The organism is Streptomyces sp. NPDC107522, from assembly GCF_055657525.1.
The window spans coordinates 55588-109066 of the sequence record NZ_JBVKAU010000006.1; the positions used below are offsets into that span (position 1 = coordinate 55588).

Annotated in this window: 62 protein-coding genes (2 of these 62 running past the window's edge); 41 read left to right on the forward strand and 21 right to left on the reverse strand. The window is 70.2% G+C overall.

The genetic code is table 11. From position 1 onward, the window contains the following. The 6 genes from ACZ7L6_RS20460 to ACZ7L6_RS20485 form a co-directional block, all read left to right on the forward strand. Positions 1-18 carry the 3' portion of an LmeA family phospholipid-binding protein gene (locus tag ACZ7L6_RS20460; RefSeq protein WP_471925830.1) on the forward strand. It extends 720 nt beyond the left edge of the window, so the window shows 18 of its 738 coding nt (coding positions 721-738); its start codon lies off the left edge, out of view; its stop codon occupies positions 16-18. 229 nt (positions 19-247) lie between these two features. Next, positions 248-328: an Ms5788A family Cys-rich leader peptide gene (locus tag ACZ7L6_RS20465; RefSeq protein WP_350751515.1), complete on the forward strand. Its 81-nt coding sequence runs from the start codon at positions 248-250 to the stop codon at positions 326-328. Between the two features lie 129 nt (positions 329-457). Then, a complete protein-coding gene (locus ACZ7L6_RS20470) occupies positions 458-1297 on the forward strand; it encodes a sulfurtransferase (protein WP_471925832.1) in 840 nt (279 codons plus the stop codon). A 60-nt stretch (positions 1298-1357) separates the two neighbouring features. Next, on the forward strand, positions 1358-1648 hold the full coding sequence (locus ACZ7L6_RS20475) for a DUF1416 domain-containing protein (protein ID WP_043502058.1): 291 nt from the start codon (positions 1358-1360) through the stop codon (positions 1646-1648). A 459-nt stretch (positions 1649-2107) separates the two neighbouring features. Next, positions 2108-2368, forward strand: a complete 261-nt coding sequence (locus ACZ7L6_RS20480) for a DUF3099 domain-containing protein (RefSeq protein ID WP_471925834.1) — start codon at positions 2108-2110, stop codon at positions 2366-2368. Positions 2369-2399: 31 nt separating this feature from the next. Then, entirely contained in the window at positions 2400-2777 is a 378-nt protein-coding gene (locus ACZ7L6_RS20485; protein WP_471925836.1) for a VOC family protein, read from the forward strand. 25 nt (positions 2778-2802) lie between these two features. On the opposite strand, the gene ACZ7L6_RS20490 is transcribed toward ACZ7L6_RS20485, so the two are convergent. Next, positions 2803-3165, reverse strand: coding sequence for a DsrE family protein (locus tag ACZ7L6_RS20490; protein WP_471925838.1), 363 nt, complete (start codon positions 3163-3165; stop codon positions 2803-2805). Between the two features lie 137 nt (positions 3166-3302). On the opposite strand from ACZ7L6_RS20490, the gene ACZ7L6_RS20495 reads away from it, so the two are divergent. The 6 genes from ACZ7L6_RS20495 (at position 3303) to ygfZ (ending at position 8139) form a co-directional block, all read left to right on the forward strand. Continuing rightward, a complete protein-coding gene (locus ACZ7L6_RS20495) occupies positions 3303-4115 on the forward strand; it encodes a hypothetical protein (protein WP_471925840.1) in 813 nt (270 codons plus the stop codon). Further along, entirely contained in the window at positions 4112-4927 is an 816-nt protein-coding gene (locus ACZ7L6_RS20500) for a hypothetical protein (RefSeq protein WP_471925842.1), read from the forward strand. Before ACZ7L6_RS20495 ends, ACZ7L6_RS20500 begins: the two co-directional genes overlap by 4 nt. Beyond that, on the forward strand, positions 4924-5871 hold the full coding sequence (locus tag ACZ7L6_RS20505) for a hypothetical protein (RefSeq protein ID WP_471925844.1): 948 nt from the start codon (positions 4924-4926) through the stop codon (positions 5869-5871). The genes ACZ7L6_RS20500 and ACZ7L6_RS20505 overlap by 4 nt, the downstream gene beginning before the upstream one ends. 231 nt (positions 5872-6102) lie before the next feature. Further along, positions 6103-6678 (forward strand): heme-binding beta-barrel domain-containing protein, encoded by a 576-nt coding sequence (locus ACZ7L6_RS20510; protein WP_471925846.1) that lies wholly within the window; start codon positions 6103-6105, stop codon positions 6676-6678. A gap of 32 nt (positions 6679-6710) precedes the next feature. Then, positions 6711-7163 carry a Fur family transcriptional regulator gene (locus tag ACZ7L6_RS20515; protein WP_471925848.1) on the forward strand — a complete coding sequence of 151 codons (453 nt, stop codon included), beginning with the start codon at positions 6711-6713 and terminating at the stop codon, positions 7161-7163. 10 nt (positions 7164-7173) lie between these two features. Next, complete coding sequence (gene ygfZ / locus ACZ7L6_RS20520) at positions 7174-8139, forward strand: CAF17-like 4Fe-4S cluster assembly/insertion protein YgfZ (RefSeq protein ID WP_471925850.1); 966 nt, start codon at positions 7174-7176, stop codon at positions 8137-8139. A 35-nt stretch (positions 8140-8174) separates the two neighbouring features. Here the strand turns inward: ygfZ and dtd are convergent, their stop codons facing one another. Next, positions 8175-8600, reverse strand: coding sequence for a D-aminoacyl-tRNA deacylase (gene dtd / locus ACZ7L6_RS20525; RefSeq protein ID WP_471925852.1), 426 nt, complete (start codon positions 8598-8600; stop codon positions 8175-8177). A gap of 180 nt (positions 8601-8780) precedes the next feature. Here dtd and ACZ7L6_RS20530 point away from each other — a divergent pair, with 180 nt between their 5' ends. Together ACZ7L6_RS20530 and ACZ7L6_RS20535 are read left to right on the forward strand one after the other, a co-directional pair. After that, on the forward strand, positions 8781-9416 hold the full coding sequence (locus tag ACZ7L6_RS20530; protein WP_471925854.1) for an RsiG family protein: 636 nt from the start codon (positions 8781-8783) through the stop codon (positions 9414-9416). A gap of 402 nt (positions 9417-9818) precedes the next feature. Further along, positions 9819-11078: a GNAT family N-acetyltransferase gene (locus ACZ7L6_RS20535; protein WP_471925856.1), complete on the forward strand. Its 1260-nt coding sequence runs from the start codon at positions 9819-9821 to the stop codon at positions 11076-11078. Between the two features lie 197 nt (positions 11079-11275). Here ACZ7L6_RS20535 and ACZ7L6_RS20540 read toward each other — a convergent pair whose 3' ends face one another. Further along, on the reverse strand, positions 11276-11455 hold the full coding sequence (locus tag ACZ7L6_RS20540) for a hypothetical protein (protein ID WP_471925858.1): 180 nt from the start codon (positions 11453-11455) through the stop codon (positions 11276-11278). Between the two features lie 132 nt (positions 11456-11587). Here ACZ7L6_RS20540 and ACZ7L6_RS20545 point away from each other — a divergent pair, with 132 nt between their 5' ends. Further along, positions 11588-12505: a winged helix-turn-helix domain-containing protein gene (locus ACZ7L6_RS20545; RefSeq protein ID WP_471925860.1), complete on the forward strand. Its 918-nt coding sequence runs from the start codon at positions 11588-11590 to the stop codon at positions 12503-12505. A gap of 60 nt (positions 12506-12565) precedes the next feature. Here the strand turns inward: ACZ7L6_RS20545 and ACZ7L6_RS20550 are convergent, their stop codons facing one another. Continuing rightward, positions 12566-12754 (reverse strand): hypothetical protein, encoded by a 189-nt coding sequence (locus ACZ7L6_RS20550; protein ID WP_471925862.1) that lies wholly within the window; start codon positions 12752-12754, stop codon positions 12566-12568. Positions 12755-12907: 153 nt separating this feature from the next. Between ACZ7L6_RS20550 and ACZ7L6_RS20555 the strand changes: the two genes are divergently transcribed. Further along, positions 12908-13783, forward strand: coding sequence for a GntR family transcriptional regulator (locus ACZ7L6_RS20555; protein WP_471925864.1), 876 nt, complete (start codon positions 12908-12910; stop codon positions 13781-13783). A 32-nt stretch (positions 13784-13815) separates the two neighbouring features. Further along, positions 13816-14535: an HAD family hydrolase gene (locus ACZ7L6_RS20560; protein ID WP_471925866.1), complete on the forward strand. Its 720-nt coding sequence runs from the start codon at positions 13816-13818 to the stop codon at positions 14533-14535. Here ACZ7L6_RS20560 and ACZ7L6_RS20565 read toward each other — a convergent pair. After that, on the reverse strand, positions 14526-14708 hold the full coding sequence (locus tag ACZ7L6_RS20565) for a hypothetical protein (RefSeq protein ID WP_471925868.1): 183 nt from the start codon (positions 14706-14708) through the stop codon (positions 14526-14528). The two genes, ACZ7L6_RS20560 and ACZ7L6_RS20565, sit on opposite strands and share 10 nt — an antisense overlap. Positions 14709-14881: 173 nt before the next feature. Here ACZ7L6_RS20565 and ACZ7L6_RS20570 point away from each other — a divergent pair, with 173 nt between their 5' ends. From ACZ7L6_RS20570 to ACZ7L6_RS20590, 5 genes are all read left to right on the forward strand, one after another. Beyond that, the gene (locus ACZ7L6_RS20570; protein ID WP_471925870.1) at positions 14882-15751 is read left to right on the forward strand and encodes a GntR family transcriptional regulator; all 870 of its coding nucleotides are present in this window, start codon (positions 14882-14884) and stop codon (positions 15749-15751) included. A gap of 264 nt (positions 15752-16015) precedes the next feature. After that, positions 16016-18199 carry a phosphotransferase gene (locus tag ACZ7L6_RS20575; RefSeq protein ID WP_471925872.1) on the forward strand — a complete coding sequence of 728 codons (2184 nt, stop codon included), beginning with the start codon at positions 16016-16018 and terminating at the stop codon, positions 18197-18199. Positions 18200-18283: 84 nt separating this feature from the next. Then, the gene (locus ACZ7L6_RS20580; RefSeq protein WP_471925874.1) at positions 18284-19171 is read left to right on the forward strand and encodes a hypothetical protein; all 888 of its coding nucleotides are present in this window, start codon (positions 18284-18286) and stop codon (positions 19169-19171) included. A gap of 40 nt (positions 19172-19211) precedes the next feature. Further along, positions 19212-19826, forward strand: a complete 615-nt coding sequence (locus ACZ7L6_RS20585; protein WP_471925876.1) for a TetR/AcrR family transcriptional regulator — start codon at positions 19212-19214, stop codon at positions 19824-19826. A gap of 92 nt (positions 19827-19918) precedes the next feature. Then, on the forward strand, positions 19919-21937 hold the full coding sequence (locus ACZ7L6_RS20590) for a HelD family protein (protein WP_471925878.1): 2019 nt from the start codon (positions 19919-19921) through the stop codon (positions 21935-21937). A 242-nt stretch (positions 21938-22179) separates the two neighbouring features. Here the strand turns inward: ACZ7L6_RS20590 and ACZ7L6_RS20595 are convergent, their stop codons facing one another. Beyond that, positions 22180-23022, reverse strand: coding sequence for a nitroreductase/quinone reductase family protein (locus ACZ7L6_RS20595; protein WP_471925880.1), 843 nt, complete (start codon positions 23020-23022; stop codon positions 22180-22182). Between the two features lie 166 nt (positions 23023-23188). Here ACZ7L6_RS20595 and ACZ7L6_RS20600 point away from each other — a divergent pair, with 166 nt between their 5' ends. Beyond that, positions 23189-23827: an RraA family protein gene (locus ACZ7L6_RS20600; protein WP_471925882.1), complete on the forward strand. Its 639-nt coding sequence runs from the start codon at positions 23189-23191 to the stop codon at positions 23825-23827. 111 nt (positions 23828-23938) lie between these two features. Then, positions 23939-24457, forward strand: coding sequence for an HAD domain-containing protein (locus ACZ7L6_RS20605; protein ID WP_471926785.1), 519 nt, complete (start codon positions 23939-23941; stop codon positions 24455-24457). Here ACZ7L6_RS20605 and ACZ7L6_RS20610 read toward each other — a convergent pair. After that, complete coding sequence (locus tag ACZ7L6_RS20610) at positions 24426-25337, reverse strand: NAD(P)-dependent oxidoreductase (RefSeq protein ID WP_471925884.1); 912 nt, start codon at positions 25335-25337, stop codon at positions 24426-24428. The genes ACZ7L6_RS20605 and ACZ7L6_RS20610 overlap by 32 nt on opposite strands. Before the next feature lie 58 nt (positions 25338-25395). Between ACZ7L6_RS20610 and ACZ7L6_RS20615 the strand changes: the two genes are divergently transcribed. Further along, on the forward strand, positions 25396-25746 hold the full coding sequence (locus tag ACZ7L6_RS20615) for a winged helix-turn-helix transcriptional regulator (RefSeq protein ID WP_471925886.1): 351 nt from the start codon (positions 25396-25398) through the stop codon (positions 25744-25746). A gap of 151 nt (positions 25747-25897) precedes the next feature. On the opposite strand, the gene ACZ7L6_RS20620 is transcribed toward ACZ7L6_RS20615, so the two are convergent. Together ACZ7L6_RS20620 and ACZ7L6_RS20625 are read right to left on the reverse strand one after the other, a co-directional pair. Further along, positions 25898-26821, reverse strand: a complete 924-nt coding sequence (locus ACZ7L6_RS20620; protein WP_471926787.1) for an RNA polymerase sigma-70 factor — start codon at positions 26819-26821, stop codon at positions 25898-25900. 26 nt (positions 26822-26847) lie between these two features. Then, positions 26848-27762, reverse strand: coding sequence for an NAD-dependent epimerase/dehydratase family protein (locus tag ACZ7L6_RS20625; RefSeq protein ID WP_471925888.1), 915 nt, complete (start codon positions 27760-27762; stop codon positions 26848-26850). Positions 27763-28042: 280 nt separating this feature from the next. Between ACZ7L6_RS20625 and ACZ7L6_RS20630 the strand changes: the two genes are divergently transcribed. Next, positions 28043-28282 (forward strand): hypothetical protein, encoded by a 240-nt coding sequence (locus ACZ7L6_RS20630; RefSeq protein ID WP_471925890.1) that lies wholly within the window; start codon positions 28043-28045, stop codon positions 28280-28282. A gap of 97 nt (positions 28283-28379) precedes the next feature. Here the strand turns inward: ACZ7L6_RS20630 and ACZ7L6_RS20635 are convergent, their stop codons facing one another. Then, positions 28380-29270 (reverse strand): aminoglycoside phosphotransferase family protein, encoded by an 891-nt coding sequence (locus ACZ7L6_RS20635; RefSeq protein ID WP_471926789.1) that lies wholly within the window; start codon positions 29268-29270, stop codon positions 28380-28382. A gap of 236 nt (positions 29271-29506) precedes the next feature. Between ACZ7L6_RS20635 and ACZ7L6_RS20640 the strand changes: the two genes are divergently transcribed. The 3 genes from ACZ7L6_RS20640 to ACZ7L6_RS20650 all read left to right on the forward strand — a co-directional run bounded on the left by ACZ7L6_RS20640 (position 29507) and on the right by ACZ7L6_RS20650 (position 31437). Beyond that, complete coding sequence (locus tag ACZ7L6_RS20640) at positions 29507-30169, forward strand: helix-turn-helix domain-containing protein (protein WP_471925892.1); 663 nt, start codon at positions 29507-29509, stop codon at positions 30167-30169. Positions 30170-30291: 122 nt separating this feature from the next. After that, positions 30292-30963 carry a hypothetical protein gene (locus ACZ7L6_RS20645; protein ID WP_471925894.1) on the forward strand — a complete coding sequence of 224 codons (672 nt, stop codon included), beginning with the start codon at positions 30292-30294 and terminating at the stop codon, positions 30961-30963. Between the two features lie 141 nt (positions 30964-31104). Further along, positions 31105-31437, forward strand: a complete 333-nt coding sequence (locus tag ACZ7L6_RS20650) for a DUF2516 family protein (RefSeq protein ID WP_398819620.1) — start codon at positions 31105-31107, stop codon at positions 31435-31437. Positions 31438-31632: 195 nt separating this feature from the next. Here ACZ7L6_RS20650 and ACZ7L6_RS20655 read toward each other — a convergent pair whose 3' ends face one another. From ACZ7L6_RS20655 to ACZ7L6_RS20665, 3 genes are all read right to left on the reverse strand, one after another. Beyond that, positions 31633-32931, reverse strand: coding sequence for a PP2C family protein-serine/threonine phosphatase (locus tag ACZ7L6_RS20655; RefSeq protein ID WP_471925896.1), 1299 nt, complete (start codon positions 32929-32931; stop codon positions 31633-31635). A gap of 328 nt (positions 32932-33259) precedes the next feature. Beyond that, positions 33260-34351, reverse strand: coding sequence for a C40 family peptidase (locus tag ACZ7L6_RS20660; protein WP_471925898.1), 1092 nt, complete (start codon positions 34349-34351; stop codon positions 33260-33262). A gap of 204 nt (positions 34352-34555) precedes the next feature. Continuing rightward, complete coding sequence (locus ACZ7L6_RS20665; protein WP_471925900.1) at positions 34556-35374, reverse strand: class I SAM-dependent methyltransferase; 819 nt, start codon at positions 35372-35374, stop codon at positions 34556-34558. A 353-nt stretch (positions 35375-35727) separates the two neighbouring features. Between ACZ7L6_RS20665 and mshA the strand changes: the two genes are divergently transcribed. From mshA to ACZ7L6_RS20680, 3 genes are all read left to right on the forward strand, one after another. Next, positions 35728-37065, forward strand: a complete 1338-nt coding sequence (gene mshA, locus ACZ7L6_RS20670; RefSeq protein ID WP_471926791.1) for a D-inositol-3-phosphate glycosyltransferase — start codon at positions 35728-35730, stop codon at positions 37063-37065. After that, positions 37058-37558 (forward strand): type III secretion system chaperone family protein, encoded by a 501-nt coding sequence (locus ACZ7L6_RS20675; protein WP_471925902.1) that lies wholly within the window; start codon positions 37058-37060, stop codon positions 37556-37558. Before mshA ends, ACZ7L6_RS20675 begins: the two co-directional genes overlap by 8 nt. Positions 37559-37687: 129 nt before the next feature. Continuing rightward, positions 37688-39370 carry a glycosyl hydrolase family 28-related protein gene (locus ACZ7L6_RS20680; RefSeq protein ID WP_471925904.1) on the forward strand — a complete coding sequence of 561 codons (1683 nt, stop codon included), beginning with the start codon at positions 37688-37690 and terminating at the stop codon, positions 39368-39370. Here ACZ7L6_RS20680 and ACZ7L6_RS20685 read toward each other — a convergent pair. Then, the gene (locus ACZ7L6_RS20685) at positions 39349-40155 is read right to left on the reverse strand and encodes a helix-turn-helix transcriptional regulator (RefSeq protein ID WP_471925906.1); all 807 of its coding nucleotides are present in this window, start codon (positions 40153-40155) and stop codon (positions 39349-39351) included. The genes ACZ7L6_RS20680 and ACZ7L6_RS20685 overlap by 22 nt on opposite strands. A gap of 49 nt (positions 40156-40204) precedes the next feature. On the opposite strand from ACZ7L6_RS20685, the gene ACZ7L6_RS20690 reads away from it, so the two are divergent. Continuing rightward, positions 40205-40651 carry a DUF2000 family protein gene (locus ACZ7L6_RS20690; protein ID WP_471925908.1) on the forward strand — a complete coding sequence of 149 codons (447 nt, stop codon included), beginning with the start codon at positions 40205-40207 and terminating at the stop codon, positions 40649-40651. 28 nt (positions 40652-40679) lie between these two features. Here ACZ7L6_RS20690 and ACZ7L6_RS20695 read toward each other — a convergent pair whose 3' ends face one another. After that, positions 40680-41939 (reverse strand): MDR family MFS transporter, encoded by a 1260-nt coding sequence (locus tag ACZ7L6_RS20695; protein ID WP_471925910.1) that lies wholly within the window; start codon positions 41937-41939, stop codon positions 40680-40682. Between the two features lie 178 nt (positions 41940-42117). Here ACZ7L6_RS20695 and ACZ7L6_RS20700 point away from each other — a divergent pair, with 178 nt between their 5' ends. Continuing rightward, positions 42118-42879 carry a phosphoglyceromutase gene (locus ACZ7L6_RS20700; RefSeq protein ID WP_128432184.1) on the forward strand — a complete coding sequence of 254 codons (762 nt, stop codon included), beginning with the start codon at positions 42118-42120 and terminating at the stop codon, positions 42877-42879. A 380-nt stretch (positions 42880-43259) separates the two neighbouring features. Here the strand turns inward: ACZ7L6_RS20700 and ACZ7L6_RS20705 are convergent, their stop codons facing one another. Beyond that, a complete protein-coding gene (locus ACZ7L6_RS20705; protein WP_471925912.1) occupies positions 43260-44024 on the reverse strand; it encodes a DUF899 family protein in 765 nt (254 codons plus the stop codon). 421 nt (positions 44025-44445) lie between these two features. Between ACZ7L6_RS20705 and ACZ7L6_RS20710 the strand changes: the two genes are divergently transcribed. Next, on the forward strand, positions 44446-44568 hold the full coding sequence (locus ACZ7L6_RS20710; protein ID WP_471925914.1) for a hypothetical protein: 123 nt from the start codon (positions 44446-44448) through the stop codon (positions 44566-44568). Positions 44569-44641: 73 nt separating this feature from the next. Here the strand turns inward: ACZ7L6_RS20710 and ACZ7L6_RS20715 are convergent, their stop codons facing one another. The 4 genes from ACZ7L6_RS20715 to phoU form a co-directional block, all read right to left on the reverse strand. Further along, positions 44642-44893: an SCO4226 family nickel-binding protein gene (locus tag ACZ7L6_RS20715; RefSeq protein ID WP_433042790.1), complete on the reverse strand. Its 252-nt coding sequence runs from the start codon at positions 44891-44893 to the stop codon at positions 44642-44644. A 97-nt stretch (positions 44894-44990) separates the two neighbouring features. Further along, a complete protein-coding gene (locus tag ACZ7L6_RS20720) occupies positions 44991-45239 on the reverse strand; it encodes an SCO4226 family nickel-binding protein (protein WP_471925916.1) in 249 nt (82 codons plus the stop codon). A 201-nt stretch (positions 45240-45440) separates the two neighbouring features. Continuing rightward, complete coding sequence (locus ACZ7L6_RS20725; protein WP_107049988.1) at positions 45441-45605, reverse strand: hypothetical protein; 165 nt, start codon at positions 45603-45605, stop codon at positions 45441-45443. A gap of 122 nt (positions 45606-45727) precedes the next feature. Further along, on the reverse strand, positions 45728-46429 hold the full coding sequence (gene phoU / locus ACZ7L6_RS20730) for a phosphate signaling complex protein PhoU (protein WP_471925919.1): 702 nt from the start codon (positions 46427-46429) through the stop codon (positions 45728-45730). Positions 46430-46953: 524 nt separating this feature from the next. Between phoU and phoR the strand changes: the two genes are divergently transcribed. Together phoR and phoP are read left to right on the forward strand one after the other, a co-directional pair. Continuing rightward, positions 46954-48228, forward strand: a complete 1275-nt coding sequence (phoR, locus tag ACZ7L6_RS20735) for a two-component system sensor histidine kinase PhoR (protein WP_471925921.1) — start codon at positions 46954-46956, stop codon at positions 48226-48228. 5 nt (positions 48229-48233) lie between these two features. Beyond that, positions 48234-48905: a two-component system response regulator PhoP gene (gene phoP, locus ACZ7L6_RS20740; protein WP_004000192.1), complete on the forward strand. Its 672-nt coding sequence runs from the start codon at positions 48234-48236 to the stop codon at positions 48903-48905. A 109-nt stretch (positions 48906-49014) separates the two neighbouring features. Here the strand turns inward: phoP and ACZ7L6_RS20745 are convergent, their stop codons facing one another. Next, on the reverse strand, positions 49015-49710 hold the full coding sequence (locus tag ACZ7L6_RS20745) for a copper chaperone PCu(A)C domain-containing protein (protein ID WP_471925923.1): 696 nt from the start codon (positions 49708-49710) through the stop codon (positions 49015-49017). A 626-nt stretch (positions 49711-50336) separates the two neighbouring features. On the opposite strand from ACZ7L6_RS20745, the gene ACZ7L6_RS20750 reads away from it, so the two are divergent. The 4 genes from ACZ7L6_RS20750 to cysS all read left to right on the forward strand — a co-directional run. Then, positions 50337-50819 (forward strand): CarD family transcriptional regulator, encoded by a 483-nt coding sequence (locus tag ACZ7L6_RS20750; protein WP_003953493.1) that lies wholly within the window; start codon positions 50337-50339, stop codon positions 50817-50819. Positions 50820-51104: 285 nt separating this feature from the next. Continuing rightward, entirely contained in the window at positions 51105-51881 is a 777-nt protein-coding gene (gene ispD, locus ACZ7L6_RS20755) for a 2-C-methyl-D-erythritol 4-phosphate cytidylyltransferase (protein WP_471925925.1), read from the forward strand. Then, the gene (gene ispF / locus ACZ7L6_RS20760) at positions 51871-52368 is read left to right on the forward strand and encodes a 2-C-methyl-D-erythritol 2,4-cyclodiphosphate synthase (RefSeq protein WP_471925927.1); all 498 of its coding nucleotides are present in this window, start codon (positions 51871-51873) and stop codon (positions 52366-52368) included. Before ispD ends, ispF begins: the two co-directional genes overlap by 11 nt. 122 nt (positions 52369-52490) lie before the next feature. Further along, positions 52491-53479 carry the 5' portion of a cysteine--tRNA ligase gene (cysS, locus tag ACZ7L6_RS20765; RefSeq protein ID WP_471925929.1) on the forward strand. The gene runs 409 nt beyond the window's last position, so only the first 989 of its 1398 coding nucleotides appear in the window; the start codon lies at positions 52491-52493; its stop codon lies off the right edge, out of view.

The window sequence follows — 53479 nt, forward strand, 5'->3', positions numbered from 1 at the left end:
GTCCGCCTCGCCGGGTAGTACGGGGCCGGAACGGTCCGTACGGCCGGTGCGCACCATACGGATCGGCGCGCGTGTCCGAGTGGCGAGACGACACCGTCCGCACCGTAGATGTGACCGCGACTGCACGGGTCCGCGAGCCGCGCCACTACGCCCTCTTGAGTGATTCCATCCCGCATCCCGGACGATCGTGTCTCGACATATGACACACCGGTGACACGCCCGCCTGTCCGTCCCTACGATCGAGCCCATGAAGCGACAGGCGGATCTCACGAAGCGGCGGGCAGTAGACCTGTGCCGCGTTGCCGCCATGCTCTGTCGCCCCTTCTGAGCGGAAGCTCCGACTTCTGCGTTTCCCCCCGCCCTGACCAGGGCACAGGTGCGCCGTCTCGGCACGAGCGCGCGCACCCCACGCACTCGCACGCCCCGCCGCCGCAACTGCCCCGGAGGAGAGAAGAGCATGAGCCGCAGCGACGTCCTCGTTGACGCCGACTGGGTCCAGGAGAACCTGGACAACCCCAACATCGCGATCGTGGAGGTGGACGAAGACACGTCCGCCTACGAGAAGAACCACATCCGCAACGCGATCCGCATCGACTGGACGAAGGACCTGCAGGACCCGGTCCGCCGTGACTTCATCGACCAGGAGGGCTTCGAGAAGCTCCTGTCGGCGAAGGGCATCGCCAACGACACGCTGGTGATCCTCTACGGCGGCAACAACAACTGGTTCGCGTCCTACGCCTACTGGTACTTCAAGCTCTACGGCCACGAGAACGTCAAGCTTCTCGACGGCGGCCGCAAGAAGTGGGAGCTGGACGCCCGCGAGCTGGTCGAGGAGGTGCCCGAGCGCCCGACGACCGAGTACAAGGCCAAGGCCCAGGACACCTCCATCCGCGCCTTCCGTGACGACGTCGTCGCCGCGATCGGCTCGCAGAACCTGGTCGACGTCCGGTCGCCCGACGAGTTCTCCGGCAAGCTGCTCGCTCCGGCCCACCTGCCGCAGGAGCAGTCGCAGCGTCCGGGCCACGTCCCGACCGCCCGCAACATCCCGTGGTCGAAGAACGCCAACGACGACGGCACCTTCAAGTCGGACGAGGAGCTCAAGGAGCTCTACGCCGAGGAGCAGGTGGACCTGGCGAAGGACACCATCGCCTACTGCCGTATCGGTGAGCGCTCCGCGCTGACGTGGTTCGTCCTGCACGAGCTGCTCGGTGTGGAGAACGTCAAGAACTACGACGGCTCCTGGACCGAGTACGGCTCCCTGGTCGGCGTCCCGATCGAGCTCGGCGCCAACAAGTAACAACCCACCCGCAGAACCCGACCGGCCTTCCTTCCGGTCAGACCCCTCTTGGAGAAAGACATGTGTGGAGCGAAGGCCGGCGGCCCCGACGCCTCGACGATCAAGCCCGGTGAGACCACGATCCAGGGTCAGGTGACCCGCGACGGCGAGCCGGTGACGGGCTACGTCCGTCTGCTGGACTCGACCGGCGAGTTCACCGCGGAGGTCCCCACCTCCGCCACGGGCCAGTTCCGCTTCTACGCGGCCGAGGGCACCTGGACCGTACGTGCGCTCGTCCCCGGCGGCACCGCCGACCGCACGGTCGTCGTCGCCGAGAAGGGCGCTCTCGCCGAGGTCGCGATCGCGGTCTGAGCGACTGCTGCAGCCGAAGGGCCGCACCCCACGGGTTGGACACCCGGGGCGCGGCCCTTCGTCATGCCCGGTGCGCCCCGGCAGTACGGGCCTACGCTGGACGTATGTACGCACGGCGACGTCGCGTGGCCCCTCCTTGATGCGTCCTTTTGCACTGCTTCGCAGGCTGCGGGGCGCTGCGCCGGACTCCGTCCGTCGGCTCTCGGTAGCCCTCTCGCCTCGTCCGAGTCGCACCTCATCCGGCTCACGCTGAAGCCCCCGGCCTGCGCCTACCCTGGACTTATGTACGCACGGCGACGTCACGTGGCCCCTCCTTGATGCGTCCCTTGCACTGCTTCGCAGGCTGCGGGGCGCTGCGCCGGACTCCGTCCGTCGACTCTCGGTAGCCCTCTCGCCTCGCCCGAGTCGCACCTCATCCGGCTCACGCTGAAGCCCCCGGCCTGCGCCTACCCTGGACTTATGTACGCACGGCGACGTCACGTGTACTTCGCCATGATGGGGACGTGCATCGCGCTCTTCGTCCTGGCCTGGGGTGTCGTGCGCCTCTGGTCGGTCCCGGTGGCCGTGGGGATGTGCGTCGTAGCCATGGTCATCCCGCCGCTCGCCGCGATGGTCGCCAACCGGCGGGGCCCGGAGGACCGCTGGTGGGACGACCCGTCCGGGGATCCTCAGTCCGACGAGTGGTGGGACGAACTGGACGGCAAGAGGCGGCCGCGGTGAGCGTCGGGGCGCCGACGCGGGGGAGGACCCGGTGAGACTGACGGCGGCGACACTGGACGCGCCGAACGCGCGTGAGCTGGCGGAGTTCTACCTACGGCTGCTGCCCGACTGGCGGGTCCGGCGCGGGGAGGACGGGCCGGACTGGGTGCACATCCGGCCGTCGGACGGCGGGACGGGACTGTCGTTCCAGACCGCACCCCGGTACGTGCCGCCCGTCTGGCCGAGCGCGCCGGGCCGGCAGCAGATGATGGTGCACCTCGACATCGAGGTCGACGACCTGGAGCGCGAGACCGCCCGGGCCGTGGCCGAGGGCGCCCGGCTCGCCGCGTACCAGCCCCAGCGGAACGTCAGGGTCCTGCTCGACCCGGCCGGACACCCGTTCTGCCTGTACGTCGACGCCGGGGAGTAGGGCCCATGGCCGGCCCCTCCAGGGCCTAGTAGACCAGCGCCTGCGTGTCCTCTCCCAGCGCCTCCTGCACGAACACCTGCGCCCCCGCGATCCGTACGCCCTCGAGGACGTCCTTCTCGGTGATGTCCCGGCGGGCCGCGCACTGCGTGCACAGGGTCACGCGTCCGCCTGCCAGCAGCGAGTCGAGCAGGTCGGGCAGCGGGGCGGCGTGCGGCAGCTCGAACTCGGCGGCGCGGCCCGGCAGGGCGAACCAGGCGGACTCACCCGTGAGCCACAGGGACACCTCGACCCCGCTCGCCACGGCCACCGCCGCCACCGTGAACGCCTGCGAGCAGCGCTCGGGGGCGTCCGCCCCGGCCGTCACCTTGATCACGAGCTTCTTCGCCATGCCCGAATCGTAATCAACTCCCTTGCGACTCCGCGCAACCCCAAGCCTTGGCCATGAGTCTCCTGTGCGCGCGTCATACGGAATGCGCGCTTCACTTTCCGTGGGGGGACCTCTTGGAAGTACCCGAAGAAGTGGGTGTGGCGGCTGCCCCGGCTGCCCCCGCCGCCCTGGCGGCACCCGATGCCCCGGCGGTCCCGGCGGCACCCGATGCCCCGGCGGTCCCGGATGCTCCTCCCGGGCGGCCGCGTCGCCGTGGGCGTACCGCGCTGCTGATCGCCGGGGCCGCCGTGCTCGGGCTCGTCGCCGGGACCTGCGCCGGTTATCTCGTCCAGGCCGACCGCGAGCCCACCAGGCTGCCTTCGCTCTCGCAGCCGACGCTCGCGCAGTCGAACGGCGAGGCACCCGAGCCGCTGTCCGCCGCGCGGGACCGCCGGGTGCGCACCGACGGCGACCTGCGCAAGCTGCTGCTGAAGAAGCCGAAGGGCGCGAAGGACGCCGAGTGGCTGGAAGGCTCCGACGGCTGGCTCGACCAGGCCGCCTACGCCGACTACTACAACTCCCCGGCGGAGATCTTCGGCGACCTCGTCGACGACGAGTTCCGGCGCGGTGCGATCACCGGCTGGGAGGTCGGTGACTCGTACGACGTGGAGATCCGGCTGATCCAGTTCCGGCAGGAGGAGGACCTGGGGGCCGTCGGCACCGCGAAGAACAACCAGCACTGGGCCGACGCCGAGGGCTCCACCAGCAGCTGGGCCATCCCCGGCACCGGTGGCGGCATGGCGTACGTCCACAAAAAGCCCAAGGCCGAACCCGGGTACCTGCCGGTGTACAGCGCGGAGGCGCACGCCTGGCGCGGGGACATCGCCCTGGAGATCTGGGTCCTCGGCAGCAAGCCGGTCAGCAAGAAGACGATCATGAACCTGGCCGAGCGGCAGATGGAGCGGCTGTGAGTGAGAACGAGAGCGGGAGCGCGATACCGCCGGCGCCCGCGACGAAGCCCGTCCGCCGGGGCCGTGTCGCCGCCGTCGCCGGGTCGCTGCTGCTGACCGGCGCGGTCGTCGCGGGCGTCGGCGTCACGGCGGTCACCGTGCGGGACGCCGACCGGGACGCGGGCGCGCCCGTCTGGACGCTCCCGGAGGAGGGCAGGAAGGACAAGAAGGGCGATGCCGACGAGGCCGCCACCAAGGCCGGCGCGCTCTCCGCGATGCTCGTGCCGTACGGCGACGGCACCTGGGTCCGAGGGCCGGACCTCGGCGAGTTCGGCTCGGACGTGCAGCTCAGCGGGGCCCAGGCGACGGCCCTGCGCAAGGAGTCGCTGCGGGACCTGCCCCGCACCCAGCGCCGCAAGCTGGAGAAGCAGATCGACAAGGAGCGCATCACGGGCATGGCGATGCGCAGCTACTACGACTCCGACGCGGTCAACTTCCACAACGACGACGACAACTACACCGTGAGCATCGTGCTGTCCCAGATGGAGAGCCGGGCGGCGGTACGGGACATCGCGAGGTTCCACAGCGAGTTCCTGGAGACCCTGGACATCTTCCGCGACGGGCCCGAGATCAAGGGTCACAAGAACGCGAAGTGCTTCCTGCCGCCCAAGGGCGCCGACACGGAACTCGAAACCATGTTCTGCTCCGCCTCCCAGGGAGACATCCTGGTCACCGCCACCGCGGACGGGGTCAAGCCACTCGACACCGAGAGCGTGGCGGCCCTGCTCGCAGAACAGCTCGACCGCATCGCCGAGCCCGGGCAGGCGATATGACCGAGCAGCACACCACCCAGCCGACGGAGCCGACGGAGCCGACACAGCCGGCTGAGCCGCCAGTGCCGGTCGGGCCGGGCGCGGCCATGCCGGCGTACCCCTACCCTCACCCCCACCCCCACGTCACCGTCCCGCCCCCACCATCCGCACCTCCGTCACCCCCCGCCAGGAAGGACCGCCGCACCCTCCGTGCCGTGCTGCGCTGGTCCGCCGCCGTCGTCGTCTTCGCGGCCGTCGGGTCGGGGGCGGCGTACGGGATCGCCGGGATGGAGCGGACGGACGTCCCGGGGCTGGCGACGGAGTCGGACGGGCGGTGGGAGTACCCGACGCTGGTGAAGCCGCCGTTGCCCGAGGGCAGCCCGGGGCCCACCGACGCGTCGAACCCGGCCGGTGCGCACCACGCCGACCTGCGTGCGCTGGTCCTGCCCGCGCCGAAGGGCGCCCGGGACGACAAGGCCTTGCGTGGCGAGGACGGGTGGCTGGCCACCGAGGACTTCCTGGCGGAGTACGCGGAGAAGGAGGACCGGGAGGAGTTCGGGCAGTCGCTCGTCGACCACGGTCTGCGGCACGTCGCGGCGCGCGGCTGGACCACCCCCGACGGCACGCACACCCGCATCTACCTGCTCCGCTTCGGTACCGCCGCCGTCGTGGACGAGCTGTTCGCGGACGGCCTCGCCCCGGTCGGCAGCGGCGGCCCCGAGTACGCCCTGCGCGACGCCGACGTCTCCGACTTCGACGTGGACTTCCCTGACGAGGTCCGGCTGATCGGGGAGGTGCGCCCCCATCCGTACACCGAGGTGAAGCCGTACGGCGCCGAGCAGGTCAGGCACGCCTACCTGCCCGCCGGTGACGTCCTCGCGCTCGTCGTGCAGTCCCGCAAGGGCGGCGCGGCGGCCGTGCCGTTCCAGCAGACGGTGGTGCTGCAGAGCCAGCTGCTGGGCTGACGAGCGCCCTCGGGGGCGTACCTCACACAGAGGCCCGGGCTCCGGCCGCGTAAGCTGGGGCCCGGCCCTGTGCACGTAACCGCACCGCACCCCGCTCAAGGAGCACCCCGTGGAGATCTTCTTCGAAGTCCTGCTGGTCCTGGTCGCCGTCGGCGTTCTCGCCTTCGCCGGTCTGACCGTGAAGAAGCTGTACCAGGGCCAGCGCTGACCCGTCTCTAGGAACTGCCTCTCATGATCGAGATCCCGTCCGACCTCCACAAGGACCTCGTCCCCCTCGCCTTCCTGCTCGGCAACTGGGCGGGCGCGGGCGTGCACGACTTCCCCGGCTCCGAGAAGTGCAACTTCGGTCAGGAGGTCGCCTTCACGCACGACGGCCGGGACTTCCTGGAGTACCGGTCCCACACCTGGGTGCTGGACAACGACGGCAACAAGGTCAGGCCGCTGGAGTCCGAGCACGGCTTCTGGCGCATCGACGCCGAGCGCAGGGTCGAGGTGACGATGACCCGCGACGACGGTGTCATCGAGATCTGGTACGGCGAGCTGGCCGACAAGAAGCCGCAGATCGACCTGGTCACCGACGCGGTCGCCCGCACGGCCGCCTCCCAGCCCTACACCGGCGGCAAGCGGCTGTACGGCTACGTCAAGAGCGACCTGATGTGGGTCGGCGAGAAGCAGACCCCCGAGGTCGAGCTGCGCCCCTACATGTCGGCGCACCTGAAGAAGGTCGTCACCCCGGAGGAGGTCGAGCGCTGGGCCAAGGCCCTGCCGGACGACCTGCCGGACGACGGGATCGCCTTCTTCAAGTAGGCAGCCGTTCGAGTAGCTCTAGACTCGTCGGTGTGGTGAGCACCGACTGGAAGAGCGACCTCAGGCAGCGCGGCTACCGGCTGACGCCGCAGCGGCAACTCGTGCTCGAAGCCGTGGACACCCTTGAGCACGCGACCCCCGACGACATCCTCGTGGAAGTGAGGAAGACGGCGTCGGGGGTCAACATTTCCACCGTGTACCGGACCCTGGAGCTCCTGGAGGAACTCGGGCTGGTCAGCCATGCCCATCTCGGGCACGGAGCGCCGACGTATCACCTGGCGGACCGGCACCATCACATCCACCTGGTGTGCCGGGACTGCTCGAACGTGATCGAGGCCGATGTGTCGGTGGCCGCCGAGTTCACGGCGAAGCTGCGCGCGACCTTCGGGTTCGACACGGACATGAAGCACTTCGCGATCTTCGGACGCTGCAAGGACTGCGCGCTGAAGGTATCGAACGGCAAGACTTCAACTACCGAGTCGTAGGCTTAGTCGTATGAAGAGCCCCCTGCTGTCCCTGCCCGGCGCCGTGCCCGCCGAGGGTGTGGACGAAGGCGTCGCCGCCCACTACGGCGATCTGTTCCGCGAGCAGCGCGCCCTCGCCGAGGGCACCGGATTCGTCGACCTCTCGCACCGCGGAGTCGTCACCGTCTCCGGCGAGGACCGGCTGAGCTGGCTGCATCTGCTGCTCACCCAGCACGTCAGCGACCTGCCGACGGGCCAGGCCACCGAGGCGCTGATCCTCTCCGCGCACGGCCACATCGAGCACGCGCTGTACCTGGTGGACGACGGCGCGACCGTCTGGGCCCATGTCGAGCCCGGCACGCAGGACGCGCTGATCGCGTACCTGGAGTCGATGAAGTTCTTCTACCGGGTGGAAGTCGCCGACCGGACGGCCGAGTTCGCTGTCGTGCACCTGCCCGCCGGCTCCATCGCCGAGGTGCCCGAGGGCGTCGTCGTACGCGAGACGGCGTACGGCCGCGACCTGTTCCTCCCGCGGGCGGACCTGGAGTCGTACGCCGACAAGGCGGGCCCGGCGGTCGGGATCCTGGCGTACGAATCCCTCCGCGTCGAGCACCACCGCCCGCGCCTCGGCTTCGAGACCGACCACCGCACGATCCCGCACGAGCTGGGCTGGATCGGCACCGCGGTGCACCTGCAGAAGGGCTGCTACCGCGGCCAGGAGACGGTCGCCCGCGTCCAGAACCTCGGCAAGCCCCCGCGCCGCCTGGTCTTCCTCCACCTCGACGGCAGCGAGGTCCATCTGCCCCCGCCCGGCACGGAGCTCCGGGTGGCCGACGAGGGCCCCGACGGCCGCAAGATCGGCTTCATCACGACGTCCGTACGCCACCACGAGCTCGGCCCGGTCGCCCTCGCGCTGGTGAAGCGGAACGTGCCGGTGGACGCGCGGCTGGTGGCGGGGGAGACGGCGGCCGCCCAGGAAGTCGTCGTGGAGCCCTAGGCTCCGCGACGCCGGCGTGATCCGCCGGACAGGCCCTAGATCTCCAGCAGCACGGTGAACGGGCCGTCGTTCGTCAGCGAGACCCGCATCTTCGCGCCGAACCGGCCCGTCGCCACGGTCGCGCCCAGCGCCCGGAGTTGGGCGACGACCTCGTCGACCAGCGGCTCGGCGACATCGCCCGGCGCGGCGGCGTTCCACGTGGGCCGCCTTCCCTTGCGCGCATCGCCGTAGAGGGTGAACTGGCTGATCACGAGGAGCGGGGCGTCGATGTCGCTGCAGGACTTCTCGTCGTTCAGCATGCGGATCGACCAGAGTTTGCGGGCGAGTTGGGCCGCCTTCTCCTTGGTGTCCGCGTGTGTGACGCCGACGAGTACGCACAGCCCCTCGCCGGTGATCTCCCCGACCGTCTCGCCGTCCACGACGACACTCGCGCCGTCCACTCTCTGCACCACAGCTCGCATGCCGCCATCATGCCGTGCGCGCGAAGATGCCAGGTAAGGAGCTTGTGGAAGACCTCTTTGGGGGCCTCTTTTTCGCTCCTTACCCCCCATCTGGGGCTGTTCGTGGGCACTCGGTCACATAGCGGCCACTTGGGATGGCACCATGCTTCCACACGCCGGTCGAGGGGACGGTAGAGGCACATGAGCACACCGAGTACCGGGCAGCCGCCTGGGGCTGTCGTGTTGACCCACGGGGACCAGCCTGTCGGCATCCGGCCGCCCACGCAGCGCACCGCCGACGATCCGGGCCCGCAGCCGGGCCTCCAGCCGGGGGCGCGGCTGCCCGCCGAGCCGCCCGAGCGGGACCTGACCCTGCTCAGCCTGCCGGAGCTGCGCACGCTCCGCCGGGACGCCCAGCGCGACGAGGCGGACCTGAGTTATGTACGGCGGCTGCTGCAGGGCCGCATCGACATCCTCCGCGCGGAACTGGCGCGACGCTCCCCGGCAGGCGCGGCGTCCGTCGTCGACCGCCTCCCGGAGATCCTCACCGACGCCCCGGCCCGCCACCGCTCCTCCGCCCGCCATGTGACGCTGGGCACCCCGCAGAGCGAGGAGTACCGGCGGCTGGCGGCCGAGATGCTCGCCGAGGTGGAGCTGTCGGACCTCGAGGCGCGCACGGATGCCGAGCTGAACACCGCGATGGGGCGGCTCGTGCGGTACGAGCAGCAGGTGTCGGGGCGTCGCCAACGGTTGCAGCGGACGGCCGACGACTGCAGCGCGGAGATCGCGCGGCGGTACCGGGACGGGGAGGCACAGGTGGACGACCTGCTCGCGTAGCCGACGGGTCGCTCCGCCGTGGTGGCTGGTGCTGGTTGTGCGAGCGACGGCCGTCGGGGGCTGGTCGCGCAGTTCCCCGCGCCCCTTGGGGACGATGCCGGACCGCCACTTTTTGCTCCGGTCGGCTGCATCCGGCCCGTCCGGCGTTCGAGGACAAGGCGCTGCCGTCCCGATCCCCCACCCACCCGCAAGGGGCTCCGCCTCTCGACGCCGGTCCGCATCATTCAGCCCGTCCGGCGTTTGAGGACGAGGCCCTTTCGGGGCCGGCGGGGGTCCAGGGGGCGGAGCCCCCTGGCGGGGTGGAAGGGGCGGAGCCCCTTCAAGGATGGGACGGGTAGGGGCGGCGGGGGCGAGGAAAAAACCCGGCGACACCCCGCACCCGCCCCACCTACCGTGGGCCCCATGAGCCGCCCCGAACCCCCCATCGACGTCCGCCCCATCACCGAGGCCGACATCCCCGACTGGACCCGGGCCCTGAACACCGGCTTCCTCCGCACCCCCGACGTCTCCGACCGCGAGATCGCCGACCGAGCGTCGTACATCATCCCGCCCCGCACCCTGGGCGCCTTCGACGCCGGCCGCTGCATCGCCACCTTCCGGTCCTTCCCGCAAGAGCTCACCGCCGTCGGCGGCACCGCCGTCCCCGCCGACGCCATCTCGAACGTCACCGTCACCCCCACCCACCGCCGCCGCGGCATCCTCACCCGGATGATGGCCCACGACCTGGCGGCCGCGAAGGACCGCGGAGACGTCGTCGCCACCCTGATCGCCGCCGAGTACCCGATCTACGGCCGCTACGGCTTCGGCCCCGCGACCTGGTCGGCCGAGTGGACCGTCGACGTCCCCCGCACCGGCCTGGACCCCGGATGGTCCGGCCCCGAGGACGGCGGCCGTATCGACATCGTGGACGGGGCGGACGTACGCAAGATCGGCCCGGACCTGCACGATCGGATGCGCCGCACCCAGCCGGGCACCGTCGACCGGGACGAGCGCTGGTGGCAGGTCAACACCGGTGTGCTGCGCCTGGACAGGGAGCCATGGACCGAGCCCTTCTTCGCCGTGTACCGCTCGGCGGCCGGCGACATCGAGGGGCTGGTGTCGTACACGGCGGACGACCGCTGGGGCGACGGCATGCGGCCGCAGAACACGGCCACCGTGAACTGGCTGATCACGACGACACCGGACGCCGAACGCGCCCTGTGGCGCTACCTGTGCTCGATCGACTGGATCATGACGGTGAAGAGCGGCAGGCGGTCCCCCGACGACCTGCTGCCCCTCTGCCTGCCCGATCCGCGGGCCGCCCGGATCACGACGCTGGCGGACGGGTTGTGGGTGCGGATCCTGGATGTCGTACGGGCTCTGGAGGCGCGGACGTACGACGGGCAGGGCACGCTGGTGATCGAGGTCGTGGACGAAGCCGGGTTCACCGGCGGGCGGTATCGCCTGGAGGCGGCCGCGGACGGGGCGTCCTGCACGCCGACCCGGGCTGCCGCCGAACTCACCCTGGACGTATCGGACTTGGGGCGCCTCTGGCTCGGCGACGAGTCCGCCGTACGGCTGGCCGCGCTGGGGCGGGTACAGGAACAGCGAGCGGGCGCCGCCCGGGTGGGCGACGCCCTGCTGCGAACGTCCAGGCGGCCTTGGTGCCCGGACATCTTCTGAGACCTCCTCTCTGCCGGTGACAGGTCTGCTCATCCGTAGCGAGCTGTTCGGTTGTGGTTGTGGTTGTTCGTTGCGGTCGTTGTTCAGTTGTGGCTGTGCCGTCGATGTTCGGTTGTCGGTGTTCAGTTGTGGCTGTGCTGACCGACCGGGCTCCCGGCTCCCCTCCGGAAGGGAGCCCGGCCGGCCGAACCTGGTGCCTACTGGGCGAGCAGCATGACGAGGATCACCGCGCCGATGCCGCCGATCATGGTGTTCCTGGCCTTGATGCCGATGGACAGTGCGAGGAAGGCGACGATGCCCATCGGCCCGTACTTCCACTGGACGAGCTGCTCGAATCCGATGGCCAGAGCGGCGACGGCGAGGTAGATGAACGGCATGTGGCCAACCTTCCTGAAGTTTGACCATGTTGCTTAAGTTGGCGACCAACTTCACTGTACTTATGACCGCTTGGAAGCGTCTCATAACCACCTTCCCCGGAACTGCCTAAAGATGGCGGGAAGTTGTAGTGTTTGGTCGTGGAGCCGAAACACGCCTCCGTCAATGGGCGGAAGAGGTCACAGCGGCCACAGAAGTCACACCGGGAGGTGGCCGACGAGCTGCGCGCCCGGATCACCTCGGGCGAGCTCAGGCCCGGCCAGCGCATGCCCACCCAGGCCAAGCTGGCCGACGAGTTCGGCGTCGAGCGCGGAGCCGTACGGCAGGCCCTGCGCATCCTGCAGTCGGAGCATCTGCTCACCAACGTGTCGAAGGGGGCGCCGGCGACCGTCGCCCCCGACCTGGGCAAGGCGCTGACCGGCCCGGCAGCCCCGCCGCAGCCCACCATGGTGGCGCTCGCCCCGCGCATCGCCGCCGCCTTCGCCGCCCCGCACGTCGAGATCGACGCCCTGTGTCTGACGTCGGTCTCCCTCACGCTCGCCATGGGCGAACCGCTCCGCCAGATCCACGCCGGACAGCTGAAACCGGCCAAGGTCGACGTCCGCGTCCTGCTGCCGAGCCGGGACATCGATCTCGCCTTCCCGACGCCGGTCGACGCCTCGGCCGACGACGTCGACGAAGAGCTGCGCCGCCGCTGGCTCGCCCAGCGCAACGCCCAGGGCCAGGTGCTCCAGCACAACCTGCTGGCGCTGCGCTCCACGCACGGCATCGACGTGCAGGTCAGCTTCCGCGCGCTGCCGTTCACTCCGCCGGTGAAGCTGTACCTGCTCAACAGCACGGAGGCGCTTTTCGCCTACTACACCCTGGCGCGGCGCGAGGTGGAGATCGACCACCAGCAGAGGGAGATGTACGACGCCCCGGGCATCCAGTCGATGCTGTTCGCCTTCGAGCAGGGGGCCGGACTGCGGGACACGACATTCGTGGAGCAGTCGCACGTGTGGTTCAACGCGCTGTGGGAGACGATCAGTTCGGAGCTGGTGCTCACGAGCTGACCGTCTCCCACGACGTGTGACCTGTGTGTTCGTGTGCGGTGTTCCGGTGGTGCGCATGACTCATAGGGCGGGTCCCGAGACCAGGACCGCGAGAACGACGGCCCCGATCGAACTGACTGCCGGATTCTTGGCCTTGATGCCTATGGTGAGCAGCAGCAGGCCGATGATGCCGGTGGCGCCGTACTTCCACTGGAGGGTCTGTTCGACGCCGACGACGAAGACGGCGGAGAGGAGTGCGAGGACGGGCATCTGTGTTTCCCCCTTCGGGCTTCCGGGGATGGAAGGATTACTTCCGCCAACTCAACCAACTTGACGCCAACTCTGACTAAGTTGTCCCCACTTGGCCCCTACTTTGAAACAACCTGCAAACAACTCCCGCTAGATGGGTCGGAGTTGTAGCGTTTGGTCGTGACTCAGGAGAACGTGGCAGTGAACGGCAGCAGGAGACTCTCTCCCCAGGAGATCGCCGACATCCTGCGGGAACGGATCCGCATCGGCGACCTCAAGGCGGGCGACCGCCTGCCCACCCAGGCCGAGCTGGCCGAGGAGTTCGGCGTGGAGCGAGGCACCGTACGCCAGGCTCTGCGCGCACTCCAGGAGGACGGCCTGCTCACCAACGTGAGCAGGGGCAGCCCGCCGCGGATCGCAGAGTCGTCGCCGGGGCGGGAGGGGCCGCAGCCGACGATGGTCGGGCTGGCCCCACGGCTGACGGAGGCGTTCTCGTCGGCGCACGTCCGCATCGATGCCGCCTGCCTCACGGCCGAGAGCCTGATGCTCGCGCTGGGCGAGCCCATCCGCCTGATCCATGAGGGCACCCTCCGCCCCGAGTCGATCGACGTGCGCATCCTGCTGCCGTCCCGGGACATCAATCTCGCCTTCCCGGTCCCGGTCGACAGCGGCGAGGGCGACCTGGTCCACCAGCGCTGGCTGGCGATGCGCAACGCCCAGGCGCAGGTGCTGCGGTACAACCTGCAAGCCGTGCGGTCCACCCACGGCATCGACGTCCGCGTCACCTTGCGCGCGCTGCCCTTCACGCCACCGGTCAAGCTGTACCTCCTCAACGAGTCCGAAGCGCTGATCGGCTACTACGTGCTCACCGAACGGCAGGAGGAGTACGAGAGCGAGACGCTGGACATGTACGACGCCCTGGGCTCGAAGTCCGTCCTCTTCTCCTTCGTGAAGCAGGCCGGGGGACGCGACGCGGCGTTCGTGGAGGAATCCCAGAAGTGGTTCGACGCCCTCTGGGAAACCATCACCACTGACCTGACACTCTCCTAGTGACTTCTGATACGAAGCAGCAGACTGAACCGGTGACCGCAGAGACCGAGAACGACACGGAGCAGCTTCGGCGACTGATCACGCAGGCCCGCGTGGTGCTCTGGGACTTCGACGGGCCGATCTGCCGGCTCTTCGCCGGGCACTCGGCGGAGCGAGTGGCCACCGACCTGGTGGAGTGGCTCGAGGGGCGGGGGCTGCACGGGCTGCTGGCAGAGGACGAACGAGAGTCCCTGGACCCGCACGTCGTCCTGCGCGCCGTCGACCGCCGGCACCCCGGCAGTGATCTGGTGGCGGAGCTGGAGGAACGTCTCACCCAGGAGGAACTCCGGGCGACGTCCTCCGCGATGCCCACCGCGTACGCCGACCCGCTGATACGCACCTGGACGGCGGTCGGATCCCGGCTGGCCATCACCACCAACAACTCCCCCCGAGTGGTCCGCACGTATCTGGACAGCCGCGGGCTGCTCTCCTGCTTCAGCCCCCACATCTACGGCCGCACCCAGGACCTCCATCACCTGAAGCCGGACCCGCACTGCCTCAACCGGGCCTTGAGCGCCATGGGCGCGGCCCCCTCGGCCGCCCTGATGATCGGCGACACGCCCTCCGACCTCCTGGCCGCGAACAGCGCCGGCGTCCCGTTCCTCGGCTACGCGCGTAACGCGCGCAAGGAGAAGCTGTTGCGGGAGGCCGGAGCCACGGCTGTCGTGGATTCGCTGTGGTCGGTGCTGACACTGATCCGGGCTCAGGCCTGAATCATCAGCAGCGCGAACAGCACGGCGGCCCCGACGGCCAGACCGGCCCGCCGCGCCCGCACGCCGACGCCCACCGCCAACAGGAGCAGCACGCCGACGACTCCGAGCTTCGTCTGCGCCTGTATGCCCAGGAGGAGCTCTAAGAGCCCTCGGGTGACTTGTAGCAGGAGCATGTCCCCACCCACCTTCCGCTGTCCTGCAACTCCCCAACCACCCGTCCAATTGGACTGACTGGCCTGAAGGTGGTCTGCCCGGCTCGGTAGATCCCTTAACCAACTGGCCTGCCTGGTGGGGTGCTTGACTGAGCGCTGGTTTGCTGGTGGACCGAAAGCGGTACGGTCCCCATGTGGAGGCACAGCAGACCGGCGACAGCGGCGGCAGGGAATTCCAGCGGATCGCCGACGAGTTGCGCGCGCGGATGACCGACGGGGTGTACGCGTTGGGCGCCTTCCTGCCCTCCCAGCGGGACCTTGCGGAGGAGCTCGGAGTCTCCCGCGACACCGTCCAGCGAGCACTGCGGGAACTGGTCGACGAAGGCTGGATCGAGTCACGGCAGGGCAGCGGCTCCAAGGTGATCAAGACCCAGCGCATACAGTCCCCGACGCCGAAGGCCACCAGGTCCCGCCGGGGCATCACGCTGGAGTCCCTCATCAGCGAGGCCTTCGAGCAGCCCGAAGTGACCCTGGACGTCTACACGTTGACGTCGGAGTCCCTGTACTGGCGTATCCAGCAGCAGGCCGACCGGATCCGCGGTCGCTCGATCAGTCCTCACCGGATCACCCTGCGCATGCTTCTCCCTTCCGAGAAGCACCCTCTCCCTTATCCGCGCGCCAAGGACGACGAGGACGATCCACGCCTGCGTGAGCGACTGCAGGACATCACGGAGCGCCACACGAAGTCGCTGCGGGAGTCGCTCGGGGCCCTCAAGACCGAGGGATGGGTGCCGTCGGTCGACGTGGAGATCCGCCGCGCACCGCTGACGCCGGCCTTCAAGCTCTACCTGTTCAACGGCGCCGAAGCGCTGCATGGACCGTACGAGGTCATCGAGCGGAAGATCGAACTGGAAGGTGAGGAGATCACCGCGCTCGACGTGCTGGGCGTCGGTGCCACACTCACGCACCACGTGAAGGACGAGGACGAGAACTCATCGGGCACCGTCTTCGTGGACAGCATGCAGAAGTGGTTCGACTCGGTCTGGAAGCTGCTGTCCGAGTAATGCGAACCGGCCACAAGAGTTACGCAGGGGACCTGAGGGAGCCGCCGACGGGGTGCTGTAGCATGCCCGCACCGATTGAGCAACCGTTCTCGTTCGTGCGTAAGGGATGGCGAACAAGCCAAGCCTCGAGCGGCCTCGCAAAGACTTCGTGCAGGAGAGTGGCGCACCACCCGTAGCGGCCACTCCCGTCTCACTATGTCGTGCGGGGCAGAACACCTCGTGTTTACGTTGGCATACCGTCCTCGTCCTTACTCGGAGCGGCCAGTGGGCGCACCTCCCCTTCCCCGGCCCTTGCGCGGGGAGCGCGCCACGCCCTACGAGATCATCAAGGAGTTCGTCGGGCAGGCCGAGAAGCTGGGCCAGGCGAGCAGTGGACATCACAACCGGAACTACGTGCTGCCGCTCACGGGTGCCATGGCCCCGCTGGTCGGGCTCGAGGCCGGTACGTCCGTGACGGTGCGGGTCCGGCGTGCCGAAGCACTGCCCGTTGTGATCAGGACCTGGAACGACGAGTCGCAGATCCTCGACGCCATCAGGGGAGTCCTGCCCCACGCACCGAGGTGCCTCGTCAAGGGGGACGACTTCTCGATCCACAGCTATGTGGAAGGCATGCCGCTGTCCAGCGTCTGCGGGAACGGCAAGCCCGTGGACACCTTGCTCGTCAAGGCGCTGGCCGGCCTGCTCGCCCAGATGGCCCAGGTGCGGCGGGGTGCGCTTCCGCCGCTGCCGGGGGTCTGGCCGCGCAACGACACGGACAGCCAGGGGTTCCTGCACACCCTGGCGTTGCTGGCCGACCGGCAGATCCGACAGCCCAACTGGCAGGCCTTCGGAGGACTGTTCGCGGCGCTCGGCATCCCCGAAGACGCCCTGATCCGGCTCGCCGAGCGGGTGCCCGCGATGGCCCGGCGGCCGTTCAGTCTGCTGCACGCGGATCTGCACCGGGACAACGTGATCGTGTCCTACGACGGTGACCCGCCCCTCATCTGCGTCGACTGGGAGCTGGCGACCTACGGCGATCCCCTGCACGACCTGGCGACGCACCTGGTGCGCATGCAGTACCCGCCCCACCAGTGGGCCGAGGTGATCGATGCCTGGGCGCAGGCCATGCAGCAGATCCGTCCCGCGGCGGTCAACGGCTTGCGCAAGGATTTGCGCCGCTACGTCGCTTTCGAGCGCGCGCAGTCCGTCTATCCGGACATCATGCGTGCCGCGCGGTCGCTGGAAGAGCCGTTCACCCAGAAGAGACTCAACGAGGCGACGGCGGAAGTTCAGCGGGCTCTGGGGGCGGCGGCGGAACCGCTCCGGCTGGGGACCGTACCGAGCGAGAGCGAGATCGAACGAGCCCTCTTCCGGTGGTTGGCATCGCGAAGTCACGGCGGCATCAATGGGCGGGCCTGGGTCAGGAAGGCCTTCACTTGGACGCCTGACCGGCGGCTCCCCGCACGACGCGACTTTCCCGCCTCAGCCGTGCGCAAGGCCCTGCTGGTCGAGGGCGCCGCCCCGGCGAACCGGGTGTTCAAGGGGACCGCGCACCTCAACTCGGTCGTCTCGGTGCCGGGAGTCGACTTCCCCGTGATCGTGCGGCGCAGGCTGCCGGGCGTCTGCCGTCGGGAACCCAGCTTTCTCAGTGAGCATGCCGTCCTCCGCGCCATCGAGGAGGCACCCGTCGAGGTGGCGGCGCCGAGGGTTCTCGCGCTCGGCGTGAGCTACGCGAACGACCCGTTCGCCATTCACACCTACGCCGGCTCGCACGACAAGCCTCCCAGCCACCCGGTGCACGGTCTGCTTCCCCACGAGGCGGACGGCCTCGTCGACCAACTCTCTGCTCTGACGCAGGTGGACTACAAGCAAGTCGACCCGGCCGCCGGGGAAGGCGGTTTCTTCGGGTGGCTGAGGAGCCAACTCGTGGAGCTGATCAGGGACTTGCCCAAGGAGTCACAGCAGTTGGCCCGCTTCCTGGGGCTCCCCGCCGCGGATCGTCTGCAGCTGATCCTCTCTCGCCACCATGTGAGCGACCGCAAGCCGTCCCTGCTGCACGGCGACCTCAACCCGTGGAACCTGGTGCGCCGTGACGACCGCTTGGCGCTGACCATCATCGACTGGGAGATGGCGGTGGTCGGTGACCCCCTCTACGACCTGGTCCGGCACATGCACCTCACTCCGACCCGGCCGGAGATCCGGGAGCGCATGTTCCGGCGCTGGGAGCGCGGGTTGCCGGGCGAGTGCACCAGGAACTGGCGACAGGACTGGCGGATCTACCGCGGCATCGAGACCGTCCGTTCCGCCTACGTGGACCTCGACCGCCTGGTCACCGGCGCGAGCCTGGACGCTCCCAACGTGCGCCGGGCGGTGGACTCGTACCCGATGACCCTGGCCGCGGCCACGGCTTTTCTCGGCCTGCCCGTCCGCCCGACGGCGAACCCGTATCTTGCCCGTGCCCTGGCCTAGCGGCACCATGACTTCACTCAAAGGCGGTACGTCCGCAGGCATATGACGATCCCTCGGGCGTCGCGGCGCGGAGGTGAGTCGGGCATGCCCGAGCGGGGGAACGGGTCGGACGAGGGCGGAGTGGGGCACCGGCTGAGGCGGTATCAGGACCGTTTCGAACCCGTGGTGACCCGGGTCCTGCTGATCGGCATCTTCGTCACCGGACTGACCGCACAGTTCGTCAAGCCGGTCGGTGACGCCCTGGAGGGCAAGGCGTTCCTCGGTGGTGCCCTGCTCAGCCTGGTCGGTTACGTGCTGTACGACGCGGTCCGGGAGCTGTCCTCGTCGGTCCGGATGCCGTCGCGCGCTCTGGTGAACTCGAGTCAGCTGGGCGGCTTCGTCAGCGAGGCCTTCCAGGCCCGGAACGTGGAGATCAGCTTCCTCGGCTACACCGGCGAGACCCTCTACAACGAGCTGTACCACCGCTTGGAGGGCCTCTTCGACAATCCGGGACCCACCCGGAAGGTCTCGGTGCGCATGCTGGTCCCGGACTTCGGGCAGCCGATGACCGTGCCGTCGAGGGTCGGCGAGGACGCCCGTCCCGAGGACGACGAGGCCTTCCGGCTGCGCATGTTCCGGCGCTGTCAGGAGTACGACGACATCCTCTCGGAACTCGCAGGACGGCTCACCGCCACCGGCAGGCTGACCGTGCGGTGCGAGTACCGCTGCTATCCCGGGATCCCGCGCGACAAGATCTGCATCTTCAATCGCGGCCAGGTGCTGCACGGTCTGTACGACCTGTCGGCGCGGATGCGGCTGCACGAGACGGGGCCGGAGTTCTACGACCCGAAGGGCTACCGAACCGACCTCAACGTCTGGTCACGGGAGGGCACGGCTGCCGCGGAGGCGGCCGTTTCCACTTGGATCAAGCACTTCGACGATCTCTGGGCTCTGTCGAAGAGGCCGGACTGGCCGCAGCGGGCGGCTGCCTGACCTCACCGCCTCCGGCCCGGCCGAGCGTAGGCTCACCGCCATGAGCGAGATCGGCCTGCGCGAACGCAAGAAGCAGCGGATGTACCAGACGGTGTCGGACACCGCCATCCGCCTCTTCCTGGAGAAGGGCTTCGACGCCGTCTCCGTCGCCGAGGTGGCCGCCGCCGCCGAGATCTCCAAGCCGACGCTGTTCCGGTACTTCCCGGCGAAGGAGGACCTCGTCCTGTACCGGATCGCCGATCACGAGCAGGAGGTCGCGCGGGTGGTGGCGGAGGCGGAGGGTGCGCCCCTTCGCGCGCTGCGCCGCCATTTTCTGGACGGGCTGGAGCGGTGCGATCCCGTCACCGGGCTGAACGACGATCCCCGCGTGCTCGCCTTCCACTCGCTGCTGTACGGGACGCCCGCCCTCGTCGCCCGCGTGTACGCCTATCAGCAGCGGTCGGAGGCCGCGCTCGCCGAGGCCCTTGGCGGGGACCTCGACGCGCGGCTGGCCGCCGGGCAGATCATCGCCGTACTGCGGATCCTCGCGAACGAGAACTGGCGTCGGATCGCGGACGGGGAGTCGGTGGAGGAGGTGCGGGAGGACGCGGTGGCGGCGGCGGAGCGGGCGTTCGGGTGGTTGGAGCGGGGGTTGCCGCAGCTGGCTTCCTCGTGAGTCCTCCTGAGTCCCTCCTGAGGTGAGTTCTCCCGTGTGAGGCTGAGTAAAAAATTTAACTCGGTTACGTTATTTCGGGTACCCTCCGTGGAATGACGTCACCCGGCCCCGCCCTCCATCACGCCCTCATCCAGGAACGCGCCCACCACGACCGCTGCCGCGCCGCCCTCGCCGCCATGGTCGACGGAGCCCAGGAGCACGTCGTCACCGGCGAGGACGTCTCCGCCTCCGGTGCCGATGCCGAGGTGCTGGGGTACCAGCTGCGCAGCCGGGCGAAGGAGATGCGGGAGCTGCCCCAAGGGCCGTTGTTCTTCGGGCGGTTGGACACCGTCGAGCAGTCGCTGCACATCGGGCGGCTGCGGATCACCGAACGCCCGGCCGACCCGCCCCTCGTCGTCGACTGGCGCGCCCCGGTCTCCCGCGCCTTCTACCAGGCCACTGCCCGTGATCCACAGGGCGTCGCCGTGCGGCGGCGGTTCGGCTGGTCCCCGGGCAGCCGCGGGGACTCCGCCGACCTCACCGGGCTGGAGGACGAGCATCTCGACCGGGGTGAGTCGCGCGTCAGCGACATCGTCGCCCGGGAGATCGAGCGGCCCCGCGTCGGGCCCATGCGTGACATCGCGGCCACCATCCAGCCCGAGCAGGACGACCTCGTACGCGGGGATCTCGCCGTGTCGGTGTGCGTGCAGGGCGCGCCCGGTACCGGCAAGACCGCCGTCGGCCTGCACCGCGCCGCGTATCTGCTCTACACCCATCCGCAGCGCATCCGGCGCGGCGGCCTGCTGATCCTCGGGCCCAACCGGACCTTCCTGTCGTACATCTCCCAGGTGCTCCCGGCCCTCGGTGAGACCGGCGTGCGGCAGTCGACGCTGGGGGAGGAGATCGCGAGGCATCCGGTCGGCGGGGAGGACGGTGAGCGGACGGCCGTCGTCAAGCACGACGTGCGGATGGCGGAGGTGCTGCGGCGGGTGCTGTACATGCGGGTGGGGGACCACGCCGGGTCGGTCGACTCCCTTGCGGTGGCGGACGGTTCGTATCGGTGGCGGGTCTCGCAGGGAGAGCTGCTGTGGATCGTCGCGGGCGTGCGGGCCGAGGAGCCGCCGTACGCCGTCGGGCGGGAGCGGGTGCGGACGCGGGTGGTGCGGCGGATCCAGGAGCAGGCCGAGCGGCGGGCCGGCCCGCAGAGCAACGCGTGGGTGCGGAAGATCTCGGGGTCGCGGGCGGTCGGGGCGTACGTCGATGCCGTATGGCCGCGGGTCCGGCCCGAGGAGGTCGTGGCTCAGCTGCTCGGCGATCCGGCGGTGCTGGAGGCCGCCGCCGACGGGCTGCTGGACGCCGACGAGCAGAAGGCGTTGCTGTGGGCGAAGCCGCCGCGGTCGTGGAAGTCGGCGCGCTGGTCGGCCGCCGACCTCGTGCTGCTCGACGAGGTGGCCGGGCTCATCGAGCATCCGAAGGGGTACGGCCATGTCGTCGTCGACGAGGCGCAGGACCTGTCACCGATGGAGTGCCGGGCGATCGCGCGCCGGGCGGCCTTCGGGTCGCTGACCGTGCTGGGGGATCTGGCGCAGGGGACGACGCCGTGGGCCGCGCGGTCGTGGGAGACCGTGCTGCGGCATCTGGGAAAGCCGGACGCGGTGGTCGTACCGCTCACGACCGGGTTCCGGGTGCCCGGGGCGGTCCTGGCGCTGGCCAACCGGCTGCTGGAGCGGCTGGACGTGGAGGTGCCGGCGGCTCGCTCGCTGCGGGGCGACGGAGGGTTGCGGATCCGGGAGGCAGGTGGCGATCTGCCGAGGGCGGTCGTGGGCGCCGTACGGGATGCGCTGGCCCGGGAGGGTTCCGTGGGGGTCGTCGCGGCCGACGGGGATGTGCGGCGGGTGCGGGAGGCGCTGGGGGCGGCCGGCATCGAGGCGGGAGGTGCGGACGAACTGGGGGCACGGGTGGCCGTCGTGCCGGCGAGTGTGGTGAAGGGGCTGGAGTACGACCATGTCGTCGCCGTGGAGCCGGCGGCGATCGTGGAGGCGGAGGCGCGGGGGTTGCACCGGCTGTATGTGGTGCTGACGCGGGCGGTGGCGGGGCTGGAGGTGGTGCACGGGAGGCCGCTGCCGTTCTGAGCCTCATCAGGATCCCAGGGACTGTCCGGCGGATGGTGGATCATGCCGGTGTCGCGGGGCCTGGCACGCCCGTCTGCGGCACGGCCTCCTCCGGCTGGCAGCTGGACGCGCCCCCACGCTCGAACCACCTCGCGCGGGGGCACCCCCATCGACCCCGGCTCACCCGCGTCCACGGCAGCCGTTTCTTGTAGCCGGCCTGATCCGCCGGACAGGCCCCGGCGGCGACGGTCTCCCGGGTGTCGTCACGCCGCGGCGTCGAGGGCCGGGATCAACTGCTCCTCCTCGTACGTCAGATGCGCCTCCAGCTCCGCCGTGAGCCGCTCCACCTCGGTGCGGGCGGTGGCCGGGTCCGGGTGTTCGGCGGTCACGGTGTGCCGCAGTTCCTCGACGAGGGCGGCGATGCGTTCGTGCTCCTCCCGGAGGCGGGCCAGGGTGGGGGCGAGCTCGGGGCGGCCGTCGGCCAGGAACGGGAACAGCATCGTGTCCTCGCCGGTGTGGTGGTTGTGGAGGCCCTGGCAGAAGGTGAGGCAGTTGACGCGGAGCTGGGCGCCCAGGGTGGAACCGCCCTTGGTCATCTCCTCACGGATCAGGGCGAGTTCGCGACGGAAGGCGTCGTGGACGACCTTGATGGCCTCGCCCATGGAGGAGGCGTTGATGGTCCCGGGACCGCCCTGGGCGAGGCTGTGCAGGGCGACGACAGGGATCACCCGCTCGGTCTTCTCCTGGTACGCCGCCCAGCCCGGGTCCGCCTCCACGGCCCGCGCGAACGCCCGGTCCCGCTCCTCGCCCTCGAGGACGACGGCCCGCGCCTCATAGGTGAACACGCCGTCTTCCACGGTGACTTGGGGATTCGCGACGAGGTTGTGGAACCACGCCGGGTGCCTGGGTGCGCCGGCGGCCGAGGCGATGACCAGGATGCGGTCGCCGCCGTCGGGGAGGTAGCCGACGGGGGTGGTGTGCGGGCGGCCGGTGCGGGCGCCGGTGGTGGTGAGCAGGACCAGGCGCGCGCCCTCGAAGTAGCCGCCGACGCGGCCCTTGTTGGCGCGGAACTCGTCGATGACCTGTTGGTTGAAGTCGTGGGGCATTCTCTCTCTTTCTCTGTCGCTGGTTTCCGTACGAAGGGAAGGCGAAGAGAAAGAGGCGGGCTCCTGGCCCGCGCCCACAGCCTCACTCAGAGGCCGGGCAACACCCAACTCGCTCACGGCACAAGGCCGACCCGGCAGTCATGAGCACGACGGTAACTTTGCTGCCATGACCAACGCGACCGAATTTCAGGACAGCCCGTTTCAGGACATCCCCACGACCACCCTCGCCGACCTGCTGGGGCGTGAGCAGGTGATGGACATCGGCATACGTCCGCTGTGGAACCCGGTGCCGCGTGTCGCAGGGCCGGCGTTCACCGTGCAGTGCCCGCCGGGGGACAACCTCATGCTGCACGCGGCGATCCACCGCGCGGAGCCCGGATCGGTCGTCGTGGTGGAGTCGGGGGACCTGGACTACGCGCTGGCCGGGGGGAACGTCTGCGCCGTCGCCCACCGCCGGGGCATCGCCGGTTTCGTCGCCGACGGGCTGATCCGGGACCTGGCGGAGGTGCGGGAGAGGGGCTTCCCGGTGTTCGCACGGGGCGTCATCCCGATCCCGGGCGGCAAGTCGGTCGTACGGCCGCTGAACCAGCGGGTGCGGTGCGGAGGTGTGTCGGTGGACGCGGGGGACGTCGTGGTGGCCGACGAGGAGGGCGTCGTGGTCGTGCCGGGCGCCCGCCGCGAGGAGGTGCTGACGGCGGCCCGGGCCAAGCTGGCCAAGGAGGCCGGCGAGACCCTCGACGCCTGGGAGGAGGCGCACCGGGCGCGCATCGACAAGATCCTCGCGGAGCGGGGGTTCGAGGGCTGAGCGGCTGAAGCCGTACGGTTCTTCGCGGCCGTACGGTTCCTGCGCGGCGATGCGGTCTTCGCGGCCGTACGCCTCTTTGCGTACGGCCCCCAGGGGCTGATGCTGTCCCCGATGCTCCTCTTCCTCGACGTCGACGGAACGCTGATCCCCTTCGGGGCGCAGCGGCCGTACCCGCTGTACGAGCCGCCGCACCCCCTGCCCGGGACGGCCGCCCATCCTCTCCTCGCCCGCGTCGACCCCGCACTCGGCACGCGTCTGCGGCGGCTCGCCGCGCTCGGTTGCGAGCTCGTGTGGGCCACGACCTGGATGGACGACGCCAACGCCGCCCTCGCACCCTGGCTCGGCCTGCCCCCGCTGCCGGTGGTCGACTGGCCGGACGCGGGCGCGGAACCCCGTCTCGGTCCCCGGGGCCTGCACTGGAAGACGGGGCCCCTCGTGACCCGGGCCGCCGGCCGCCCGTTCGTCTGGGTCGACGACGAGATCACCGACGCCGACCGGGCCTGGGTCGCCGGCCACCATCCCGCGCCCGCCCTCCTTCACCGGGTCGACCACCGCCGGGGCCTCACCGACCGGGACTTCACCGTCGTGGAGGAGTGGATCACCGCAGGTGGCGGCCCAGCAGCTCGGTGACCCGCATGAAGCCGTCCGTGCCATGGCCGAGGCCGACGACCCGGCGGGCCAGTCCTTCGGCGGCGCGGATCACCCCTGCCTCGATGCCGTGGGACTCGGAGGCCTGGACGATGTGGCTCATGGAGGAGACGGCGGACGTGATCGGGTTGAGCTCGCCGGAGTACGTGCCGTCGTCGACGTCGCCCGCGAACTCCTCGAACAGCGGTGGCAGGATCGCGCTGATGCCCTGCGCGAGGGGTGCGAGCTCGCGCGCGGTGATGCCCTCGGCCCGGGCCATGGCCAGGGCGTGCGCGTAGCCGGCCATCGCCGTCCAGAAGATGTCGAGCAGGGCGATGTCGTAGGCGGCGGCCCGGCCGATGTCCTCGCCGAGGTGGGTGTGGGTGCCGCCGAGCGCGTCGAGGACGGGGCGGTGCTCGCGGTAGAGCTCCTCGGGGCCGCTGTGCAGGAACACCGCGTCGGGCGTTCCGATGGTCGTGGTCGGCGTCATGATCGCGCCGTCCAGATAGCCGATGCCGTGCGCGGCGGCCCAGTCGGCCGTGTCCCGGGCCCGGGCCGGGGTGTCGGCCGTCAGGTTCACGACCGTACGGCCCTTGAGCGCGTCGGTGACCGCGTCCTGCCGCAGGACGGCGTCGGCGGCGTCGTAGTTCACCACGCAGACGACGGTCAGCGAGCCGGCGGCGACCGCCTCCGCCGGGGAAACGGCCGCCGTGGCACCGCGGTCGAGGAGCTCCCCGTCCCGCCCCGGCGTGCGGTTCCAGACGGTGACCCGCAGCCCCGCGTCCAGGAACGCACCCGCCAGGGCGCGGCCCATCGGGCCCAGGCCGAGGACCGTGACGGATGCGGTGTCGGTGACGGTGGACTCGCCGACGTACGTGGACATGACTCAACTCCTTGTAGGGTGGCGATAGTTGATGAATCGGTGACAAAAGGGGTGGGGTATGACGCATCGGCGCCATGACCCGAATGTGTGTGGGGTGACCGCCGCGATCGCCGTGATCGACGGCAAGTGGAAGACCTCGCTGCTGTGGCTGCTGGAGGACGGCCCGCACCGCCCGGCGGAACTGCGCCGCCGGCTGCCGGGCCTCAGCGAGAAGGTGCTGACCCAGGCGTTGCGCGAGATGGAGACGGACGGACTGGTGCACCGGGAGGTGTACGACGTCCTGCCGCTGAAGACCGTGTATTCCCTGACCGAGTTCGGCCGCGACCTCGCCGAGGCCGTGGCGCCGCTCTCCGACTGGGGGCATCGCCGCCTGGAGAGGTTGGCTGCCGCCGACCGGTCGGCCTCCTGATCCGAACCTCACCTCCGTCCGCCGCGGGGCCCGGCACCTTGCCGATCACCCGCATACAGGTTCGGACGTCCGTCGGCCGCTGCCAAGTACCCACAAAAAAGTGGGTACTTGGCCGTCGCGTCCGAGGGCGGAGCGCCGGCCCGGGAGGCGGTCAGGCTCCGGGCCGGCGAACCTGCTTCACCTCGCGGGCGACCGCCCAGGCGTCGCCGACCGGGCCCACGTGCCCGAGCTTGTCGGGGTTCTGCACGGAGCGGACCGTCTGGATCCGCCCGTCGAGGACGTCGAGGGCCAAGGTGTTGATCACCTTGCCGTGCCGGTCGCGGAGGACCGCGCCCGGCTGGCCGTTGACCTCGTGCGGCTCCAGCGTCGCGTCGACCCGCATGAGCAAGGGGAAGTTCGCGGCCAGCACCCGGGCCACGTTGTCGGCGCCGAAGATCGACCTGGCCAGCTGCGGGGCCTTGCCTCCTCCGTCGCCGACCATCTGCACATCGGCGGCGAGCAGCTCCCGCAGGCCGTCGACGTCGCCTTCCCTGAGCGCGTCGAAGAACCGCGCCGCCAGCTCCTCCCGCTCCCGGCGGTCCGCCTCGAACCGGGGGCGCCCCGCCTCCATGTGGCGCCGCGCCCGCGTCGCGAGCTGACGGCACGCCGCCTCCGAGCGCCCCACCGCCGACGCGACCTCGGGGAAGCCGAACCCGAACACCTCGCGCAGCACGAACACCGCGCGCTCCAGCGGGCTGAGCCGCTCCAGCAGCAACAGGGCCGCCATCGACACCGAGTCGGCCAGCTCCGCCGACCGCGCCGGATCCTCGTAGGGGTCGGTGAGCAGGGGCTCGGGGAGCCATGCCCCGACGTACGTCTCCCGCCGGACGCGGGCCGAGCGCAGCACGTCGATCGAGATCCGGGTCACCACGGCCGAGAGGAAGGCCTTGGGCGAGGCGGGCCGGGTCGGGGACGCCTCGTAACGCAGCCAGGTCTCCTGGACCGCGTCCTCGGCCTCGCTCACGCTGCCGAGGATGCGGTAGGCGATCGCCGACAGCAGCGGCCGTAGCTCTTCGAACTCCTCGGTGCGGGTCACGTCCTCGAACTCCCCCTCTGTCCGGGTCACGCCAGTTCCTCCTTGAAGCCCTGGCGCCACGACGGGTACCGCGGCTCCCAGCCGAGCTCGCGCCTGGCCCTGGCGTTGGAGAAGCCGCGGCCCTCGGTCATCAGGGTCACCGCGAACTCCCCGGCCAGCAGCCTGGCCAGCCACCTGGGCACCCGCATCGGCGGCTTCGCCCCCGCGCAGGCGGCCAGATACGGCAGCCAGTCGCGGACCTGGGCGGGCTCGTCGTCGACGATATTGAACACGCCCCTCGCCTGCTGCTCCACGACCAGGACGGTGGCGCTCGCCGCGTCGTCGAGATGCACCCACGAGTTCCATCCGGTGCCGGCGCCGACGAGCGGGAACTTCCGCTTGCGCACGAACTCCACCACGTCGTCACTGGCGCCCGGCCCGTAGAACCCGCCGTAGCGCAGGACCGTGCCGCCGGCCTTGGGCACGACGTCCTGGATGTGCAGGACCCCCGCCGAGACCCGCTGCGCCATCGTCCCCGTGCCCGGGTCGAGGGGGTCCTCCTCGGTCAGCAGCCCCGCGCCGGGCCCGTAGCTCTGCGCGAAGCTCTGGACGACGACATGGGGGACGCCGGTCGCGTCGGCGGCGGCCAACAGGTGGTCCGTGCCCTCGATGCGCAGCCGGTTGGTGGTGGCGAACGTCCGGTCGGGGTGCCGCATGTCCGCCTTGCCGGAGATCGCGGTCATCTCGTGGACGATCGCGTCCGGCCGCGCCGCGGCCACCGCCTCACCGACCGACATCCCGTCCAGCCCGTCCATCACGACACCCCGCGCACCCAGCTGCTCCAGCAGCCCCAGCTTGGCCGCGCTCGTCGTCGTGGCCGTCACCTGATGCCCACGCGCCACCAGCTGCGGCACCAGTCGCCGCCCCAGTGCCCCGGTCCCCCCTGCCACGAACACCCGCATGATCCTCACCTTCCCGACTCCGAATCCGTCTCTGCACCTGGGACGAGACAGCCCGGGCATCTGTGACATGGGTCGTCCGTGGGCATGCGAAGAAGCCTCGGGAAGGGGGGCGTACGCCGGGGCCCGTCGATGGACGGCTGGCTGCGGGACTTGGACATGGTGGCGCGACGCTTCAAGAACGGCTCGGACGTCGCCCGGGCTCGACCTGGCCGAACACGTCCACGACACGCTGTCCGGCGTCGCGGAACTGGAGGTCCCGCAGCGCCCGGACCTGTCCACCGTGATCTTCCGCGTCCGCCCCGCTGACGGCAGCCGGGCCGCCGCCGAACGGGCCGACGAAGCGAGCCGCCGTCTGCTGGAGCGGATCAACGGCCACCGGCGCGTCGTGCTCTCCAGCACCGTCGTCGACAGCCGCTACACCCTGCGCGTCTGCGTGGTCTCCCACCGCACCCACCACGACCGCATCGCCGAGGCGCTGAAGATCATCACTGCCGAGGCCGAGCGCCGGACCACCGCGTAGCGATCTCCGGTCACCTGCGATGCTCGGCGCGGCCAACCGAAGTGCCGGTGGGGGCGGCAAGCGATCGTCTCTGTCACTGCCTACGGCCGGGGCGACATCACTGCATCGACTCCAGGATGCGGTCGAGTGTCCGGCGCCCCATTCCGCTCATCGTCGGATTGCTCTCGACGTAGTACCAGACGACACCCATCGCCTGTTCGAACGCCCATGCCTTGCCGCGCTCCCACTCCAGATCGTCACAGGCCAGGGTCCGCCGGAGCACTTCCCGCGGGCCTGGCTGCAACAGGTGCCAGGCACTGACCAGATCCAGCGCGGGGTCGGCCGGGCCGAAGCCGCCGGTGTCGAGTACGCCGCCGAGCCGGTCTCCCGCGACCAGTACATTGCCGGGAATCAGGTCACCATGGCTCATCACGTCGGCACTCGTGCGTGGTAACTCCCGGAAGTGGCTCCACACCTGGCGCAGCCGGGGCACGTCGAGCAGCCCCTCACTCTCCTCGAAGCACTTCGCCATCCAGTCGTCGTGGTCAGTGAGAACGCCGCCACGATTTTCGCCGCTGAAAAGCCGCCCCCGCGTCTCGGCGTCCCGCAGGGCTGCGATGAAGGCCGCAAGGTCCTCGGCAAATGCGTCCGACCCACTCGGGTCGGCATCGAAGGCGACCGTTCCCGGCAGCCATGTCTGGACCGACCACGGCATGGGGTAACCCGCTCCAGGCCTCCCCAAGGCGACGGGTTCCGGGGCGGGGAACCGGGACACCTGTGCCAACTCCGCGCTCGCCCGGGCTTCCTGTTCCAGAACCGCCAGCGCCTCGGCGGCATCGGCCGGACGCAGTGGGAAACGCGCGGAGAGGTCGTTCCCGATGCGGAAGATGGCGTTGACCGTCCCGGTCGACGGCAGTCGTCGGATCGCCTTGCCGCTCCACTGGGGGAACTGTTCCTGGACCAAGGCCGCAACGATGTCGGTCGTCACGTCCACTTGGTCATCGTGCATGGTCACTCTCGCAGGCCCTTCCACCAGTCCGATCCGAAACGCCGGAAGCAGACCGGATCAACTGAGACGACAGCCAGTATTCAGACGCCAGGGACCGGATCAACAGAGATTTTCGGCGGCAGCGCCCGGCGGCACGTCGGCCGGCAGCGCGGCGACAGTGCTCCGTCGCAGTGGTGTGGCGCACTTTTGCAAGCGGCTGCTTGCAATAGTTAGCGACGGTGAGGCAAGGTGGAGACATGGCATCGCTCAACGTCGGCAATCTCGGCGAGTATCTGCGTGAGCAGCGGCGCAATGCGCAGCTGTCGCTGCGGCAACTCGCCGATGCCGCCGGGGTGTCCAATCCGTACCTGAGCCAGATCGAGCGCGGGCTGCGCAAGCCGAGCGCGGAGGTGCTGCAGCAGGTCGCCAAGGCGCTGCGGATCTCCGCGGAGACGCTGTACGTCCGCGCCGGCATCCTCGACGCCGAGCGGGACCGGGACGAGGTGGAGACGCGCGCCGTCATCCTTGCCGATCCCACGCTGAACGAGCGGCAGAAGCAGGTGCTGCTCCAGATCTACGAATCCTTCCGCAAGGAGAACGGGTTCGGGATATCCCCCGAGGCGGGCGGGATCGCCGAGGCGATCGCGGCCGTCGGCTCGGAACCGGACTCCCCGCAGAGCGACGGCCACCCCGACGGCGCGGCGGACGCTCAGGGCAGTGACGCCGCCGTACGCCGCAGCCGTACGACCCGCACGAACAGCACAGCCGACGGCGGCCGCAAGTCCGCCGCGAGCCGTACTCGCAACACCGGTAAGACCAGCAAGACCGGTACGACCCGTAAGACCCGCACGACCCGTACGTCCGACGGCAGCGACGCCGACCCGGAAAACCCGATCAACCCGCAGCAGTCGGCCGGCTGACCGAGTTCTTGCCGTACGCGCGCCTCACACCGGCACGCGTCGACACGAACCGGCGAACAGCCGTCCGGTCGCCCGCGGGATCCAAAACCCTCACCTCAAAGCAAACCGGGAGGACCATCACCATGGCCATCGCCGACGACCTGCGTAAGACCTTCAGCGACCCGACCCCGCTCTACTTCGCCGCCGGCACCGCCGACCTGGCCTTCCAGCAGGCCAAGAAGGTGCCCGGCCTGGTGGAGCAGCTGCGCGCCGAGGCGCCGGCCCGGTTCGAGGCCGTTCGCAACACCGACCCGAAGGCCGTCCAGGAGAAGGCCACCGCCCGCGCCAAGGAGGCGCAGGAGACCCTCCAGGCCAAGGTCAACGACATCATCAGCACCCTGGACGCCGACATCAAGAAGTTCGGCAGCAACCTCGACGCGGACTTCAAGAAGCTCGGCAGCAACCTCGACGCCGACCTGAAGAAGCTCGGCGAGACCGCCCAGGACCTCGCGCTGCGCGGTGTCGGCGTCGCCGCCGAGTACGCCGTCAAGGCCCGCGAGACCTACGAGAAGGTCGCCGAGCACGGCGAGCAGGCGGTGAAGCACTGGCGCGGTGAGGCGGCCGAGGAGATCGAGGAGCTCGCCGTGGCCGTCGAGCCGAAGGCCGAGCCGGTCGAGGTCAAGGAGGACAAGGCCGAGGCCAAGCCCGCCGAGACCAAGCCGGCCGCGGAGGCCGCCCCGGCGAAGAAGACCGCCGCGAAGAAGGCCCCGGCACGCAAGACCGCCGCCAAGAAGACGACCCCGCCGGCCAAGTAACACCCACGGGTGAAAAGGGGCCGTTCGTAACGGGCCGGGCACTTACCGAGTGCTCGGCCCGTTGTTCGGGTAGCGGTCCGGCGGTTGCGGGTACGGTGACCGCGTAGGTACGAGCCGAATCAGGTGGTGGACGTTGTGCTGATGCAGGGCTTCGCGGGGTTCATGTGGCTGCTGAGCATGGCCCTGATCCTTTTCAGCGGCTTCGCGCTGATCGACGCGGCCTTCCGCCGGGAGGACGCCTACCGGGCGGCCGACAAACAGACCAAGCCGTTCTGGATGATCATCCTCGGCATCGCCTTCGTGGTGAACCTGCTCTTCCCGATCCTGTCGTTCCTGCCGATCATCGGCCTCATCGCGACGATCGTGTACATGGTCGACGTCCGCCCAGCCATCAAGAGCCTGCCGGGCGGAGGCCGCAGCAGAAGGGGTTCGAGCAGCGACGGCCCGTACGGCCCGTGGAACGGCGGCCGCTGACCGGCGCGAACCGCGCGCGCTGATCAATACCGCCGGCGGCCGACGCCCCTCAAAGGCGCGGGGCCGTGTTCAATATGCGGCTCCGCCGCGCGGGCGTGACCCGCCCGAACGGACCCGCAGACGGCATACGACAGAGCCCGCAGACGGCATACGACAGAACCCGCCGCGGCGAATCCCCGCTCAGACCCCCGGTGCTCAGACCCCCCGGTCGAGCAACAGCACAGCCACGTCGTCCGTCAGCTCGCCCCCATTGAGGTCCCGGACCTCATTGACAGCCGCCCGCAGCAACGCTTCCCCGCGCAGCCCCTCGGACAGCTGCCGACGGACCATCTCCACCATGCCGTCCTGCCCGAGCCGCTCCCGGCCCTCACCGACACGCCCCTCGATCAAGCCGTCGGTGTAGAGCATCAGACTCCACTCCGCCCCCAGCTTCACCTCCATCCGGGGCCACCGAGCCCCGGGCAGCAGACCGAGCGCAGGCCCGTTGTTGTCGTACGGCAACAGCTGCGCCGGCCGGCCGGGCCGGGCGATCAGCGGTGACGGATGCCCGGCGAGGCACAGCCCGGCCCGCCGCCCGTCCGGCGCGATGTCCACCGTGCACAGCGTCGCGAAGATCTCGTCGTCGGCCCGCTCGTGCTCAAGGACCTGCTGAAGGGTCCCCAGCAGCGCGTCCCCGCACAGCCCGGCCAGGGTCAGCGCCCGCCAGGCGATGCGCAGCTCCACACCGAGCGCGGCCTCGTCGGGCCCGTGCCCGCAGACGTCACCGATCATGGCGTGCACGGTCCCGTCCGCGGTGCGCACGACGTCGTAGAAGTCACCGCCCAGCAGGGCACGCGAACGCCCCGGCCGATACCGCGCGGCGAACCGCAGCGAGGACCCCTCGAGCAGCGGCGTCGGCAGCAGACCGCGCTCCAGGCGGCGGTTCTCCTGCGCCCGCATCCGGCCCTCGGCCAGCCGCCGCTCGGCCGTGTCGGAACGTTTCCGCTCCACCGCGTACCGGATCGCCCGGCTCAGCAGCCGCCCGTCCAGCTCGTCCCGGAAGAGGTAGTCCTGCGCGCCGACGCGCACGGCCTCCGCACCGCGCTCGGCGTCGCCGGAGGCGGTGAGCGCGAGGACGGCGTGCCGGGGAGCGAGCTCCAGGACGTGCCGGAGCACGGCCAGCTCGTCGTCGTCGGCCCGGCCGGGCGCCGGGAGCGCGAGATCCAGCAGGATGCAGTGGACGTCGTCGGTGAGCAGCCGCTCGGCCTCGGTGAGGTTGCGGGCGGTGCGCACCCGGATCGGCTTGCCGGCCGAGTCGATCAACTCGGGCACGATGGCCGACCCGCCGGGATCGTCCTCGATCAGCAGCAGGGTCAGATTGGTGTGGGTGGTGTTCTCGACCGTCTGTTCCTTACGCGGGGCCTCTTCCATGGAGGTGCCGCCTGGGGACGCGGCCTGCGCCTGACCACTCTCCGCGGCCGGGATCGCTCTCTGCCGCGGTATGGGTACGGGCATCGTCTTGAGTTCCTTCCCTCCCCCCGAGGGCATGGTGGGAACGAGGGACCTCGATCCACCGACGGGGACCATAGCGGGTGTCGGCGCCGCAATGGAATGGTGTGAGCCACGCCGCGTTGACGCTGGCCTCTGTCATATGCCGCGTTCCGTACCGCAGTTGGACAGGGCGGAGCGGAGCCAGGGATGACGAACGTCACGCCGTGGGTGGGTTTCACGGCAAAGTGACGTGGGGTGGGTCACGTGGCAGGAGTCACGAACACCCGCCCCACACCGCGGGTCTCATCGCCGCACAGCCTCCGCCCCGCCTGTCACAAGCCACCCTGAACCCTCACGCATCGGGCCGAACCACCCCGAGGATCGGCATCGATCCGGCCCCCGCGACCGTCACGGTCCGCCCGGGCCGCGGGGCGTGGATGATGGCCCCGTCGCCGATGTACATGGCCACATGGCTGGCGTCGTCGTTGTAGATGATGAGGTCGCCGGGGCGCATGTCCTCGACGTCGATGCGCTTCAGCTGCTTCCACTGCTCCTGCGAGGTCCGCGGGATCCCCTGCCCGGCGCTCGCCCAGGCCTGGGAGGTGAGCCCTGAACAGTCGTACGACGTCGGGCCCTCGGCGCCCCATTCATACGGTTTGCCCAGCTGCTCAGTGGCATACGCGACGGCCTTGCGTCCCTGTGCGGACGCCTTGCCCTTGATGTCCTCGAGGATGCCGGAGTCCAGCCAGGCGGTCTGCGCCTTGTAGGCGGCCTCCTTCTCCAGCTCGGCGAGGCGCTCCTTCTCCTCCTTCTCCAGCCGGGATTCGAGCTGTTCGGCCGCCTTGATCCGCTGCTCGATCTTCTTCTGGGCGGCTGCCTTGGCCTTGCGGCCCGCCTCCAGCTTCTGCCACTGGGCGGAGGCGTCCTTGGCGTACTGCTCCAAGTCCTGCTGGGTGCGGGTCATTTCGGCGAGCAGCCCCTTGGTCGCGCGCTGGCCCTGCAGTACCCGCCCGGCGCCGTCGAGGAAGTTCTGCGGATCGTCGCTGAGCATCAGCTTGGCCTCGTCGGGCAACCCGCCGGACCGGTACTGGGCGGCGGCCGCGGCACCGGCCCGCTTCTTCAACTCGGCCAGCTTCTCCTGGCCTTTGACGATCTTCTTCGCCAGCGCGACGATCTCGGCGGACTGCTTCTCGGCCGCCTCCTCGGCGGCGTTGTACTCGTCGGTGGCGACGGCCGCGGCGTGGTAGAGCTTGTCGAGCTTCTCGCGTACGGCCTCAAGGTCCTTGTTCGACGCGGCGGTCGGGGACGACGAGGGTGACGGCCCGGGGGAGGGCGCCGCGAACGCCGTACCGGGCGCCGCCAGCACGGTGACCGCACAGACCACGGTCAAGGCCACGAGGACGCTGCGCTTGCCCGGCGAAAGGGTGCGCTTGCCCGGTCCCATACCTCTGCCCCCAAACCTGATTTACCGTCAGTAACTACTGGCGCTTGAGGGATCGTGCCACGACGACGCGCAAAGCGACAGAGGCAGTCGGAGTACGTATTTCCCCCTCTCCTGCCCCCATGACGATCTCCCCGCCAATGTGACGAACGACTCGCCGAGATCGTTCCCTGCGCCCCCGACCCCGCCGGGCGTTCGCGTCCCGAGTCAGGTCCGCGGCGCCAACGCCTCCCACCGCACCGTCACTTCACCCTGCCGCCATCGCGCCGGCCCGTCCGCCACCGGCCAGTCGCCCGCAAGATCCCGTACCGCCCGCATCCAGCGCTGCCGGGCGCCGTACGACGCATAGGGCGCGGCGGCGGCCCAGGCACGATCGAAGTCGCGCAGAAAGGCGTGCACCGCCTCGCCGGGCACATTGCGGTGAATGAGAGCCTTCGGCAGCCGCTCGGCGAGATCCGACGGCCGCTCCAGCGACCCCAGCCGGGTCGCGAAGGTCACCGTGCGCGGCCCCTCCGGCCCGAGCGCCACCCATACATGCCGCCGCCCGATCTCGTCACAGGTCCCCTCGACGAGCAGACCGCCCCTGGACCCGCCCACCGGATCGGCCGGCGCGAGCCGCGCACACAGCCGCTCCCAGACGCCGGCGACCTCCCCCTCCTCGTACTGCCGCAGCACATTCGCGGCCCGCACCAGCACAGGCCGCTGCGGTACCGGAATCTCGAACCCGCCGTGCCGGAAGACGAGCCCTTCCCGCTCGTACGACTTGGCGGCCGCGACCCGCGCCGGTTCGATCTCGACACCGACGACACGCACGCGAGGCGCTGCCGCGCGAAGCCGGGTGAGGAGCTCGACGGCCGTCCAGGGGGCGGCGCCGTATCCGAGATCAACGGCAACGGGATCCACGGCCCGCCGCAGCTCGGCCCCGTACGTGTGGGCGATCCACCGATCCATCCGACGGAGCCGATTCGGATTGGTGGTCCCGCGGGTCACCGTTCCCACGGGGCGGGCGGCGGCGCGGGCTGTCATGCATACGAGAGTAAGTGCCCGGCGCGGGTGCACACGCGCCGCGACTTTCCAGCGCACCGGCGTCAGCGCCGGCCCTGCTGGGGGCCTGCGGCCCCCAGACCCCCGCTTCGGCCCTGAAGGGGCCTCGTCCTCAAACGCCGGACGGGCTGAATGACGCGGACCGGCGCCGAGAAGCGGTGCTCATCATGCAGTACGCACAACGCCCCCAAGCCCCGAACAGTTGAGCGACCCCCGGTAATACCTCGGCAAAAACCACCCCGCCAGGAATGGCGACCCCTCCCTCCGCTGTTGCACCCCGTTGGAGGGCCCCACACCCTCCGCCCGGCATGCCCGCAGCCAAGGAGGACCGCCACGTGAGCCAGTACGTCAGCAGGCTCGGGCGTCGCTCTCCGGCGGCCCACCCGCGGCTCAGGCTCCACCGCCGCCCCCGCCGCGTAGCCATGCTCTCCGTGCACACCTCACCGCTCCACCAGCCCGGCACCGGCGACGCCGGCGGCATGAACGTCTACATCGTGGAGCTCGCGCAACGCCTCGCCGCGATCAACATCGAGGTGGAGATCTTCACGCGCACGACCGCCACGGACCTGCCCCCCACCGTCCAGCTGGCCCCCGGCGTCCTCGTCCGCCACATCGACGCGGGCCCCTACGAGGGCCTGAACAAGGAGGACCTCCCCGCCCAGCTGTGCGCCTTCACCCACGGCGTGATGCAGGCGTGGGCCGGCCACCGCCCCGGTCACTACGACCTGGTCCACTCCCACTACTGGCTCTCCGGCCACGTCGGCTGGCTGGCCGCCCAGCGCTGGGGCGCCCCTCTGGTGCACGCCATGCACACCATGGCCAAGGTCAAGAACGCCAACCTCGCCGACGGCGACACCCCCGAGCCCGCAGCCCGGGTCATCGGCGAAACCCAGATCGTCTCGGCCGCCGACCGCCTGATCGCCAACACGGCGGAGGAGGCCGACGAACTCGTACGGCACTACGCGGCCGACCCCGCCAAGGTCGCCGTGGTCCACCCCGGCGTGAACCTCACGCGCTTCTCGCCCGCCGACGGCCGAGCCGCGGCCCGCGCCCGCCTCGGCCTCCCGCAGGACGCCCTGATCCCCCTGTTCGCGGGCCGCATCCAGCCCCTGAAGGCCCCGGACGTCCTGTTGCGCGCGGTCGCCGTCCTCCTCGACGAGCACCCACACCTCCGCTCCCGCCTCGTCGTCCCGATCGTCGGCGGCCCCAGCGGCAGCGGCCTCGCCAAGCCCGAGGGCCTGCAGAAGCTGGCGGCCCGCCTGGGCATCGCGGATGTCGTACGGTTCCGTCCGCCGGTCGGCCAGGAGCAGCTCGCGGACTGGTTCCGCGCGGCATCGGTGCTGGTCATGCCGTCGTACAGCGAATCCTTCGGTCTGGTGGCCATCGAGGCACAGGCGGCCGGCACCCCCGTGCTGGCGGCAGCGGTGGGCGGCCTGCCGGTCGCGGTCCGCGACGGCCGTACCGGCTTCCTGGTCCAGGGTCACAACCCGGCCGACTACGCGCGCGTGCTGCACGCCTTCGCGCAGGACCCGCACCTGTCCCCCCGCATGGGCGAGGCCGCGGCCCGGCACGCACAGTCCTTCGGCTGGGACGCCGCGGCCGCCGCCACGGCGGAGGTCTACACGGCCGCGGCCCATGACCACAGGCGTCGCGTACGCTCCCACCATGGCTGACGCACAGAAGACGGCGCAGGTCGTCGAGGGAGCCCTGAAGAACGCCGAACTGGAGTGGGAGAGCCCCGCCCCCGGCAACTACGTCGTCAAGCTCCCCGGCACCCGGAAGCTCTCGACGACGGTCTCCCTCCTCGTCGGCCGCCACTCGCTGTCGCTCAACGCCTTCGTCATCCGCCACCCCGACGAGAACGAGCCCGGCGTCCACCGCTGGCTCCTGGAGCGCAACCTCAGGCTCTACGGCGTGAGTTACGCCGTGGACCGCCTCGGCGACATCTACGTCACCGCCAAGCTCCCCCTCTCCGCCGTCACCCCCGACGAGATCGACCGCCTCCTCGGCCAGGTTCTGGAGGCGGCGGACGGCGCCTTCAACACCCTCCTGGAGCTGGGTTTCGCCTCCGCGATCCGCAAGGAGTACGAGTGGCGGGTGGCGCGCGGCGAGTCGACGCGCAACCTGGACGCGTTCAGTCATCTGACTCAGCGCTCAGCGGACTGACGTAAGGTCCGAACCAACTCACACTGCACGACCCCTTTCGCGCCCATGCGAGGTCGTGGCATGCTCGCGCCCACCGCACATCTGAACGTCGTTCACATCCATGAAACCGCATGGAAGGGCGCACGGAACATGGGCAACGCGCACCTCACCAGACGGGCCCTGCTCGGCGGGGCCACGGCCGTGGCGCTCGGCGCGGCGACGGGCACGGCGACTGCCACTGCGACCGGCACGGCACAGGCGGCGTCCGCCGCCGAAGTCCCGCCTGTCTGGCACGAGTTCACCCGCACTCCGTTCACCCACCCCCAGATCCCCTTCGTCGGCCGAGCCGGCTACCGCGGCGGAGCGCCCCGCTTCCCCCGCCGCCACCCCGTGGCCGACATCCGCGACTACGGTGCCGTGGCGGACGGCACGACCGACTCCGCCGCCGCGATCAACCGCGCCATCGCCGCCGCAGGAAGGGCCGGCGGCGGCACGGTCACCATCCCGCCCGGCACGTTCCGCATCGACGACGTGATCCGCATAGGCCACTCGAACGTGGTCCTCCGCGGCGCGGGCAGCAGCCGTACGACGCTCCTCGCGACGAAGAACCTCACCGACCTGATCGGCACCTACGGCTCCCGCTACGGCGGCGACAAGTCGGCGTGGTCCTGGGCCGGCGGCCTGATCTGGCTGGCCCCCGAGGCCCGCTGGAACTCCCTCGTCGCCGCGATCAGGGCGAGGACCTGGCCCTTCGAGGGCTGGACGGGCAACCGGCGCGACGAGTGGCGCACGCTCACCCCGGTCGGCCCCGCCCGCCAGGGCGACTGGACGGTGACGGTCACGGACCCCTCCTCGCTGCGCCCCGGCGCGCTGGTCCTGCTCCGCCTCGCCGACGACGCCAACCACACCCTCCTGGAGCACATGTGCGGCGGCGGCCCGGGCCCCGAGGCCTACACCTGGGACGACAAGACGAAACTGACGTCGTACGTCCCCTACGAATGGCCGGTCCGCATCACCCGGATCCACGGCCGGAAGATCACTCTGGAACGCCCCCTCCCTCTGGACTCCCGCCCGGAGTGGAACCCCCAACTGACCACCCACGCCCCCGAGCTGACGGGAGCGGGCGTCGAGGGCCTCACCCTGGAGGCACCGGAGATCGCACAGCAGCCCCACCTCCTCGACCGGGGCCACAACGGCGTCGTCCTGCAGTGCGCCTACGACTGCTGGGTGGACGACGTGACCGTCCGCCACGTCGACAACGGCTTCGGCCTGGTCGCGGCCTCCGCCTGCACGCTCCGCCACACGCGCGTGTCGGGCCGCGGCACCCACCACCCGTACTTCTGCCGCGAGGGCTCGCACGACAACCTGGTCGAGGACTTCACGATCGAGGCCCGCACGACCCCGGCCCCCTCGGGCACCCAGCTCCACGGCATCAACGTCGAGGGCCTGTCCTCCCACAACGTCTGGTCACGCGGCGAGATGCGGACAGGCACCTTCGACAGCCACCGCGGCCTGCCCTTCGCCAACGTCCGCACCGACATCACCGTCCACAACGACGGCCGTCACGGCGGCGACGCGAGCGCGGGCCCGCTGTTCGGCGCACGCTTCACCCACTGGAACGTCCGGGTGACCAACGGCCGCGCGGGCATGATCCGCCTCGACGGCCTGGCCCCGTACTCGGCGACCGTCGGCATCGACGAAGTCAGGGAGTTCGACCAGATCGACGTACCGGACTTCGCGGGGGACCTCCACTCCCGCCTGGAGCTGTACGGCACCACGGACGCCGTACGGCCACGCAATCTGTACGACGCTCAGCGTGCGCTGCTGCGATAGCGCCCCGGCGGCACGCCCACCAACTTCCGGAAGTGGCGGGTGAGATGCGACTGGTCGTAGAAGCCCGTCGCCGTCGCCACCTCGGCAGGCGACCGGCCTTCCAGCAGGAGCCGGCGGGCGCGGTCGACGCGGCGGGACATCAGGTACTGGTGCGGGGCGATGCCGTACGCGGTGCTGAACGACCGTACGAGATGGGCGGGATGGGCCTGGACGAGCGCGGCGGCCTCGTCGAGGGCGATGCCCCGGACGACACGTTCGTCGAGGAGTTCACGCAGTCGGCGGGCGAGGGCGGGGTCGCGGCGAGGTCTGTCGGTGGGGGTTCTGGGGCGCAGATGGGTGCGCAGCCGGTCGCCGATGAGGGTCAGCCTGCTGTCCGCCTCCAGTTCGTCGCCGGGCTGCGCGAGAGCGCTGTGCAACTGGCCCACGCGCAGCCTCAGCACGGGGTCCCGCAGGTCGGGGGAGTCCACCGCCGGGCCGATCAGGTCCTCGCCGAGCCGGGTGCTGTCCAGGTACAGGACGCGCTTGCGGAAGCCGTGCGGGGTGGCGGGGGAGCCGTTGTGGGGGACGTGCGGCGGGAGGAGGGACACCGTGTCGTGCGGGGTGCCGTGCTCGTGCCGGTCGAGGTCGTACCGTACGGCGCCGTCGTCCACGATGAGCAGCGTCCAGGCCTCGTGGACGTGCATCGGATACGCGTACTCGGTGAAGTGGGCGTGGAAGACCTCGGTGACGCCCGGCACGGAGGGGCGCCACGCGGAGACCTCCTGGCGATTCCGGGCGGCGGCCATGCAAAGAACGTACAAGACGGAGTCGTACGGCGGCCGCCAGTCTCGTCGTATGAGCGCTACGACCGATACGACCGCTGAGGCCCCTGTCCGTTTCGACACGAAGATCGCCGTGCTGCTGCGCGAGGACCTGGAGCCGTGGCAGCGCCTGAACGTCACGGCCTTCCTGGTCAGCGGCCTGGGCACGCAGCTCCCCGAGGTGATCGGGGAGCCGTACGAGGACGGGGACGGTGTCCGCTACCTGCCGATGTTCCGCCAGCCGGTCCTGGTCTTCGAGGGCACGAAGGAAACCCTGACGACGGCCCACGCGCGCGTGCTCTCCCGTTCCCTCCCGCGCGCGGTCTTCACCTCCGACCTCTTCGCGACGGGCAACGACCGGGACAACCGTGCGGCGGTGCGGGCCGTGCCGACGGGGGAACTGGATCTGGTGGGGCTGGCGGTGTACGGGCCGAGGAACGCGGTGGACAAGGTGGTGAAGGGGGCGCGGATGCATCCGTGACGACGACCGGCGCACCCGGGAGGCGCCGTCAGGCGGGGCTGACCTCGCTCTTCGCGGGGGCCGGGGTTTCGTCGGCGGCAGGCTTGTCCGCCGGCAGCCGGCGCATCAGGGCGCCGTATCCGATCGCCGCCGCCGTACCGACGACCGCGCACAGCCCCCACAGCCACTCCGCGCCGTAGTGGTCGATGACGAAGCCGGACATCAGCGGGGCGACCAGGGCGGCGACGGACCAGGACATGGTGTACATGCCCTGGTACCGCCCACGCCCGTGGGCCGGGGAGAGGCGGACGACGAGCCCGGTCTGGGTGGGCGCGTTCAGCATCTCGCCCAGCGTCCACACGCACACCGTCAGCGCGAAGACGCCGACCGAGCCGGCGAACGCGGTGAGCCCGAAGCCGTAGCCGGCGAGCAGGGACGAGACGACGAGGATCCGCCCCGTGTCCCGACGCTCGATGAACCGGGTGACCGGGATCTGCAGCGCGACGATCAGGACACCGTTGACGGCGATCGCGAGGCCGTAGTCGGCAGGGGAGAACCCGGCGTCGCCCATCGCCACCGGCAGCCCCACCGCCCCCTGCTGGAAGATCAGGGCGACGAGGAAGGACAGCCCGACGACGCTCATGAAGCGCCCGTCGCGCAGCACGGTCCCGAGCCCGACCCCCTCCTCGGCGGCCTTCTCCGCCTGCGTCCGCTCGGGCCGCGACTCGGGCAGCTTGACGAACACCACGACCGCGCAGACGGCCGTCATCCCCGCCTCGATCAGGAACCCGGCGAGGTAACTGACCTCCGCGATGAACCCGGCGGCCATGGAGGAGATGGCGAAGCCGAGGTTGATGGCCCAGTAGTTGAGCGAGAAGGCGCGCACCCGGTCCTCGGGCCGGACGATGTCGGCCATCATCGCCTGCACGGCGGGCCGGGAGGCGTTGGAGGCGGCGCCGACGAGGAAGGCGACGGCGGCGATGGCGACGGGGTGGTGCACGAAGCCGAGGAGCGCGACCGAGACGGCGGTGGACGCCTGGGCGACGAGGAGGGTGGGCCGCCGCCCGAGCCGGTCGGTCATGACGCCGGCGCCGATCGACGAGATGACCCCGCCGAGGCCGTGCAGCGAGGCGACGAGACCGGCGTAGGAGGCGGAGTAGCCGCGGTCGAGGGTCAGGTACAGGGCCATGAAGGTGGCGACGAAGGCCCCGAGCCGGTTGACGAGCGTGCTGGTCCACAGCCACCAGAACTCGCGGGGCAGCCCGGAGACGGACTCTCGGGTGGCGCGTCTCAGGGCGGCGAGCGACATAGGAATCCCCCAGGAATGGCACAGCCAGGAACGGCGCGGTCGATGTAAGCGGCTCATGCGGCAGTCACAACTTACGAGCGCGTCCTTGTCGGAGGCCACTCAATTAACAGATCCCGTCAACAGTCCGCCCATCGAGAGGCGGGCGCACCCGATCAGAGCCTTGGATTACGCTCATCGCATGGCCGACGCACCGTACAAGCTGATCCTCCTCCGCCACGGCGAGAGCGAGTGGAACGCGAAGAACCTGTTCACCGGCTGGGTGGACGTCAACCTCAACGAGAAGGGCGAGAAGGAGGCAGTCCGCGGCGGCGAGCTCCTGAAGGACGCCGACCTCCTGCCCGACGTGGTCCACACGTCCCTCCAGAAGCGCGCGATCCGCACGGCCCAGCTGGCCCTCGAGGCCGCGGACCGCCACTGGATCCCCGTCCACCGCTCGTGGCGCCTGAACGAGCGCCACTACGGCGCCCTCCAGGGCAAGGACAAGGCCCAGACTCTCGCCGAGTTCGGCGAGGAGCAGTTCATGCTGTGGCGCCGCTCGTACGACACCCCGCCGCCCCCGCTCGAGGACGGCACGGAGTTCTCCCAGTCGGACGACCCGCGTTACGCGACGATCCCGCCGGAGCTGCGCCCCCGCACGGAGTGCCTGAAGGACGTCGTCGTCCGCATGCTCCCGTACTGGTACGACGGCATCGTCCCGGACCTCCTGTCCGGCCGCACGGTCCTCGTCGCCGCCCACGGCAACTCGCTCCGAGCCCTCGTCAAGCACCTCGACGGGATCTCCGACGCCGACATCGCCGGCCTGAACATCCCCACGGGCATCCCCCTGTACTACGAGCTCGACGCCGACTTCAAGCCGGTGACCCCGGGTGGCAAGTACCTGGACCCGGAGGCGGCTGCGGCGGCCATCGAGGCGGTCAAGAACCAGGGCAAGAAGAAGTAGGCTCCATGATCATGCCCCCGACCTGCGCTTACGGCGCGGATCGGGGGCATTTTCATGGCCCCGGGACCCCTGTGGACCCGCGGCCGGTTGGCCGGCAGCCGATGATTCCACCAACTCGAGGAGACGCCGGGCTTAAGTGATGTGTGGGGTCGGCAAGAGCGCACAACCCCCCACACGCCCCGCGCCACCGCCACCGCCGCTGTCCCAGACCCTCGCCACCCCGCAGCCGAGTGAGCCCGGACCGGTGAAGCGACCGTGAAGTACGACGCTCCCTGACGGACATCGTTGCTGCGATTGTGCGGCGAACCCCCTGTCCGCGAGGTTCTCGCGGGCAGGGGGGCTCCTTCTTGCGGTGTGCCGCTGAGCCGTCGGGTCTGGAGTCAGGAACAGCAGGCCGAACTGTCGGTTCCCGCGCTGGGCCGCTCGCTGCGGAGATCGTCGTCATGACCGGCGGCGAGTCGGGCCCATTGCGCGGTCGGCCGTCCGTCCTTGCGGAACTGCTGTCCGCGCGGCTCGTACGGCTGCGGCCAGCCGGGCGGGGAGTCCTCCCAGGTCTCCTGCCGTCCGTAGACCGTCATGTCGAGGATGCCGTAGGACGGCGCCATGGGTTCGACACCGCGGCCCGTGGTCCAGTACGTCTCGTAGACACGGTCCCCGTCGCGGAGGTAGCACGCCTTCATCCCGAAGTGGCGGCCGGCGACGAGCCGTTGGTGCGACTCGGCGGGTACGGAGTACCAGGGCATGTCCCAGCCCATGTACCGGCGGTAGCGGTCGGTCTCCTCATAGGGACCCTGGCAGAAGACGGCGAAGGTGACGTCGCGCTGGTGCAGATAGGACAGTTCACGGACCTGGCCGGTGAAGAACGTGCAGCCCTCACACTGGTCGGCGGCGGCGTGGCCGTCGTGCCACATGTGATATGACACGAACAACTGGGTGCGGCCCTCGAAGACGTCGATCAGCGGAACCGGGCCATCGCCCCCGACTAGCGGGGCCGACGCGTCCACCTCGGTCATCGGCAGCCGCCGCCGACCGGCGGCGATCGCGTCGCCCTCTCGGGTGTGCGCCTTCTCCCGGACACGCAGGCTGTCAATGGCGGCCAGCCACTCCCGACGGGAGACGACCGGCGGCTTGCTCACATCAGTCATGGCGATACTGACCCGGCAGCGCGCAGGAAATCATCGGTGCCCCTTGGCGCCTGACGCCTCCTCGCTACGATCCGTGCTCATGGATACCAGGGGCGGGGATTCCTCACCACAGAACACGGACGTCGGTACGGCTGTGGAGTTCGTCTACCGGCCAACGGCAGCGGACTAACCTGAAGCGGCGCTGGACGGAGTCCGTTTCGTTCAGCTGGTGAGTATTAGGGGCGGGATGAGCAGGCGGGTCAAAGGATGGCTGGTCGGGGGGTGGGCCGTGCTCGTGGTTGCCGGCTGGTCGTTCACCGAGTCGATCAACGACGGGATCGAGCCGACCTCCGGACCGCGGCCGAAGTCGTCCTCGTCGAGTACTCCTTGGGCGTGTTCGGGGCCGACACCTGCCCCTGCCCTCAGCCCTACCCCCACCGCAATGCCGACTCTGACGCCGGTCCCGGTGCCGCCCTCCGGTGTGGGCCCATCCGAGATCACTGACTACTACTACGTCGAGCCGGACTTCGTCGTCACAGCAGTCGCCTGCAAGGTCGCGGACTGACGGCATCCCCTGCCCGCGACGTCGGCGGGCAGGGGATCAGAGGCCGCAGTGCCGACCCGGGCGGCGCCGCGGCTCAGACCATCAGCGGCACCGCATGGATCTCGTCCGGCGCCGCGCCACCCCCGCGTTCGTGGGCGCGCTTCACCGCCTCGGCCGAGGGGCCGTCACTGAGGCAGTAGACCGTGCCGGACTCCGGGTCCGCCCAGGCGTGTTCGAAGTGGACTCCTTCTTCCGCCTCGACGGCGGCGGTGGCGTCGTGACCCTGTTGCAGCTGTTCGGCCGTGATGCCCCGCATGCCGTGGTGGACGTCCATGAACCGTGTCACGGGCCTCGCACCTCCTTCCCGATGCCCCCGTCTTCCCGATGTGCCCCGTCTTGCGGGTGCCCCCTCTTGCCGGTGCACCCCCGTGGCTCCCGCCTCCTCAGACCGTCAGCGGAACCGGATGGACCTCGTCGGCCTTGTGCCCGGCGCGCTCGTGAATGCGCTGGACCGCTTCGGCCGAAGGGGCCTCGGAGAGGCAGTAGACGACGCCGGACTCGGGGTCGGCCCACGCCCGCTCGAAGTGCACGCGCTCGTCCTTCTCTATGGCGAGGTCCGCGTTGTGGGCCTCCCGAAGCTGGTCGGCCGTGATGCCCTTCATGTTGTGGTGTACGTCCATGAACTGAGCCATGCCTCGCACCTCCTCACGATCCTCGGACTTCCGGTCCTCGGAGTGCGGTCGCCTGCTCTCCTTCCATGCTGCGCCCGTCCGGCACGACCAGCACGACGAAGGGCCCCGGCATGTGCACCGGGACCCTTCACCGTCGTACGAGGACGGCGCCGTACGCCGCCCTACCTCACCTCTCGCGCCCGCGCGTCCCGCACCCTCACCTCAGCCGCACTGGCATGGATTCCCCGACTGGCACCCGCACCCACAGCCCGAGCCGCAGCCGCAGGCGCCGAAGAGCGGGAGGCTCCTGATGTCGGCGGGCTGCTCGGTCGGGCGTTCCTGGGTGGGGTCGGGTGTCGTGCCGGGGATGCTGGGGGATTCGGCCATGGTCCCTCCTCGAGGCTGGAGCCTGTGTCCATTCCATGCCCGCCCCGCTGGGCGCATCAACGGCGCACTGAGGCTTGTGCACGCCCCGAACAGGCCCCCGCAAGCCCGCGTACGTAAGGCGCCTACGCCCCTTCCGCCCCCGCAACCGGCTGGATCTCCGGCTGAAGGTCGGCCTGCAGCTCATCCGCGTGCTCACCCGTCACCAGGTACACCACACGCTTGGCCACGGCCACCGCATGGTCGGCGTACCGCTCGTAGTAGCGGCCGAGCAGCGTCACGTCCACGGCCGTCTCGATGCCGTGCTTCCAGCGCTCGTCCATCAGGTGCTGGAAGAGCGTGCGGTGGAGGAGGTCCATCGCGTCGTCGTCCTGCTCCAGCTGCAGCGCGAGGTCGACGTCCTTGGTGACGATCACCTCCGCCGCCTTCGCCATCAGGCGCTGCGCGAGCTGGCCCATCTCCAGGATGGTCGCGTGCAGGTCCTGCGGGATGGCGCGCTCGGGGTAGCGCAGCCGCGTGAGCTTCGCCACGTGCTGGGCCAGGTCGCCCGAGCGCTCCAGGTCAGCCGACATACGCAGCGAGGTCACGACGATACGGAGGTCCGTCGCCACCGGCTGCTGGCGGGCGAGCAGCGCTATGGCCCGCGCCTCCAGGTCGTGCTGGAGGTCGTCGACCTTCTGGTCGGCCTCGATCACGCTTTCGGCCAGCTTCAGGTCGGCGTCGAGGATCGCCGTCGTGGCGCGCCCGATCGCCGACCCGGCCATCCGGGCCATCTCGACCAGGCTGTCGCCGATCGAGTCCAGTTCCTCGTGGTACGCGTCCCGCATCAGGGGTCCCTCTCTTACGTCTGCCTCGGGAGTTCCGGGGGCCAGGAGACTGCCGTCGAGCCGTCAGTCTTATCCGCTTTACCCGGTCTTGCTCCGGCTTGTTACACCGGTTTGTCCGGCTCGTTATCCGGCTGTCTGTCCGTCTCGTCCGTCGTCCGTCTTGTCCGTCGTCCGCCTCGTCCGTGGTCCGTCTCGTCCGTCGAACCGTCGGTCTTGTCGTTCGAACCGACAGTCTTCTCATCAACAAACCGGTCAAACCGTCGAGCGGACAGTCTTACGGTCGTGACCTCCGACAGTAAGACTGTCCCGAAAACGCCAGTCGGACTGTCGTGAAACCGCCAGTGTGATCTCCACGCCAAACCGCCAGGGCGAACCCGACGCTCCCACGATCCGGCCCCTACGCGTCCGTTTCCGCCACCCCAAATGAACCACTACTGGCTCCAAGGTGAACTCTGGGCGACGAGTGTTCGAGCTCGCCCTCCGACGGCTGTGGCCACCGCCTGCCCCATGCCTAACCTGGATGCATGGACGTGAACGCGGCGGTCGCCGCAGCGGCAGCGATCGCCGGGGTGCTCACCGGCGTCATCGCCATGCTGGCGTTCCGCTGGAGCGAACGCGACCTGAAGCGACCCACCCGAACCTCCCTGCACACCGACCCGGTCCTGCCGCCCGGCGTGGACACGGTCCTGTCGGTGCTGCGCTCCTCCGCCGTCGTCCTCGACGAGGGGGACGGCGTGGTCAAGGCCAGCTCGGCGGCGTACGCCCTCGGACTGGTGCGCGGCGGCAAGCTCTCCGTCGAGCCCATGCTCCAGATGGCCCGGGACACGAGACGGGACGGTGAGATACGGCAGGTCGAGCTGGACCTGCCGAGGCGGGGAACCGGTCGCGGCGAGGCCCTGGCCGTCTCCGCCCGCGTCGCGCCCCTCGGCTCCCGCCTCGTCCTCCTCCTCGTCGAGGACCTCACCGAGGCCCGGCGGATAGAGGCGGTGCGGCGCGACTTCGTCGCGAACGTGAGCCATGAGCTGAAGACGCCCGTCGGCGCACTCTCCCTGCTGTCCGAGGCCGTCATGGACGCCTCCGACGACCCCGAGGCCGTACAGCGCTTCGCCGGGCGCATGCAGATCGAGGCGACCCGGCTCACCAACCTGGTGCAGGAGCTCATCGACCTCTCCCGGGTCCAGAACGACGACCCGCTGGAGGACGCCGAGCCCGTCCGCGTCGACGAGCTCGTCGCCGAGGCGATGGACCGCTGCCGGCACGCCGCCGGGACGAAGCAGATCACCATGGCCGCCGGGGGCACCCAGGACCTCAGCATCTGGGGCAACCGCGGCCAGCTCGCCGCCGCCCTCGGCAACCTCGTCGAGAACGCCGTCAACTACTCGCCCGCCCGCACCCGCGTCGGCATCGCCGCCCGCCGGGTGAACAGCCCCGGCGGGGATCTCATCGAGATCGCCGTCACCGACCAGGGCATCGGCATCTCGGACAAGGACAAGGAGCGCATCTTCGAGCGCTTCTACCGCGTCGACCCGGCCCGTTCCCGTGCCACCGGTGGCACCGGCCTCGGTCTCGCGATCGTCAAGCACGTGGCCGCCTCGCACGGCGGGGAGGTCACGGTGTGGAGCTCGGAGGGACAGGGCTCCACGTTCACCCTGCGGCTGCCGGAGGCCGGTGCGGCCCGCGACCGCGCACAGCAGCACCCCGACCTCGACGACGAGGCCGGCCAGTCCGCTCGATCATCCGCCGAATCCCCCGATTCAACCGCGTACGAAACGCTTTCCGCCCCGGAGGTCCTTCCGTGACCCGTGTGCTCGTCGTCGAGGACGAGGAGTCCTTCTCCGACGCCCTGTCGTACATGCTCCGCAAGGAGGGCTTCGAGGTCGCGGTCGCGACCACCGGGCCCGACGGACTCGACGAGTTCGAGCGCAACGGCGCCGACCTCGTCCTCCTCGACCTGATGCTGCCGGGTCTGCCCGGCACGGAGGTGTGCCGCCAGCTGCGCGGCCGCTCCAACGTTCCGGTGATCATGGTCACCGCCAAGGACAGTGAGATCGACAAGGTTGTCGGTCTGGAAATAGGAGCCGACGACTACGTCACCAAGCCGTTCTCCTCGCGCGAGCTGGTCGCCCGGATCCGGGCCGTCCTGCGCCGCCGCGGCGAGCCGGAGGAGGTGACCCCGGCCGCCCTGGAGGCGGGCCCGGTCCGCATGGACGTCGACCGCCACGTCGTGACGGTCTCCGGCTCCAAGGTCGACCTCCCCCTCAAGGAGTTCGACCTCCTGGAGATGCTCCTGCGCAACGCCGGCCGCGTCCTCACCCGTATGCAGCTCATCGACCGCGTCTGGGGCGCCGACTACGTCGGCGACACCAAGACCCTCGACGTCCACGTCAAGCGCCTGCGCGCGAAGATCGAGCCGGACCCGGGCGCGCCGCGGTACCTGGTGACGGTGCGCGGCCTCGGCTACAAGTTCGAGCCGTAGAAAAAGCACTGGATACGTCGGAGGGCGGGACCCCGGTCACACGGGGTCCCGCCCTCCTTCTCCTACGGCTGTGCAGATGTCGTACGACTACTCGGTGCCGTACGACCGCTCAGTGACCGGCCGTCGTCTGCGAGGCGCTGTCGGATGGTGCCGCCGCGCCGCCCGCGCCGGTGCCGGCCGCGGAACCGGCCTCGGCGCCCTCGGTCGGCGTCGCGCCCGGGGAGGCCTCGCCGGTCGGCGTGCCGCTGCCGGCGGGCTTGGACGGGGAGGCGGACGCGCCCGGCGTCGCCGGGACCTCGCTCGGGCCCCAGCCCTCGAAGTAGTGCTCGGCCGGGACGACGAACGCGCGCAGGCTCACGTCGCCGGTCTTGCTGAAGGTGAAGGTGATCTTCTGGGCGTTGCCGTCCTGGATGGCCTCGCGGCTGCTGGGCAGCACGGCGGAGGCGTTGTCCTTGCCGCCGATGATCAGCGAGCCGCCGGCCGGGATGGTCAGGCTGCCGCCCTTGGCGGGCTTGAGCTCGGCGGTCTTGTCGGTGCCGTCCACCTTGATCTCGTCCAGCGTCTGGGCGGTCTTCCCGGAGTTGAACACGGTCGCGGAGATGGCGGCCGGGCCGGTCGACTCCAGGTCGGGCTGGGTGATGACGACGGCGTTCTGGATCTTGATGTCGCCGACGGTGGTGGCAGCGTTGTCCGGCTTGATCTCCAGCGTCTGGCTGTTGTTGCCGGCGGCGCACGCACCGAGCGACGTGATCGAGAACGCGATGGCGGCCGCGGCGAGGGCGCCGCGTCGAAGGCTGCTGCTCACGGCGGCGGCAACTCCTTGACTCGAACGGGGCGGGCGCGTAAAGCCGCCCTAAGTGTCTGTCAGCGGCCTTAGGTTACCGAGCCGTTCCCGCGCGACCGCACCCGACCCTCCCCTGAGCGGCCGAACTACCGCCGAAGCACCTCTTCGTACCTCTTCCGTGATCCGTCCCGTCACCCACAAGTGACCCAGGAGCCACATTGCCCCCGTGCTCGTCCGTCATTCACATAAGCCCCTCGCAAGCAGCGGGGCAGAATTTTCCGTGAAGGAATGCGCGGCCTTCCCGGAATTGATCACCGGGCGCGCTCCCGGGCCGGGTCGTGATCAATTCCGGAATCGTCCGGTACCCGACTCCGGACACCGAACGGAGTAGCGGAAGTCGCACACTTGGAAGCGGACATATGCGGACGTTCGGCCGCTCGGAGGCGCCTCCGGATGTGTGTAACGTGCGCGTTTCACCTCACCCGCAGAGCGGCTCCGACCTGCGAATACCTTCTTCCGGTCGGCCCGCGAAGCACGTTCCTGTCGGAGTTGTCAAGCCCCGAGATATGCCCTGACCTGCGAAAACGCCATTCAGAAGACGCCGTATCCGTGTTACCCTGGATAGCCACGGAAGGGGTACCTGTCACATGACGTTCAAGGTTGGCGACACCGTGGTCTATCCCCATCACGGGGCCGCGCTGATCGAGGCCATCGAAACTCGCCAGATCAAAGGCGTGGACAAGACCTACTTGGTGCTGAAGGTCGCCCAGGGTGACCTGACGGTACGTGTGCCAGCGGACAATGCGGAGTTCGTCGGCGTGCGTGATGTGGTCGGTCAGGACGGGCTGGACCGGGTCTTCGAGGTGCTGCGCGCGCCGTACGCCGAGGAGCCCACGAACTGGTCTCGTCGTTACAAGGCAAATCTGGAGAAGCTCGCCTCCGGCGATGTCATCAAGGTCGCGGAAGTCGTGCGTGACCTGTGGCGTCGTGAGCGTGAGCGTGGACTCTCCGCCGGTGAGAAGCGCATGCTTGCCAAGGCCCGCCAGATCCTGGTGAGCGAGCTCGCCCTCGCGGAAAACACCAACGAGGACAAGGCCGAGGCCCTGCTCGACGAGGTTCTCGCGTCCTGACGCGGTCCATCCGCCTCAGTTCAGCACAGTTGCTGTGTTGTTTTAAAAGAAGTGCCGCGGTGCCCGATGACGCGATTGCTGTCGCCGGGCGCTGCGGCATGTTCGCTCACAGGCGCTGCACGTCCCTGTGCGGTACGTCTCTGTCGGGGGCGCCCCCGATACTGGACGTGCCGGGCCCGGGCAGCTGGCTCGACCGACTGTCACGGAAGGGTCCGTCAAGGCGTCGCGCCCGGCACGCTGTGGCCATACCCAAGTAGGCCGAGCACACAAACCTGACAGGAACCGATGTCTGACGTTTCGCGCCCTTCGCCCTCGGAAGTCCGCACCGGGACGGCCGCCGGCACCCGTACGGCCGTCGTGATCCCGGCCGCCGGACGGGGCGTACGCCTCGGCCCGGGCGCCCCCAAGGCGCTCCGCGCGCTGAACGGCACGCCCATGCTCATCCACGCCGTGCGCGCGATGGCCGCCTCCCGCGCCGTCTCCCTGGTGGTCGTCGTGGCCCCGCCCGACGGCACCGCAGAGGTCAAGTCACTCCTCGACGTGCACGCACTGCCCGAGCGCACCGACTTCCTGGTGGTCCCCGGCGGGGAGTCCCGCCAGGAGTCCGTGAAGCTCGGCTTGGACGCGCTGCCGCCGGACTACGACATCGTGCTGGTGCACGACGCGGCGCGCCCCCTGGTCCCGGTGGACACGGTCGACGCGGTGATCGAGGCCGTCCGCGACGGAGCACCGGCCGTCGTGCCCGCACTGCCGCTCGCGGACACGGTCAAGGAGGTCGAGCCGGCCACGGCCACGGGCGACCCCGAACCAGTGGTCGCCACTCCGCAGCGCGCCCGCCTCCGCGCCGTACAGACCCCCCAGGGCTTCGACCGCGCCACGCTGATCCGTGCGCACGAGACGGTGACCGGCGACGTCACCGACGACGCCAGCATGGTCGAACAGCTGGGCCTGACGGTCGTGGTCGTCCCCGGCCACGAGGAGGCCTTCAAGGTCACCCGCCCCCTGGACCTGGTCCTGGCCGAGGCGGTCCTGGCACGCCGGAGGCTCAACGATGGCTTCTGAGCAGCTTCCGGTGCTGCCCCAGGTGGGCATCGGCACCGACATCCACGCTTTCGAGGAGGGCCGCGAGCTGTGGTGCGCGGGCCTGAGGTGGGAGGGCGAGGGCCCGGGACTCGCCGGCCACTCCGACGCGGACGTCGTCGCACACGCCGCCTGCAACGCCCTGTTCTCGGCAGCCGGCCTCGGCGATCTGGGACAGCACTTCGGCACGGGGCGGCCGGAGTGGTCGGGCGCCTCCGGGGTCGTACTCCTCAGCGAGGCGGCCCGCATTGTGCGCGAGGCGGGCTTCCGGATCGGCAACATCGCGGTCCAGGTCGTCGGCCCACGCCCCAAGATCGGCAAGCGGCGCGACGAGGCCCAGAAGATCCTCTCGGAGGCGGCCGGAGCCCCGGTTTCCGTATCCGGCGCCACGACCGACGGCCTCGGCTTCCCTGGCCGCGGCGAGGGACTGATGGCGGTCGCGACGGCGCTGGTGGTGCGGGCCGGCTGAGAAGAGCCCGGGAAACCCGGCCACCCACCCTGCCCACGGCCGACAACGGCCGAACCACACCGAGGCGACAGCAAACCGCCCTTGGGCGCCGGGCACTGCCGTCCGCCCACTACCCTGGTGTCGTGACGATTCGCCTGTACGACACCAGCGCCCGGCAGATCCGTGACTTCACCCCGCTCAAGCCGGGCTGTGTCTCGATCTACCTCTGTGGCGCCACCGTGCAGGCCGCGCCGCATATCGGGCACATCCGCTCCGGCCTCAACTTCGACATCATGCGCCGTTGGTTCACGTACCGCGGCTATGACGTGACGTTCATCAGGAACGTCACGGACATCGACGACAAGATCATCGCCAAGTCCGTCGACCAGGACCGCCCCTGGTGGTCCATCGGCTACGAGAACGAGCGCGCCTTCAGCGACGGCTACACCGCCCTCGGCTGCCTCCCGCCCACGTACGAGCCCCGCGCCACCGGCCACATCACCGAGATGGTCGAGATGATGCGCGGTCTCATCGAGCGCGGTCACGCCTACGAGGCCGACGGCAGCGTCTACTTCGACGTCCGGTCCTGGCCCTCCTACCTGGAGCTGTCCCGGCAGGACCTCGACGAGATGCGCCAGCCCGCCGAGGAGGGCATCACCGGCAAGCGGGACCCGCGCGACTTCGCGATGTGGAAGGCCGCCAAGCCCGGTGAGCCCGACTGGGAGACGCCGTGGGGCCGGGGCCGTCCGGGCTGGCACCTGGAGTGCTCGGCGATGGCGCACAAGTACCTCGGCTCCGCCTTCGACATCCACGGCGGCGGACTCGACCTGATCTTCCCGCACCACGAGAACGAGATCGCCCAGGCCAAGGCCTACGGCGACGAGTTCGCCCGGTACTGGGTGCACAACGCCTGGGTCACCATGAGCGGCGAGAAGATGTCGAAGTCGCTCGGCAACAGCGTGCTGGTGTCGGAGATGGTCAAGCAGTGGCGCCCGATCGTCCTGCGCTACTACCTGGGCACCCCGCACTACCGCTCCACCATCGAGTACAGCGAGGAGGCCCTGCGCGAGGCCGAGTCGGCGTTCGCGCGCATCGAGGGCTTCGTGCAGCGCGTGGTGGAGAAGGCGGGCGT

Excerpts from the sequence above, each read along its gene's own strand:
- ACZ7L6_RS20465 (WP_350751515.1), top strand. The coding sequence starts at position 248 with ATGAAGCGACAGGCGGATCTCACGAAGCGGCGGGCAGTAGACCTGTGC.
- ACZ7L6_RS20470 (WP_471925832.1), top strand. The coding sequence starts at position 458 with ATGAGCCGCAGCGACGTCCTCGTTGACGCCGACTGGGTCCAGGAGAAC.
- ACZ7L6_RS20475 (WP_043502058.1), top strand. The coding sequence starts at position 1,358 with ATGTGTGGAGCGAAGGCCGGCGGCCCCGACGCCTCGACGATCAAGCCC.
- ACZ7L6_RS20480 (WP_471925834.1), top strand. The coding sequence starts at position 2,108 with ATGTACGCACGGCGACGTCACGTGTACTTCGCCATGATGGGGACGTGC.
- ACZ7L6_RS20490 (WP_471925838.1), bottom strand. The coding sequence starts at position 3,165 with ATGGCGAAGAAGCTCGTGATCAAGGTGACGGCCGGGGCGGACGCCCCC.
- ACZ7L6_RS20505 (WP_471925844.1), top strand. The coding sequence starts at position 4,924 with ATGACCGAGCAGCACACCACCCAGCCGACGGAGCCGACGGAGCCGACA.
- ACZ7L6_RS20510 (WP_471925846.1), top strand. The coding sequence starts at position 6,103 with ATGATCGAGATCCCGTCCGACCTCCACAAGGACCTCGTCCCCCTCGCC.
- ygfZ (WP_471925850.1), top strand. The coding sequence starts at position 7,174 with ATGAAGAGCCCCCTGCTGTCCCTGCCCGGCGCCGTGCCCGCCGAGGGT.
- dtd (WP_471925852.1), bottom strand. The coding sequence starts at position 8,600 with ATGCGAGCTGTGGTGCAGAGAGTGGACGGCGCGAGTGTCGTCGTGGAC.
- ACZ7L6_RS20530 (WP_471925854.1), top strand. The coding sequence starts at position 8,781 with ATGAGCACACCGAGTACCGGGCAGCCGCCTGGGGCTGTCGTGTTGACC.
- ACZ7L6_RS20535 (WP_471925856.1), top strand. The coding sequence starts at position 9,819 with ATGAGCCGCCCCGAACCCCCCATCGACGTCCGCCCCATCACCGAGGCC.
- ACZ7L6_RS20540 (WP_471925858.1), bottom strand. The coding sequence starts at position 11,455 with ATGCCGTTCATCTACCTCGCCGTCGCCGCTCTGGCCATCGGATTCGAG.
- ACZ7L6_RS20550 (WP_471925862.1), bottom strand. The coding sequence starts at position 12,754 with ATGCCCGTCCTCGCACTCCTCTCCGCCGTCTTCGTCGTCGGCGTCGAA.
- ACZ7L6_RS20565 (WP_471925868.1), bottom strand. The coding sequence starts at position 14,708 with ATGCTCCTGCTACAAGTCACCCGAGGGCTCTTAGAGCTCCTCCTGGGC.
- ACZ7L6_RS20580 (WP_471925874.1), top strand. The coding sequence starts at position 18,284 with ATGCCCGAGCGGGGGAACGGGTCGGACGAGGGCGGAGTGGGGCACCGG.
- ACZ7L6_RS20585 (WP_471925876.1), top strand. The coding sequence starts at position 19,212 with ATGAGCGAGATCGGCCTGCGCGAACGCAAGAAGCAGCGGATGTACCAG.
- ACZ7L6_RS20590 (WP_471925878.1), top strand. The coding sequence starts at position 19,919 with ATGACGTCACCCGGCCCCGCCCTCCATCACGCCCTCATCCAGGAACGC.
- ACZ7L6_RS20595 (WP_471925880.1), bottom strand. The coding sequence starts at position 23,022 with ATGCCCCACGACTTCAACCAACAGGTCATCGACGAGTTCCGCGCCAAC.
- ACZ7L6_RS20600 (WP_471925882.1), top strand. The coding sequence starts at position 23,189 with ATGACCAACGCGACCGAATTTCAGGACAGCCCGTTTCAGGACATCCCC.
- ACZ7L6_RS20605 (WP_471926785.1), top strand. The coding sequence starts at position 23,939 with ATGCTCCTCTTCCTCGACGTCGACGGAACGCTGATCCCCTTCGGGGCG.
- ACZ7L6_RS20610 (WP_471925884.1), bottom strand. The coding sequence starts at position 25,337 with ATGTCCACGTACGTCGGCGAGTCCACCGTCACCGACACCGCATCCGTC.
- ACZ7L6_RS20615 (WP_471925886.1), top strand. The coding sequence starts at position 25,396 with ATGACGCATCGGCGCCATGACCCGAATGTGTGTGGGGTGACCGCCGCG.
- ACZ7L6_RS20625 (WP_471925888.1), bottom strand. The coding sequence starts at position 27,762 with ATGCGGGTGTTCGTGGCAGGGGGGACCGGGGCACTGGGGCGGCGACTG.
- ACZ7L6_RS20635 (WP_471926789.1), bottom strand. The coding sequence starts at position 29,270 with ATGCACGATGACCAAGTGGACGTGACGACCGACATCGTTGCGGCCTTG.
- ACZ7L6_RS20640 (WP_471925892.1), top strand. The coding sequence starts at position 29,507 with ATGGCATCGCTCAACGTCGGCAATCTCGGCGAGTATCTGCGTGAGCAG.
- ACZ7L6_RS20645 (WP_471925894.1), top strand. The coding sequence starts at position 30,292 with ATGGCCATCGCCGACGACCTGCGTAAGACCTTCAGCGACCCGACCCCG.
- ACZ7L6_RS20650 (WP_398819620.1), top strand. The coding sequence starts at position 31,105 with ATGCAGGGCTTCGCGGGGTTCATGTGGCTGCTGAGCATGGCCCTGATC.
- ACZ7L6_RS20655 (WP_471925896.1), bottom strand. The coding sequence starts at position 32,931 with ATGCCCGTACCCATACCGCGGCAGAGAGCGATCCCGGCCGCGGAGAGT.
- ACZ7L6_RS20660 (WP_471925898.1), bottom strand. The coding sequence starts at position 34,351 with ATGGGACCGGGCAAGCGCACCCTTTCGCCGGGCAAGCGCAGCGTCCTC.
- ACZ7L6_RS20665 (WP_471925900.1), bottom strand. The coding sequence starts at position 35,374 with ATGACAGCCCGCGCCGCCGCCCGCCCCGTGGGAACGGTGACCCGCGGG.
- ACZ7L6_RS20675 (WP_471925902.1), top strand. The coding sequence starts at position 37,058 with ATGGCTGACGCACAGAAGACGGCGCAGGTCGTCGAGGGAGCCCTGAAG.
- ACZ7L6_RS20680 (WP_471925904.1), top strand. The coding sequence starts at position 37,688 with ATGGGCAACGCGCACCTCACCAGACGGGCCCTGCTCGGCGGGGCCACG.
- ACZ7L6_RS20685 (WP_471925906.1), bottom strand. The coding sequence starts at position 40,155 with ATGGCCGCCGCCCGGAATCGCCAGGAGGTCTCCGCGTGGCGCCCCTCC.
- ACZ7L6_RS20690 (WP_471925908.1), top strand. The coding sequence starts at position 40,205 with ATGAGCGCTACGACCGATACGACCGCTGAGGCCCCTGTCCGTTTCGAC.
- ACZ7L6_RS20695 (WP_471925910.1), bottom strand. The coding sequence starts at position 41,939 with ATGTCGCTCGCCGCCCTGAGACGCGCCACCCGAGAGTCCGTCTCCGGG.
- ACZ7L6_RS20700 (WP_128432184.1), top strand. The coding sequence starts at position 42,118 with ATGGCCGACGCACCGTACAAGCTGATCCTCCTCCGCCACGGCGAGAGC.
- ACZ7L6_RS20705 (WP_471925912.1), bottom strand. The coding sequence starts at position 44,024 with ATGACTGATGTGAGCAAGCCGCCGGTCGTCTCCCGTCGGGAGTGGCTG.
- ACZ7L6_RS20710 (WP_471925914.1), top strand. The coding sequence starts at position 44,446 with ATGCCGACTCTGACGCCGGTCCCGGTGCCGCCCTCCGGTGTGGGCCCA.
- ACZ7L6_RS20720 (WP_471925916.1), bottom strand. The coding sequence starts at position 45,239 with ATGGCTCAGTTCATGGACGTACACCACAACATGAAGGGCATCACGGCC.
- ACZ7L6_RS20725 (WP_107049988.1), bottom strand. The coding sequence starts at position 45,605 with ATGGCCGAATCCCCCAGCATCCCCGGCACGACACCCGACCCCACCCAG.
- phoU (WP_471925919.1), bottom strand. The coding sequence starts at position 46,429 with ATGCGGGACGCGTACCACGAGGAACTGGACTCGATCGGCGACAGCCTG.
- phoR (WP_471925921.1), top strand. The coding sequence starts at position 46,954 with ATGGACGTGAACGCGGCGGTCGCCGCAGCGGCAGCGATCGCCGGGGTG.
- ACZ7L6_RS20750 (WP_003953493.1), top strand. The coding sequence starts at position 50,337 with ATGACGTTCAAGGTTGGCGACACCGTGGTCTATCCCCATCACGGGGCC.
- ispD (WP_471925925.1), top strand. The coding sequence starts at position 51,105 with ATGTCTGACGTTTCGCGCCCTTCGCCCTCGGAAGTCCGCACCGGGACG.
- ispF (WP_471925927.1), top strand. The coding sequence starts at position 51,871 with ATGGCTTCTGAGCAGCTTCCGGTGCTGCCCCAGGTGGGCATCGGCACC.